The following is a 57,671-nucleotide window of genomic DNA, read 5'->3' as shown; positions in this document are numbered from 1 at the left end:
CGACATGACGTCGGGCGGCAAACGCGGACCGGTGGCCTGGCTGGGCGATCGGCTGGCGGGGTTTTACGGCGCGACGCTGAAGGCGGCACTTGCCGCGCCGCTGGTCGTCGTGCTGGTGGCGGTGCTGTTCGGGCTGACGGCGTATTTCGTCGCCGGTGGCATCCGCGCCGAACTGACCCCGCCCGAAGACCGGGCCGTGGCACTGTTGCGGGTGTCGGTGCCCACGGGGGTGTCCGTCAATTACACCAACGAGAAGATGCGCGAGATCGAGGCGATCATCGATCCGCTGCGGGACAGTGGCGAGGTCACGAATGTCTTTGCGATCAGCGGATTCAGCGGCAACGGCGGCTTCATGGTGATGAGCCTGGCCCGATGGGAGGACCGCGCGCGCAGCCAGCAGGAGATCGTCGGCGAGATCAATGCCAAGTTGCGCAACATCGTCGGCGTGCGCGCCTTTGCGATCCAGCCCAATTCGCTGGGCATCCGCGGGGCCGGTCAGGGCCTGCGGTTCGCGATCACGGGCGACAATTATGACCAGCTTGCCGAGGTGTCGGCACGGATGGTCGAACGGATGCGCGACAATCCCGACCTTGGCCAGATCGACCTGGGCTATGAGACGACGCAGCCGCAGCTTTTCATCGAAATCGACCGGACCCGCGCCGCCGACCTTGGCATCGACATCACCGGCTTGGGTCAGGCGCTGCGCGCGGTTCTCGACGGGGCGCCCGTCGGGTCGGTTTTCATCGACGACACAAGCTATGATATCGAAATGCTGTCGACCCGCGATCCGGTCAACGACCCCGGCGATCTGGAAAGTATCTTTATCCAGACCGGCGATGGCCAGATGGTGCCGATGTCCAGTTTCGTCACGCTCGAGGAACGCGCGGTGGCGCCGGAACTGACCCGCGAGGGGCAGAACCGCGCGGTCGAGATCACGGCGGGGCTGACCCCGGAACTGGCGCTGGGCGATGCCCTGGAACTTGTGCAACAGATCGGTGCCGAGGTTCTGGCGGAGCAGAACCGCATCGTGCCCCTGGCCGAAGCGGCGACGCTGGATCAGACCACGGGGGGCCTGTTCATCACGTTCGGCTTCGCGATCCTGATCGTGTTCCTCGTGCTGTCGGCACAATTCGAAAGCTTCATCTCGGCCATCGTGGTGATGTCGACGGTGCCCCTGGGCCTGGCCTGCGCGATCTTCGCGCTGATCCTGTCGGGGCAGAGCCTGAACGTCTATAGCCAGATCGGGTTGGTGATGCTGGTGGGGATCATGGCCAAGAACGGCATCCTGATCGTCGAATTCGCCAACCAGTTGCGCGACCAGGGCCGGTCGCTGCACGATTCGATCTTCGACGCCTCGACCATCCGTCTGCGCCCGGTGATGATGACGATGGTGTCGACCGTGCTGGGCGGCGTGCCGCTGATCCTGTCCGCCGGGGCGGGGGCCGAAGCGCGCGAGGCGCTGGGCTGGATCATCGTCGGGGGTCTGGGGCTGGCCACGGTTTCAACATTGTATCTGACGCCCGTGGCCTTCCTTCTGCTGGCGCGTTTCACGACCCCCAAGGCCGAGGAAGAGCGTCGCCTCGCCAAAGAAATGCGCGAGGCCGAGGCGCTGGGCACCTGACACCCCGGCAAGGCACGGCTTAGCCCGGGTGTGCGGGTGCGCCGTGGATCAGCCGATGGGTGGCGCGTGCGATGACGCGCTCTTCGTCCGTGGGCAGGACCAGCACATCCACGGCACTGGTATCGCTCGCGATCCTTGTCGCGTTGCGTGCGTTGGCGTCGGGGTTCAGCGCGACGCCCATCCACCCAAGTTGGTCACAGATCAGATCGCGGACAAGGGCGGAATTTTCACCGATGCCGGCGGTGAAGACGATGGCATCGAGGCCGCCGGTCGCGGCCGCAAGCCGGGCGATTTCGCCGGCGGCGCGATAGCAGAACAGATCGATCGCCTCGCGCGCTTCGGGTGCCGCGCTTTTCTCGAGCGTGGCCATGTCGTTGCTGATGCCCGACACCCCGAGAAGACCGGATTCGTGATAGAGAAGCTGGCTGATCCGGTCCGGCGTCATGCCTTTCTGCTCCAGCAGGTAAAGCAGGACACCGGGGTCGAGCGCGCCGCATCTCTGGCCCATCACCAGGCCGTCCAAGGCAGTGAACCCCATCGTGGTGGCCACGCTCTGGCGGGCCTTCATGGCGCACAGGCTGGCGCCGTTGCCCAGGTGCGCGACGACAACCCGCCCCTCGGCCCGCGCCCCGAGGAAGGTCGGCAGGACACCCGCGATGTAATCATAGGACAGCCCGTGAAAGCCATAGCGCACGATTCCCAGATCGCTGAGCGCGCGGGGCAGGGCGAACATTTGGGCCAGCCGGCCCTGGGTGCGATGAAAGCTGGTGTCGAAACAGACCACCTGCGCAAGGTCGGGGGCCGAGGCGGAAATGCAGCGCACCGCGGCCAGGTTGTGGGGCTGGTGAAGTGGCGCCAGCGGGATCAGCGCGTCGAGATCGCGCAGCACCGCGTCGCTGACCCGCGCGGGTCCGGTATGCGACGCGCCGCCATGGACCACGCGATGCCCCGCGGCGGTGACGGTGAAACCGGCAAGGTGGGACTCGAGCCAGTCGAGAAGCGCGGGAATGAGATCACCGTGGCTGGCCGACGGCCGGGGCGTCATGGCCGCCCGTGCCGGCACCGGATCGCCATCGGCATCGCGCGCCGTGAAGATCGCCGCAGTCCCGATGCCGCGGATCTTGCCGCGCAGCACCGGCGATTGCGGATCGGCCTCGTCGCGGTAGACGGCGAACTTGAGGCTGGAAGAGCCTGCGTTCAGGACCAGGATGGCATCGGTCATTTCATGGCCAGCGTTTTGTGATGGATGAAAAGCTGTGCCATGGCACAGGAGGCAAGCCGCGATACGCGGCTGTCCGCCCGGCTGGTCAGGATGATCGGCACCCGCGCGCCCAGCACGATGCCCGCGGCATCCGCGCCGGCCAGATAGATCAGCTGTTTGGCGATCATGTTGCCGGATTCAAGATCGGGCGCGACCAGGATGTCCGCCTGGCCCGCCACGTCCGACACGATGCCCTTGGCCGCCACGGCCACCGGCGAGATGGCGTTGTCAAAGGCCAGCGGGCCGTCGATCAGCCCGCCGGTAATCTGGCCCCGGTCGGCCATCTTGCACAGGGCCGCCGCGTCCAGCGTCGATGCGATGCGGGGGTTCACCGTCTCGACCGCCGACAGGATCGCGACCCGGGGAAGATCGATGCCCAGGGCCTGGGCAAGTTCGATCGCATTCTGGATGATGTCGCGCTTGGTCGTCAGATCGGGGTCGATGTTGATCGCGGCATCGGTGATCAGAAGCGGTTTGGGATAGGTCGGCACGTCGAGCGCATAGACATGGCTCATCCGGCGCTCGGTCCGCAGCCCGAGGGTCGAATCAATGGCCGCTTCCAGCAACTCGTCGGTGTGCAGCGATCCCTTCATCAGGGCGGCCACCTTGCCTTCGCGCACCAGTGCGACGGCGGCGGCGGCGGCGGCGTGGCTGTGGGGGGTGTCGATGATCTCGATCCCGTCCAGATTGCACCCCGCGTCTTGGGCCGCGGCGTCGATCCGTGCGCGGGGGCCGACCAGAACCGGCAGGATCATGCCCTGCTGCGCGGCCTCGATCGCACCGCCCAGCGACAGCGCATCGCAGGGATGCACCACCGCGGTGCGGACCGGGGCAAGCGCGGCGGTCGCCGCGATCAGCCGGGCATATTGCGCACCCTGTTCGTGCAGGTGGACCTCGGGCAGGACCACGCGGGGGCGGCGAACCTTGTCGCGCGGCGCGATCACCTTTGCCACGCCCTCGATCACCGTCTCGCCGTGCTGGTTGATACAGGCACACGCAAGCAACAGGCGTTCGTCGGGCTGTTTCTCGGTCACTTCCACGCGCACGGTGACGGTATCGCCGATTCCGACCGGCGCGAGGAAGGTCAGGCTCTGGTTCAGGAAAACCGTGCCCGGACCGGGAAGTTCGGTGCCCAGCACCGCCGAAATCAATGCACCACCCCACATGCCATGGGTGATGATCCCGTGGAACATGTCGGTCTTGGTGTATTGTTCATCCAGATGGGCGGGATTCACGTCGCGCGACATCACCGCGAACAGTTCGATATCCTGCGGCCTCAGCGTTCGCGTCAATTCGGCGGCGTCGCCGATGGCGATCTCGTCGAAGGTTCGGTTTTCGATATATTGCATGGTCACCGTCTGATTATCCTGTTCAGGCCCGAAGATGCAGGCCCCGTCAACACGGGCGGCAGCGCCCGGAATGCGGCGTGCCGCATTGCCGGACACCATGGCCGCCACGGCGGCATTGGTCGAGCTTTCCGGCGATGCGATCGGTGGTCGATGGCGTGCGCCGGCGTTTCGTCACCCATGTCATCGCTGCATCACGTATGTGCCCGGCGCGTCGCAGATCGCCTTGCACTTGCCCGATGCGGTGGCCATGGGCGGCGGCGCCCCCAACGTGCCCGAGCGTTCGTCAAGCCATTGGACGAAGGGAATCCACCACGATCCGTCCTGAGCATCGTGTTCGGCGCACCATCCGCAGGGGTCGCGCCAGGGGGCGTCAGCCGCCGTGTGGGCGATGCGGAAATGGCGGCCGCGATGGCCCGGTTCCGACACGATGCCCGCGTTGTGGCCGCCGCTGGTCAGCACGAAGGTCACATCGGTATCGGCGAACAGATGCAGTTTATAGACCGATTTCCACGGCGCCACGTGATCGTCTTCGGTGCCGACCGCGAAGATCGGCGCGCGGATGTCCGACACCGCGATGGCGCGGCCGTCGACGCGATAGCGCCCGTCGGCCAGGTCGTTGTTCAGATACATCTTGCGCAGGTATTGTGCATGCATCCGGGCGGGCATTCGCGTGGCATCGGCGTTCCAGGCCATCAGGTCGAAGGATTCGCCCCGCTGGCCCAGCAGGTAATCGCGGATCGCGGGCGCCCAGATCAGGTCGCGCGCCCGCAGCAGGGCAAAGGCGCCCGCCATCTGGTCGGACGACAGGTATCCCTTTTCGGCCATCATGTCCTCGATCAGGGTGACGCCGCTTTCGGTGATGAACAGGCGCAGCGGCCCGGCCTCGGTGAAATCGACCTGTGCCGCCAGCAAGGTGACGGAAGCCAGGCGTTCGTCGCCGGGGCCCATGGCGGCGGCCGCGATCGACAGAAGCGTGCCGCCGAGGCAATAGCCCACCGCGTGAAGCTTCGGCGCGCGGGTGATCGTCTGCACCGCGTCCATGGCCGCCATCACGCCAAGGCGGCGGTAATCCTCCATGTCCAGATCGCGGTCGTCGGCGTCGGGGTTCTTCCACGAGATGATGAACACCGTGTATCCCTGCGCGACCAGGAACCGGACCAGCGAGTTCTGCGCCGAAAGATCCAGGATGTAATATTTCATGATCCACGCCGGCACGATCAGGATCGGCTCGGGGCGGACCTTTTCGCAGGTCGGCGCATATTGGATCAGTTCGATCAGATCGTTGCGGAACACCACCTTGCCGGGGGTGGTGGCCAGGTTGCGACCGACCTCGAAGGGTTGCGGGCCCGGGGGCTCGGCCTCGCCCAGACGGCGGGCGATGTCTTCGGACAGGTGACGCGCGCCGCGGATCAGGTTCTGCCCCGAAGAGGCACGCGTGGCGGCGATCACCTCGGGGTTGGTCGCCGCGAAATTGGAGGGCGCGACGGTATCGACGATCATGCTGGCAACAAACGCCATCAGGTTTTCATGGGCCGGGGTCACGCCGTGCACGTCGGTCATCGCGTTCTGCCACCATTGCCAATGGCGTCGATGGGCGCGCGACCAGACGTTGAACGGGTATTTCTGCCACTCGGCCCCCTTGAACCGGCGGTCGGGTGCCGCGTCGGGGGCGTCGGCCGGCGTGTCGGCCGATGGCTCGATCCCCATGCTTTCGGCCCACAGCGCCTGGGCGTTCTGCATGGCCTGCTGTGCCAGGTCCAGCCGCTTGCCCGGAGAGGCCGCCAGATGCATCGCCCAATCCATCCACGCCATGCCAAGCACCGCCGGCGAAATCCCCGAGGTGGCCTTGGCGATGCTGGCATGGCTCATCCGGTCCAGCGTTTCAAAGGGGCGCCCGGTCGGTGCCGGGGTGGCGTCGGATGTGTCGGGGGCCGCATCCCTTGACGGGGCCGCGGCCTTGCGCGACTGCGACGTGATCAACTTGGGATATTCAGCCATGACGTGTCCTTCGATTGAAGGCGCGAAAAACGCGCGACCCTTCGTTATCCTAGACCTTCTGTGAGGGTGCGGCATTGATCTGGGTCAGTGCGCCCCGATCCGGGGGATGGGGGCCTGGCTGCGTTCCCCGGCGGCAGCACCGCCCGTCAGGGGCAGGTCGCGCGGTCGGATCTCGGGTTCGGGCGGCTAGTGGAAATCACGCGATTTCGGGATGATCCGCACGTTGCGCGGGTGGCGATTGGTGCCGTTCGGCATTTTCTTCTTCACCTCGTCGGCGCGGGCCAGGGGCGTCTGCATCACGTCATCCGACAACCGGTCGAGCGCGTCGCTGCGGTCTTTCAGGTGGTGCGCGACGATGTGGATCACGTCATCCGTGCGTTGCACCATGCCCCTTACATCAATGATCCGCGCCTGCATGATCACCTTGCGGAAGGTCTCCATCACCTTTGGCCACACGACCAGGTTGGCGACACCGATCTCATCCTCGAGCGTGATGAAGCACACGCCCTTTGCGCTGCCGGGGCGTTGGCGGATCAACACGATTCCGGCCAGCTTGACGGATCTGCCGTTGCGCATGTCTTTCAGGGATCCGGTCGTGCTGTATCCCTGTCTTGCCATGCTCTTGCGCAAGAACGACATGGGATGGGCCTTCAGGGAAAGCCGGGTCGTCTGGTAATCGACAACCACATGTTCGCAAACGGGCATTTCGGGCAGGTCAAACCGGATCTCGGGGCCTTCGTCAGAATCGTCCCGAAACAGGGGTAAATCGGGCGCATCGCGCAGCGCGCGGGCATCCCAGAGCGCCTGCCGCCTGTCCAGTTGCATGGATCGCACGGCGTCTGCCGCGGCCAATCTGCGCGTGCTGCCTGAATCGAGACGGGCGCGTTTCTTCAGATCGGCCAGGTCGGTGAACGCGTCCTGCCGCGCCTCCATGATCCGTTGCGCCATGTCCTGTCGCATGCCGTCAATCTGGCGCAACCCCAATCTGACCGCAAAGACGCCCGGTTCGACAGGTTCCAGCGTCGTGTCCCAATCACTGTAATTCACATCCACCGGACGTATGGCGACCCCGTGTTCGCGGGCATCGCGCACGATCTGCGCCGGCGCATAGAACCCCATCGGTTGCGCGTTCAGCAGGGCCGCACAGAACACATCGGGATAATGACATTTGAGCCAGCTGGAAACATAGACCAGGTGGGCGAAGCTTGCGGCATGGCTTTCGGGAAAGCCATAGTCGCCGAATCCCTTGATCTGGTTGAAGCATCGACTGGCGAAGTCCGGATCATAGCCCCGTTCGACCATCCGTCCGACCATCTTTTCCTCAAGGGCGCCGATGGTGCCGCGCGAGCGGAACGTGGCCATCGCCTTGCGCAACTGGTTGGCTTCGGTGGGGGAAAACCTGGCGGCGACCATGGCGATCCGCATCGCCTGTTCCTGGAAGATGGGAACGCCCTTGGTCCGCTTCAGGATGTTCTTCAGCTCGTCCGGATCATGGGGCGCACCGGGAGAAGGATAGCTTTCCACCTCGCGTCCGCTGCGCCGGCGCAGATAGGGGTGCACCATGTCGCCCTGGATCGGACCGGGGCGAACGATGGCGACCTGAATGACCAGATCATAGAATTCGCGCGGCTTCAGGCGCGGCAGCATGTTCATCTGGGCGCGGCTTTCGACCTGGAAGACGCCCAGACTGTCGCCTTTGCAGAGCATGTCATAGGTCGCCGGATCGTCCTGGGGAACATTCGCCAGGGTCAGTCTGCGTCCGTAGTGCGCCTCGATCATGTCGAACGCCTTGCGGATACAGGTGAGCATCCCGAGGGCCAGCACGTCGATCTTGAGGATCCGCAATTCGTTGATGTCGTCCTTGTCCCATTCGATGAAGCTGCGCTCGGGCATGGCGCCGTTGCCGATGGGAACGGTCTGGGTCAGCGGATTTTCCGTCAGGACGAAGCCGCCCACGTGCTGGCCCAGGTGGCGGGGCATTCCGATCATCTGGTCCGCGATCGTGATCATGCGCCTGATCAACGGGTCGTTCAGGTCGATGCCGGCCTCGGCCGCCTCGCGCGCACCGACCTCGCGGCCCCAGGATCCCCAGATCGTCTTGGACAAGGCCGTGGTGATGTCTTCCGAAAGCCCCATGACCTTGCCGACCTCGCGCACGGCCATGCGGGGGCGATAATGGATGACGGTGGCACACAGCGCCGCCCGATCGCGGCCATACTTGTCATAGATGTGCTGAATCACCTCCTCACGGCGTTCATGTTCGAAATCGACGTCGATGTCTGGCGGCTCCCTGCGTTCCTCGTTGATGAAACGTTCGAACAGCAGGTCGTTGATCGCGGGATCGACCGCGGTGATGCCAAGCACGTAACAGACGGCGGAATTGGCGGCCGATCCCCGCCCCTGGCACAGGATCGGCGGTTTGCAATCGTGCCTGGCGTGGTTCACGATGTTCTGGACGGTCAGGAAATACTGGGCGATGTCCAGCTTGGCGATCAGGGCCAGTTCCTTGTGCAACGTCGCCCTGACCTTGTCGGGGATGCCGTCGGGATACCGCCAGGCCGCACCTTCCCAGGTCTGCTGGTCCAGATATTCCTGGGGCGTGCATCCGCCGGGCACCGTTTCCCGCGGATATTCATACGACAGCTCGCGCAGGTCGAAATCGCAAGCATCCGCGACAACACGTGTTGCCCGGATGGCGTGGGGCCATCGCGCGAACATGGTCTTCATCTGGGCCGGCGATTTGAGGTGGCGTTCCGCGTTGGCGTCAAGCAGGAAGCCGGCCTTCTGGATCGTGGTCCTGTTCAGGATACAGGTCATCACATCCTGCAAGGGGCGGCGTTCGGGGGCGTGGTAATGCACATCGTTCGTGGCCAGAATGGACAGCCCATGGGCCTTGGCCAGACTGTCGAGCCGATTGATCCGCGCCCGATCATCGCCGCGATACAGGTAATTGGCGGCGATATAGTCCAGGCTGGGCAGCGCGCGCTTCAGACGGCGCAGGCCGGCGCTGAAATGATCCAGATCATGGCCGGGCAGAACGATCAGCTGCACATCCGCGCTGTGTCGTGCCAGATCATCCAGGGTGATGTCGCAGGTTCCCTTGATCTGCCAGGATCCATCGGTGGCCTGCATCTTGCCTTTCGACAACAACGTGCAGAGCCTGCCATAGGCGGCGCGGTTGCGGGGATAGGCCAGAAACGTCTCGCCCGTGACCAACTGAAGACGGCATCCGATCACGGGGGTGATCTGTGTCTTGTGCGCCGCCGCGTGCAGACGCACCACGCCCGCCATGGTGTTCAGGTCGGCACAGCCCAGCTTGTCATAGCCCAGCGCATGGGCCGTCACCGCCAGGTCCACGGCATCCGAAGCCCCGCGCAGGAAGGAAAAACAGGTGCTGACGCCAAGTTCGACGAAATCACCGGGCGGATTGCGCGTGAAGGCGTCATCGTCGATCTCGCGTTGCGGGTGATGGTTTTCCTTTTCGGGCATTACGCGAACATCCCGTGGACAAACCAGCGCGGCTCGCCGCCGCGTCCGTCCGCGTGCAAACCCTCGCGATACAGCCACAGGCGCCGGCCTGTCTGATCCTCGATCTTGAAATAATCGCGCAGGCGGGTGCCGGGTTTGTCCCTCCACCATTCCGGCGCGATCCGTTCGGGCCCTGCATAACGGGTGACGCGATGGGTCTGCCTGCGCCAGACAAACTGGACCGGGGGGCCTTCGGGCACGGCGTAAAGCACGCGCACCTCCTCGGGGTGATCAAGCAGGCGGATCGGACGCTCCCTGGTCATCACCGGGGCCGTCTGGGTGGGGTTGGCAAGGGCCGCGATGCGCCCTTCGGCCCGCTCGGGCACATGGCTTTCGCGCAAAACGGGGCGCGACACCGCGCGGGCGCCGAACCGTGCCGTCAGCCTGTCCACCAGCAAGGCCAGGTCCAGATCGTCGCTGGTCTTGCCGTCAAGGTGGGTTTGCAGGGCCTGCATCGGTTCGACCCGGCCGGCGGTCAGGTCGATCAGATCGAAACCGAAGCCGGGATTGATACGCTCGACCTTGTCACGAAACAGGCTGTGCATGTGGTTGGGATCGCGGGTGCTGACAGAGGTGGCAACGTCCACGCGGCTGACATCGCCGTCGGTGCGATACACCGTCAGATGCAGGCGCCGACACCCCATGCCTGCGTTCTGCAAGACCTCGCACAGGCGTTCGCACAGGTCCGGCAGATGCGGGGTCGGGTCGAAAATCGGGTCGGCAAGCCGGCTTTGCACCGAAAACCGTGGCTTTGCCTCGACGCTTGCAACGGGTTCGGCCAACTTGCCCAACGCCTGATCCAGCCGCATCAGCGGGTTGGACGACAACCCCGCCTTCACGAAACGTCGCGTCAGGGACAGGCGCGGCACATCCATGACGGCGCCGATGGTTTTCAGCCCCAACCTTTGCAAAAGCAGCAAGGTCGCATCGTCCAGCCGCAATCCGGCCACCGGCAAGGCCCGCAACCCGAGCGCCGTTTCATCCGCCGCACAGATGGTGCGTGCCGGCCCGAAGCGCGCCAGGGCCCATGCCGCCCCCCAGGTCGACGCCATGGCCAGCCGCGATGTGAGGCCAAGCAGGGACAACTGCGTCTGGATCTCGATCAGCATTGCCGCTTCGCCACCGAAAAGATGCGCCGATCCGGTCGTGTCCAGAATCAATCCGTCCTCACCGTCGCGCGTCGTCCAGGGACACCAGCGCCGTGCCCAGAGAACAAGACGATCCAGCGCGGCCCGGTCGCCCGCTTCGTCGGCGTATTCCACGTGCAGTTCGGGGCAGATCGCCTTCATGTCCACGACCCGCGATCCTTGGGTGATCCCGGTGGTGCGCGCGGTGCGGTTGGCAGCATGGACAACCGGCCCGTGCTGGCCCTCGCGGGCCAGAACCAGCAGGATGTCATCCGACGGCGCGTTGCCTTGCCGTTCCATCGTCCGTTCCCACCGCTCGATCGCGAAATGGGGTAATGTTATCGATACGATCCGTCTTCCGGTCATAGGTCATGGTCCACTGGCCCGGTTTCGACTGGCGCGACCGGAACAGGTCGAGCGACCATCGCGGGGCTCCGGGCGCCTGGGTGTCGTGAGGATTTGACGCAGACGGCGCACTGGCGATGCGCCAACGGTCGCGCGCCGCACTCAGGTTGGGGCTGGCCGCACGACGAATGAGCCAGCATGGAACGTTCGCGGCCTCGACCCGCATCATCAACCGCTTGGTCGCGGTAAAGTCGAGCGCGACAGGATCGCCCCAGATTTCGCCTATGACCGCAGCCAGCGCGCGACATCGCAAGCCATCTTCCAGCGCCCAAAGCACATCGGCGGCCCGGGACAGGTTGACCATGATGATGGGCCGATCCATCTGCAGTCCCGCCAGACAGGGGCGCCCGGTTTCGCGGTGTGACAACCGATCCTGCACCCACAGGACCGGTGCATCGTTGCGTGGCAAACGCCAGAGCAGATAACCGATGGCCGCCGCGTCCGCGGCTGTTTCGGGAAAGATCTCCGACAGAATATGACCGGTCAGAGCAGGTTTCTGCGTCTGTCCGTCCTGGTATTTCTGATGAGAAAACGACGTCATGCACGACACACCGATTCTTGCGCGTTCCTGTTTTGTTCTACAGGTGGGGCAGGATCGAGTCAAACGCGGGAAGATCGCTTCTTGAAGATCCTGCCGGCCCGCGGCACGGCGGCAGGTCTTGAAAATCGTTCTATATCAGATGGTTGATTTGCATCTTCACAGCATGCCACACAGATGGCGGCATGCCGCAACGTCGCCGTGAGCCCGTTTCATGAAAACGGGCGATCCGGCCGCGACGCACTTGGGCCTGCACGACCGGGTCCGTTGATCCGGTTCTCAGGCCGGCTCGAGCATCCGGCCCAGCGGCCGGCCGGCGAGGATGTGCATGTGGTAATGCGGCACCTCCTGAACGCCGTGTCCGCCGGCGTTGGCGATCACCCGGTATCCCGGCCCGTCTTCGGTCGGTTGCACACCCAGCATGGCGCAGATCCGTCCGGTGACACGCATGAAATCCACCACCTCGGCGTCGCTGGCGTTCAGTGCGAAATCGTCGTGGCAGACATAGGCGCCCTTGGGAATCACCAGCACATGCTCGGGTGCCTGGGGGGCGATGTCGCGAAACGCCAGCGTGTGATCCGTTTCCAGCACCGTGTCGTTGGGAATCTCGCCGCGCAGGATCTTGGCAAAGATGTTCTGGTCGTCATAGGGCGTGGCCATGAGGTGTCCTTTCACTTGGCGCTCAGTCGTCGAACAGGCCCGGATCTTCGACGATCTTGGCCGCCTTGGCCATATCGACCGTCAGGAAATCGGCCAGCGCTTCGGCATTGGCGCTCTGCGGGTCGGATTCGCGCAGGACGAAGAAATGTTCGAACCCGGCCCCGCGCAGCATGTCGCTTTCGTTGCCCAGATCGGCACGTATGGTGGGCAAAAGCACGTCGATCGTGTCCTGGGGCGTCCGTTCCCCGGCAAGGCCGACGCGGCGGGCGTGCCCCAGCAGATAGTCATCGGTGAAGGTGCATTCGATTTCCAGAACCCGCGTGATCGAGCGGTCGGTCTGAAAATCCCGCAAGAGATCCATGTTGTTGGGATCGAGGCAGATCGCCAACCGGTCCGTCTCGTAATAGTCGAACAGCATCCGCATCAGGGCACGGCGATGCCGCGTGCGTTTGGGCATCGTCGTCTGGATGCCGCCGAGATCGGGCATGGGGGCCGCTTCCTCGTCGAACAGGTATTCCAGGGTCGGCTGCCCGGTCACGTCACGGATGCGATGCAGCAGGCGCTTGGCCACATGCCATTTCTTGCACACAAGGATGAGCAGGGTCCGCTCGCGCCCCAGGGTCGATTCCGTCTCCCAGAAGCGTGGTGCGAACCGGCGCCCGACCCGCCCGCGGCCTGTCAGGAACCGGAACAGCGACGCGCCTTCGTTGCTGATGCGGAACGTCGCTGCGTCATCGGCATAAAGCGCGCCCAGCCGCGCTTTCAGCGCCGTGGCCTCGGGGCTGATCTTGCGCGCGAACAGGTAATCCTGCGACATCAGCAAATCGTAGTGATCGTTATAGAACACCACCGGCATCCCGTAGTCGGTGAACAACAGGAACGTCGGCGTGCGCGACCGGATCTCGGTTCCGGGAACGATGTGGCGCACGATGGTCTGAAAGAACGTCTCGTCCGGGATCCAGGTCGTGCGGAAGAACCGCATCACATCGGGGCGGTCGCGGCAGAAGTTCATCACCCATTCCACCGTGCGCCGCCTGAGGCACCACCATTGCGAGCCGATCATCATCTGCAGGTCCGCCGGAACCGCCCGCGTCAGACCCAGCCATTTCTGGATATTGTAGGACGTGTAAAACAGGCGTTTGTGGGTGCGTTCGTTGAACCAGTGACGATAGATCAGGCGTTCTTCGCGAAAGCCGGTCTTGATCCAGCCGGATTCGAAGTAATCGACGCTTTCGATGTAATCCACGTCCTCGGCGTCGAGGAACCGGTGCGCATAGGCGGCGGATTTGATCGCCATGCAATCGCCCGACACCATGTAGAAATGGGTGGCGCGCGGAAAGGCGTCCAGCGCCGCCTCGACCGCCAGCAGGGTGGCCTGAACCAGGCTCCAGGCGCCCCAGCCGCATTTCAGGCGGCGGCGGGCGAATGTCACGTTGGGGTCATCCTTCAGGGCATGGCGGATCTTCTCGAATGCCTCGGTTCCGGCCGCCGCGTCGAAATGGATCGAGATGCAATCGCCCACGGCGGTCAGCCCGCGCGCCTGCTGAATGATCGCATCGGGATTCTTGTGACACAGTAGGATGAAGGCGATTTTTGCCATGGCGAAAACAGTCGCACCGATACATTGTGGAATTGTAACCTCGGGATAGCCCAAGATCGCCGTGACAGAACAGGCTTGTTTTGCGAACCTTGACCAATTGCTGCCGCATTATCCTGCAAGATGCGAAGCTCAACCAGATCTCAGGAGAGTTTGTGCCATGGGTTTTCCCGGAACGTGGATGACGGAGAGCGAAAGCCTCGTCTATCGGGTGGTGCCGAAATGCGCCTGTTCGACCATCGGGCAGATCATGTTCCATTCGGACCACGGCACGTTCTTCGACGGCGACATCCACGACGCCAAGGAGGGGTTGCACAAGTGGGCGCAGGACCACAGCCAGCCGCGCATAGAAGAGGTGGTCAAGTCGCGCGCGGCCCCCACGTTCACCTGCGTGCGCAATCCATACACCCGCGTGCTGTCGTCGTTCTTTGACAAGATCTGTGGCGTCCAGAGAAACGGCAACCGCTATCGCGGCAACCTGGTGCCGGGCCTGATCCAGAAATACGGGGTCGACGTGGGCGGTGACGACGGCACGGCCGAGTTCGACCAGATCCGCAGTTTCCGCCGCTTCCTGCTGTTCGTGCGCGACACCATCCGGTTTCGCAAGCCGATGGACCCCGATATCCACTGGTCCGCCATGTCGGGTCACATATCGACCTTCATCGTCAATGGCGGGCGCTATGACCGGATCATCTGGACCGAACGTTTCAACGACGGGATGCGCGACGTTCTGGACCACGCCGACCTCAGGCATCCCATCGACCTGACCGCCATTCCGCGCTTCAACGAATCCGAAGGGCACGGGCCGAAACGGCTGCATCCGGTCGAGGATTATTTCGACGACCTTTCGATGCACCTGATGCGCGAGATATATGACAAGGACTTCCGCCTGTTCGGATACGATTTCGACGATCCGTCCAACAAGATGCCGGTGCGCGATATCGATCTGGCCGAGGTGCACGCCAAGCTGGGCGACTGACCTGCGGGGCAGGGGCGGCGCGCGTCGCCGCCCCCTTTGGCGTCAGTTGACGCGCATTGCGCGGTTGCCCTCCTGATCCACGATCGCGTTGCGCCCCTCGATCGTGAAGATCGTCACGTCCGATGACGATTCGGTCTGGCTGCCCAGCATCGGGTTGCTGAAGGTCATGGTGGATTGCGCGCTGACTTCAATGCGGTTGGCGTCCAGCCGGCGCGCCGTGAACGTGCCCGTGCCCGACAGGTCCAGCCGTTGGCTTTGTCCCTGCACGAACAGATCCAGCGTGCCGCGGAAGGTCATCTGTCCGCCAGGTGCATAGGTGATCTGCCCGTTCAGCGTGCCGACGCCGATCCCCTCGACCGGCATCGCCACGTTGGAATAGCGCCATGTGCCGGCGATGAACGATATCGCGCTTTCGGGTTCGGGTTCGGGAGTGTCGCGTCGCACGGTGCCGCCGCCGGTCGCCAGGATCTTCTGCAACTCGGGCAGCGACGAGGCCGGCGCCCACGGTCCCATGCCGGCCTGCCAGACCAGCGTATCGGGTCCCAGTTCGCCGGCCGCCACCTTTGCTTCCAGCGCTGCCCGCCCGAACGGGCCGGTCGTCTGGCCGTTCACGGCAATATAGATCGCCAGATCCGGCGGGGGTGGCGGCGGTGGCGGTGGGGGTGGAGGCGGAGGCGGCGTATCGCCTTTGTCGACGACGGGCGCATCCTTGCGGGGCGGCGGACGCGAGATGCCCGAGCCGCCACCGTTGTCGGGTGGCGGGGTCTCGGTCCTGGTGCCGGGGGCGTCGGGTTGCGAACGGGAAATCTGGGCGGTTGCCGGTCCGCTGATCGCGACCAGGCCAAGTGTCAGGACCGCCGCCCGCATGGCTGCTGAAAACGTAAAGGAAAACATGTCAGATCTCCTGCAATTTTTGCAATATGCGGGCAGCCTAGCAGGAGGATCGACCGCCGCATAAACATTTCAGATGACAAACGCCGTCGGGCGCCCGCTCAGATCAGCCCGGCGTCGGCAAAGATCGCGCGCAGATCGGCATCGGGGCGTGGCCCCACGTGGCGGATCACCTCGCTTGCCGCCGCCACGCCCATGCGCCCGCAGGTTTCAAGGTCACGGCCCGTCGCATAGCCATAGAGAAACCCGGCCGCGAACTGATCACCCGCGCCGGTTGCGTCCACCGGCACGATCTGGACCACCGGCACTTCGGCCCGCTCGGCGCCCCGGGCCAGGAGGACGGCCTGGCCCGAGCGGGTGCAGACCACCGTGTCGCAGACCTGCGCGGCCCGCTCCATCGCCGCGATCGGATCGTCGGTCTGATGGAGCGATGTCCATTCCGCGGCATTGCCGATGACGAAATCCATCTCGTTCTCGATCAGGTCGATGAAATCGGCGCGATGGCGATCGACGCAGAACGGATCGGACAGCGAGATCCCGACCCGCCCGCCCGCGTCATGCATCAGGCGCGCCGCTTCGGCGAAAGCGGTCTTGCCCGCGTCCTTGTCGAACAGATACCCTTCGAGAAACAGGATGCCGCCGCCTGCGAAGGCATCGGCCGGCACGTCGGCGCGGCCGAGATCCGCACCCGCGCCGAGGTAGGTGTTCATCGACCGCTCGCCGTCCGGCGAGACGAAGATCATCGAACGTGACGTCGGCGCCTCGCCTCCGGACACGGGCGGGTTGGGAAAGGCGGTGCCCGCGGCCTCCATCCCCTCGGCATAGAAGCGGCCGAGCGAATCGTCCTTCACCTTGCCGATGAAGGCGGTGGACAGCCCCAGCCGCCCCAGACCGGCCAGCGTGTTGGCCACCGAACCGCCGGGCGTCTGCACCCGGTCGGACATGGCATCATAGAGCGATTCGGCGCGGGTGCGTTCGACCAGCTGCATGATGCCCTTCTCGATTCCCATCCGATCCAGGAACCGGTCATCCGCATGGGCGATGACGTCCACGATGGCATTGCCGATGCCGATGACATCAAACTTCATTCGGTCTTCTCCTCATAGGCGCACAGGTCGCGGATGATGCAGTCGGGGCAGCGCGGCTTGCGCGCCACGCAGACATAGCGTCCGTGCAGGATCATCCAATGGTGTGCGTGCTGTTGAAACTCTGCCGGCACGTTGTCTTCGATGGCGCGCTCGACGATTTCCACCGTCTTGCCGGGGGCGATGCCGCTGCGGTTTCCCAGGCGGAAGATATGCGTATCCACCGCCTGCGCGGGATAACGGAACCACATGTTCAGCACCACGTTGGCGGTCTTGCGCCCGACCCCGGGCAGGGATTGCAGCGCCGCCCGCGACGACGGCACGACGCCGCCATATTCCTCGACCAGGATTCGGCTCATCCTGATGACGTTTTTGGCCTTGTTGCGATAGAGGCCGATGGTCTTGATGTGCTCGGTCACGCCCTCTTCCCCAAGGGCCAGCATCTTTTCGGGGGTGTCGGCCACCGCGAACAACCCGCGCGTCGCCCGGTTCACGCCGGCATCGGTGGCCTGCGCGCTCAGCGCGACGGCCACCACCAGGGTAAAGGCGTTCAGATGCTCCAATTCGCCTTTCGGCTCGGGCTCGGCGGCCTGAAAGCGCGAAAAGATCTGGTGCATGACCGGATAGGACAGTTGTTTTGCCATGGCTCCCTATGCCCCGCAGATGGCGACAGGACAAGCCCGGCGGCGCGAAACGGGCGCGCCGCGCGGCCGATCCCGACGCACACCCCTTCGGATCACGGGTGGTTCGGGATCACGTGCGGGCGACCCTCAGCCGGTGTTGCGGTTCTCGTGTTTGCGCAACTCGGCGTCGACAAGACCCTTGCGCAGGTCGCAATACAACGTCTGCCCGGCGCGGCAGGCCACGTTGATGCGCGAATAGACGCTGTCGTTGGCGATCTCGGCATGGCGGCGCGCCCGGTCGCAGCTTTGCAATTCGCCCTGCGCGCAGGCCGACAGCAGCCCATTGGCGCGCGGCGACAGGAAATCGATGCCGATCGCGCTGCGTGCGACCGATGAGTCGCGTCCGACCCGCATGTCGGCCAGGTAAAACGCGGCCGCGACAAGGCACAACGCCACCAAGGCGTGCGAAGAATAGTGTGAGATCGTCATGGGATCGGTCCTGTCATCTGTCGTGGTCTTGCTGCTCGGTCGGGTCGCCCGGTGTGCCGGATCTTTCCCCGTGGAATCGCCGGAGTCGTGCTCTGGTCGTGTAACCCATACCATGACGCAACGCGCGACGCATCGCCCGATGCGACACCGACACCATTTCGCGCGACACCGTTGCGTGAGCTGCCATGACAATGCCCGGGCCATGGCGCCCCACTGGCCGTGGCGGCCGCGACACCCTAGGTAGGGGGTGTATTCATATGACGGAGAACGATTCATGACCAACCCGCTCCTCACCGACTGGCAGACCCCTTTCGGCCTGCCACCCTTTGGCGAGATCGGGGATGACGCCTTTGAACCCGCGCTCGACGCGGCGCTGGGCGAGGCGCGCGAGAACATCGCCGCCATTGCCGACAACGCTGAGGCGCCGGACTTTGCCAATACGATCGAGGCGCTGGAACTGGCGGATCGCAAGCTGGGACAGGTGCTGTCGGTGTTCCATGCCCTTGCCGGAGCCGATTCGAACCCCGAGCGCGAGCGTTTGCAGCGCGCCTTTTCCCCCCGGCTGTCGGCCTATTCGTCGGAAATCGCGATGAACCAGAAGCTGTTCGCGCGGATCGACACGCTCTGGAACCGGCGTGACGATCTGAAGCTGACCGATGAACATCAGCGCGTGCTGTTCCTGACCCATCGCGGCTTTGTCCGGCAAGGCGCGCAACTGGAAGGCTATGCGCGCGATCGCCTGACCGAGGTGAAGGGCCGGCTGGCCGTGTTGGGCACCGAGTTCACGCAGAACCTTCTGGCCGATGAACGCGACTGGTTCATGGAACTGTCCGAGGACGATCTTGAGGGCCTGCCCGATTTCGTGATCGCAGGTGCGCGCGCCGCGGGCGAGGAGAAGGGCGCCAAGGGTCCGGTCATCACCCTGTCGCGGTCACTGATCGTGCCGTTCCTGCAATTTTCCCCCCGTCGCGATCTGCGCGAGATTGCCTATGAGGCATGGAGCGCGCGGGGCGCCAACGGTGGCGAGACCGACAACCGCGATATCGCCGCCGAAATCCTGGCGCTGCGCGAGGAACGCGCGATGCTTCTGGGGTATGACAGCTTTGCCGAATACAAGCTGGAAACCGAGATGGCCAGGACGCCTGACGCGGTGAAGGATCTGCTGATGCAGGTGTGGGAGCCGGCCAAGGCGGCCGCCGACGCCGACGCGACCCGCCTGACCGCGATGATGCACGGCGACGGTGTGAACGGCGATCTGGAGCCCTGGGACTGGCGCTATTACTCGGAAAAACGCCGCGCGGAAGAACACGATCTGGATGCCTCGGCGCTGAAGCCGTATTTCCAGCTCGAACGCATGATCGAAGCCGCCTTCGCCTGTGCGAATTGCCTGTTCGGGCTGGAGTTCGCGCCGCTGGACGTGCCGATGTATCACCCCGACGTTCGGGCCTGGGATGTCACGCGCAACGGCGAACACGTGGCGGTCTTCATCGGTGACTACTTCGCGCGCGGCTCGAAACGTTCGGGCGCCTGGTGTTCGGCCATGCGCAGCCAGCAGAAGCTGGCCGGCGATATCCGCCCCCATGTCGTCAACGTCTGCAACTTCGCCAAACCGCCCAAGAGCAAGCCGGCGCTGTTGTCCCATGACGATGCGCGCACGCTGTTTCACGAGTTCGGCCATGCCCTGCACCAGATGCTGTCCGATGTGACCTATGAATCGATCTCGGGCACCTCGGTTGCGCGGGATTTCGTGGAACTGCCCAGCCAGCTTTACGAACACTGGCTGGACGTGCCCGAGGTGCTGGCCGAATTCGCCACCCATGTGGACACCGGCGAACCGATGCCCAGGGACATGCTGGACCGGCTGCTGGCGGCATCGACCTATGACATGGGGTTCTCGACGGTGGAATACCTGGCCTCGGCGCTGGTCGATCTCGATTTCCATTCCGGAGAAGCGCCCGAAGATCCGATGCAGCGTCAGGACGAGGTGCTGGAAGGGCTGGAGATGCCCCACGCCATCCGGATGCGCCACGCCACGCCGCATTTCGCCCATATCTTCGCGGGCGACGGATATTCGTCGGGCTATTACAGCTATATGTGGTCCGAGGTGATGGACGCTGACGCGTTCCAGGCGTTCGAGGAAGCCGGCGGCGCCTTCGACCCCGAGATGGCGAAAAAGCTCGAGGATCACATCCTGTCAGTGGGCGGCTCGGCCGAGGCAGATGCCCTCTATACCGCGTTCCGCGGCCGCATGCCGGGGGTCGAAGCGTTGCTGAAGGGGCGTGGACTGGCCGACGCGGCCTGAACGGCCCGCCCGATCACGAATGCGCGATACGCGCCGCCACCCCGGGTCTTTCCCGGGGCGGCAGGATATGACATGCGCTGCCCGAGGTTACGGACGAGAAGGACAATTCCCATGGTCACACGACGCACATTCCTTGCCACCGCATCGGCTGCGGCGTTGGCGGCCTGCACCTCCCCCGAGGCGGTCACGCGCCGCGCCGGCGCCACCGCGCCCGTGGCGCCCGTCACGCCGATGCCCGATCATTACGGCGCGATCACGACCGAACCGTTCCCGATTCCGGCCGTGCCGGCCGGTGTGGTCGACCCGCGCCTGTGGCGCCAGCAGGTCGCGAACCCCTATCCGGGCGAGGCGCCCGGCACGCTGATCGTCGAGCCTGACAATGCGTTCCTCTATCTGGTGCAGGACGGCGGACGCGCCATGCGCTATGGCGTCGGCCTGGGGGCGGCCGGTTTTTCATGGGCGGGAACGGCGACGATGCAGTATCGCCGCAAGTGGCCGCGCTGGACGCCGCCGGATGAAATGGTCGCGCGTCGGCCCGAATTCGAACCCTATTCCATCGCCAATGGCGGGATGCCCGGTGGTCCCGACAACCCGCTTGGATCGCGCGCGCTGTATCTGTTCCAGGATGGCAAGGACACGCTGTATCGCATCCACGGCGGGTGTGAGCCGGAATACCTGGGCAAGTTCGTGTCGTCGGGCTGTGTGCGCCTGCTGGACCAGGATGCCATCGATCTGCATGACAAGGCGACCGACGGCGCAAAGGTGATCGTGCAGCCGTCCGAGAAGGCCAATACCTTCGGCGCGGTGTATTGACGCCGCCGAAACCCGGCACCACCGGACATGCTTTTGTTCGCTGAGTGCGGCCCGACGAAGCGGGCCGCATAAGCCGTCGGTCCCTGCATCTTTCCCGCCGCGCGTGCGGCGCTGCGGTTCGGGCCTGCGCAAATCGGTTTCCGGTATCCTGTCGTCGGTCAGGCGACGGCCACCCCGGGCCCGGATAGGCCCGGGGACATTGCTTTGACCCGCCTTAGCGCAAGCCGACGGTCTTGGGCGTCAGCCGTTGAAGCGGCTGACGCGTTGATGCCGCACCGACGCCTTTGCCATCCCGACCGATGCGTCTTGAGCGCGAACAGCCCCAAGATGTGCGCGGCACCGGCGGGTCGGCCCGGCTCAGGCTTCGGGTGCCTTGACCAGGATCTTGACCTGCGACTTCTCGTTGGACAGGGCGTCGAAGCCCTCGGCCACGATGTCGTCGATCTCGATCCGCTTGGTCACCAGGTTCTCGGCCTGAAAATAGCCGCGCGTCATCAGCTCCATCACCGCCGGATAGACGTTGCGATAGCCGATGGTCCCCTTGATCGTGCGTTCGCTCAGCACGACGGTGTTGGGCTGGAACGCCGCTTCGGTTTCCCAGATCGACACGACCAGCGCCTCGCCCTCGTGGCGCGTGCAATCGATGGTCTGGGCCAGAACCTGGGGCACGCCCGTCACCTCGAAGGCGACGTGAACGCCGCTGCCGGTGGCGTCGCGGATTTCGGCCACGACATCGGTATCGGTCGGATCCATCGCGCGGGTCGCGCCCAGTTCCATCGCCTTTTCGCGCCGCTCCGGGGACGGCTCGACGACATAGACCCGGGCCGCGCCCGCCGCGCGCAGCGCCTCGACCACCAAAAGCCCGATCGGCCCCGCGCCAAAGACCGCCGCCGTGTCGCCGGCCTTGATCTTGCTGACCCGGACCGCGTGGAGCGCCACGGCCGCGGGTTCGACCAGCGCCCCTTGCTCCATCGACAGGGCGTCCGGCATCTTGTGCGCCATGTGCGCCGGCACCACCGAATAGGCGGCAAAGCCGCCCGCGCCGCCCGATAGGCCGACGAACCCCAGATCCTTGCAGAGGTTGTACAGCCCCTCGCGGCAGGCATCGCATGTGCCGCAATGATAGATCGGCTCGACGGCGACGCGGTCGCCCACGGCGATATCCGTGACGTCCTCGCCGATCTCGACCACCTCGCCGCAATACTCGTGGCCCATGGTGATCGGCGCCTTGTCATGGCTCAGCGGGTGGTTTTCGCCCACGGGCACAAAGATCGGCCCGGCCAGGTATTCGTGCAGGTCGCTGCCGCAGATTCCGGTCCAGGCGACCTTGATCTTGATGTCTTTGGCGGTGACTTGCGGCTCGTCGATATCTTCGACGCGGATATCCTTGGCGGCGTGCCAGCGTGCGGCTTTCATGATCATGCTCCTGTGTTGTGCGGGCTGCATCGCCTGCAGAAGGATGCGCATCGTCGCCTGCGCCACGAATCGATCCCGGTCCGCTTCATAATATCCGACTTGTTTCATTGGATATTAACCCGGATCAACGCGCATGGGGGGCGCAGGGGCCATGGTGGGCCCCGAAACATGAACGAACGCATTCCGACACCCCCAGGCGACGCCCGGGGGTGTCGGGGCGTTCGCAAGCGCGGTCGGAGACGATGCCTCGCGCGCCAACAGGAGGTCATATCGTGGTCGGAAATGATGCCGCCGGGGCGAAGCGGACCATTTCGTGGTTCGTCCTTGGCCTGATGTCCAGCGTCACCTTTGTCGGCATCCTGTCGGAGCTGGTGCCGTCGGGCATCCTGCCGCAGATGGCCGCCGACCTCGGCATCGACGAAGGCGATGTCGGCTTCCTGGTCGGCGTCTATGCGCTGGCCTCGGCCATATTCGCGATTCCGCTGATCAGCTTGACCCTGACGATGAACCGCAAGCTGCTGTTGCTGCTTCTGCTTGCCGGCTTTGCCGTGTCGAACCTGGTCGTTGCCGTCTCGACATCCTATGAGGTCATCGTCGCCTGCCGGATCCTCGGCGGGCTGTGCGCCGGTGTGATGTGGCCGATGATCGCCGCCTATGGCACGCGGCTGGTGCCCCGGAACATGCATGGGCGGGCGATCACCGTCATCATGTCGGGCAACACCCTGGGCATCAGCATCGGGTTGCCGGTGATGACGATGATCGGCGTCACCTTCGACTGGCGCGCTGCCTTTGCGGTGCTGGGCGTCATCGTCGTGGCCATCGCGGTTCTGGCCTATCTCTATATCCCGTCGGTCAAGGGCGAACGGATGAGCAAGACCAATTCGCCCCTGGCCATCATCAGGATGCCCGCGATCCTGATCGTGCTGCTTCTGACCTTCCTGTCGGTCGTGGCCCATTACGGCATCTATACCTACATCACGCTGCTGGTGCAGATGCTGGACCTGATCGGCGGTATCGGGCTTGCCCTGCTGATCTTCGGCATCGGCTCGGTCATTTCGGTGATCCTGTCGGCGCGATACATCGATGCCTATCTGCAACCGCTGATCGTCACGGCCCTGGCCACCGGCGGCATCGCCATGGCGCTGTTCCTGGCCTTTCCGTCCAGCCTGGCCGTGTCGATCGTGGGCTTCTTTCTTTGGGGGCTGGCCTTCGGGCCGCTGGTCACGATGTATCAGACCGCCGTGAGCCGCCAGATCGACGAGGCCAAGGACGTGGCGACCTCGGTGCAGTCGAGCGTGTTCAACTTCTCGATCATGATCGCGACCTTCATCGGTGGCATGTTGCTGGAAGGCTTCCTTGGCTCGTTCGATGTCAACGGCGTCATCTATCTGTCGCTGATTTGCTTCATCCTCGCCATCGCGGTGGCGCTGATGGCGAAACAAACCCTGCGCTCGAGCTGAGTGCGCCCCTTCACCCATGAACAGGAGACTGACATGAAGAAATTCACCAATGCCCGCATCTATCGTGGCGCCGCCGAACCCAGCGAAATCCTGGTTGAAAACGGCAGGATCAAGCAGATCGGCACCGGCCTGCCCGATACGGATGAGGTGATCGACCTCAAGGGCCGGCTGGTCGTGCCGCCCTATGTCGATGCGCACCTGCATCTGGATTATGTCTTTACCGGCAGCTGCGCGGGCGCGGCCAACACCAGCGGCACGTTGTTTGAAGGCATCGCCCGCTGGCACGACGTGAAGAAATCCCAGACCAAGGAAGACGCCCGCGAACGGGCGCTGAGAGGCATCCGCGAGGAGGTGTCGAAGGGCGTTCAGTTCATCCGCACCCATGTGGACGTGACCGACCCCGAGCTGACCGGCCTCAAGGCGATGCTCGAGCTGCGCGAGGAGCTGGCAGACAACGTCACGATCCAGATCGTCGCCTTCCCGCAAGAGGGCATGTATGCCTACAAGGGCGGCGACGAAATGGTGGAAGAAGCGCTGAAGATGGGCGCCGATTGCGTCGGCTCGATCCCGCATTTCGAATGGGCGCGCGAGATCGGCGAGAAGTCCATCCACCGCACCGTCGAACTGGCCACGAAGTACGACAAGCTGATCGACGTGCATTGCGACGAAACCGACGACGTGATGAGCCGGTTTGTCGAATTGCTGAACGCGCTGGTGATGAGCGAGGGCATCGGCACCCGCACCGCCGCCAGCCACACCTGTTCCTTCGGGTCGGCCGACAATGCCTATGCCTTCCGCATGATGGGCCTGTTCGAGAAGTCGGGGATGAACTTTATCTCGCTGCCGACCGAAAACGCCTATCTTCAGGGACGGCAGGACAGCTATCCCAAGCGGCGCGGCCTGACCCGCGTGAAGGAGTTCTTCGACAGCGGCATCAACGTCTGTTTCGGGCAGGATTCGATCAACGACCCCTGGTATCCGGTGGGCAATGGCAACCTGATGAACATCCTCGACAACGGCATCCACCTGGCCCAGACCATGTCGTTCGAGGATCTTGACCGCGTGCTGGACCTGATCACCCATAACGGGGCCAAGACGCTGAACATCGAAGACCAATACGGTATCGAGGTGGGCAAACCCGCCAACTTCCTGGTGCTCGACGCCGACAGCCCGTTCGAGGCGGTGCGCAAGCGCGCCGATGTCCTCGCGTCGATCCGCAACGGCGCTTACCTGTTCAAGCGGCCGGAACCGCGCTTCGATGTCGAACTGGATCTGTTCCGCCAGACCCGGTAACGCGCGAATTGCCCGACGGCGGCGGCGGTGCCATCGCCTTCGGGTCGGCCCGCGGCACGGTCTGCGGCCCTGGCGGTTCTCAGTCGTCGGGCCGGGACGGCGCGCAGGGTTCGGGGTCGGTGCGCGGGTCAAGCGCCATGGCCTCGGGCGAGATGTCGGGCAGGGGAATGAACTTTTCCTGCTCGTCCCTGGGCAGTTGCGGCACCGCCCTGACGCTGAACAGCACGAAGATCGCATAGGCGATGGCGATCACGGATTCGAAGACGAAGAACGACGCCGGCCCATAGGCCGACATCAGCGCCGCGGCCAGAAGCGGACCGACGGTCGCGCCGATGGAATAGACCATCAGCAACCGCCCCGATGCCGCGACATAGAATGCCCGGTCCAGCCGGTCGAAGGTCTGGGCGACGCATAGCGGATAGATGCTGCTGATCGCGCCGCCGAACGCCAGGGCGATGACCATCAGCACGACCAGCGGCACCCCGTTCGAGATCGAAAGCGACAACAGCCCCCACGTCGCACCCACCGCGATCAGGATGCCGGCCATGACGACGCGCCGGTCGAACTTGTCCGCCAGCATGCCGACAGGCACCTGGAACGTCAGGCCGCCCAGCACGACGACGCTCATGAACATCGCCGCTTGCGACACGCTCATCCCGATCTGGCGGGCAAAGACCACCGCCAGCGCATAGAACGACCCGATCAGCACCCCCGCAACGGCCGCTCCCACAACGCCGACCTTCGATGCCGCATAGATCTGGCGCACGCCCAGCACGCGGACCTGGGCAAGGTCGGGCTTGCCGAGCCGCGTCATCGCCACGGGGATCAGCGACAGGCCGATCAGCGCCGACGACAGCATCAGAAGATCGCTGCCCTCGACCGGAGCCACGTTCACCAGCGTCTGACCGAGCGCCATAGCGAGATAGAAGGACAGCATGTAGAACCCCAGGACGCGCCCGCGCGTCTCGTTCGTGCTGCGCTCGTTCAGCCAGCTTTCGATCGAGGTCGTCATGCCGGCGATGCAGAAACCGTTGATCACCCGCAGGACCACCCAGGCCGCCGGGGTGAAAAAGGCGTCATAGGCCAGGCAGGTGGCGGCCGTCAGCGCGGCAAAGACCGAAAAGGCGCGGATATGGCCGATCCGCAGGATCACCAGCTTGGAGCGGAAACCGCCAAGGGCAAGCCCCAGGTAATAGGCCGCCATGACCACGCCGGTCAGCAGGACAGGATAGCCGTCGGCTTCCATCCTCAGCGGCAGAACGACTCCCAGCAGGCTGTTGCCGGCCATGAAGGCGGCCGTCCCGCCCAGCAGGGCGCGCACCGAAGCAAGGGTTTCGCGTATGTTCTGGGCCATGGTGTCGATCCCGGCTGGTCCGTCGGCCCGACAGGGCAGGTGGACGATGCGCACCGTATAGCGGGAAACGGCGCCGCGGGTAACCGGGAACGCGAAAGCCCCGGACAGGGTCCAGCCACTTGCATTTCGTGTTGCAGCCGCCGAGAAATTGGCGGCTGTTTCATTTTCTACTCGAAGAACTCGCTCAGGCGCATTTTGCCGCGGGCAAGGCCCATTTTCATTGCAGGTGTTTTCTTAGTTGTGGATGAGCCCAGCCAGTTGTGTTTGAACCTGTAAATCTCGATGATCTTCACCATCGTTTCAGGGTTGTAGAGGTAATGGCGATCCCAAGTGCGGCCGTTGCCGCTGGGGGTATGTGCGGGCCGCGCGGCGAACCGGAGGTTTGATCGCACCTTGTGGAAGTAGGCATCCACACTTCGAAGCGTGGCCAGACGCATCAACCTCGCGCGCCGGTCGGGCGCCATATCCGGGCGGTCTGTCATGATACGGATGCGGCGGTGCGGCTCGCTTTTTGTATGAAACGGCCAGGCGAAAGGCTCATCAATCAGATGTCCTTGCAAGAGCCCCTCGATGGCCGCGTCAGTGTGCCGGTCCTTTTCGTCGGCCTTTAACGTCGCCCAGTTTGCCCGAGAGATGCCCGTGGCGAGTTGTCGCGCCACGTTGCCTTCACCTACGAGCATAATCCGCTCGTCGTTGGACTTGTGCTTATTGAAATGCACGACAATCACGTCGGCGCGCTTCTGTTTTACCCACGGAGCAAAGGCCGAGATAAAGGAGAGTGCCAACCCGGAATCGGCGTCCAGCACGAAGACAAACCGCTCATCTCCCTTCCCCAGGAAATGACGCAATACGAACGCGTGCGCGAGCTGCATGATGTCCTGGCGCAGCAATGCGCCCCTATGGGGCAGTTGCAGGTCGAGATCCACATCCGGCGCTTCCAGCGGATGAATCGCAACACCTCGGGTGATCTTGTCGAGATACGCCTTGAACTCGGTTTCCGACCAGACCCTTGCTTGGCTCCGGAAGGCACGGGGCAAGGCGAAATCCCCTGCATCAGTCATTCGCGCCTCAATTTCCGGAAGATCCTCGCTTTGGTCAAGGCCCAGATGGGCGGCCATGATGTAGCCGGTGTTGGCGTGGGCCGTGCAAAGGTGTTGCACGGCGATCTGCGCCCGCGTCTTCTTGTTCGGCCAGTTGAGGTGCAGCGTCTGGGAATCTGTCGCAAAGCGCCGCCCCACCTTGTTCCAATCGACCGATGCGAAGGAGCGTTCGCGCCTGGCGTTGTGATCAACGACACGACTGTATATGAAGTCGATCTTCCGATAGACATCACGCGGACAAAGACCGGTAAAATCGCTGATCTTGGAAAGCGGAATCCCATTGGTGATCATCCATAGCACATCGCCGTTCGTGCTGCTGCGGTGCTGTTTCCGAATGCGCGACCCGACCGTAAAGGTTTTCAGGCAGGCCTTGCACATATATCGCTGTGTCCCCGTCCCGGTGCGTCCGGCTTTTCGGTATAGGCCCGTGTTCTCTCCGAGCCGCTTCTGGTGATTGTCGCAAGCTTGGTTCTGACAAAAGTCCGGCAGGGGTGGCTCGGCCTGAAAACGGCGGCGGAGGCGGCGATATTCCTCCACTACCGCACTATTGTTCTTGATGATCGATGATTGGCCGCACGCCCCGCACTTGAAGGTTTTATCGTCTCCGGAGCCGATCACCTCCCCACGCGGCTGATTTCGTTTGACTTTTGTAGACGGGCGGCCTTTTCTTATATATGGATCAGGTGGGTCCGCGAAGAGATCGCACTGCGGATTGCGGCAAAAGTTGATGTCGATCCCCAAGCTCGGGAATGGAAGCCTGCGTATCAGTGCTGGCGGAAAAATATTCGCGGGCGCAAGCATACTTCATCCCTCGGAAAAAACCACATATTGCGGCTATCGAGGGTAAGGTTGGCCAAAATCTGGCCAACCCAAGTTTTTTCTGCAACACGAAATGCAAGGGGCTGGGGACAGGGTCCGGGGCCTTGCATGTGTCATCGCCGTGTCGGAGCCGGGTCAGCCGGCCAGCGCGCGCAGCATCCACGCCGCCTTTTCGTGGAAATCGGCCCGCGTGGTGGCAAGGTCAGCCGTCACCGGATCATCGGCCGCTTCGACCGCGGCGACCAGCGCGCGCATCCGCGCGGCCAAGGTTTCATGGTCGGCCAGTAGATCCCCGATCATGTCTTTCGCGGACAGGGTCGCATCCGCGTTCCTGCCATCCGGCGCGGCCAGAAGATCGGTCGGATCGATCTGTGCCAGCTTGCCCAGGGCGCGCATCCGTTCGGCCAGCATATCGGCGGCGGCGAACATGTCGGTGTAATGGTCCTGCGTCAGGTCATGCACGGCGACGAACAGCGGACCGGTCACGTTCCAGTGGTAGATGTGCGATTTCAGGACAAGGCGATAGGTATCGGCCAGAACCCGCGCCAGCGCCTCGGTCACGGCGGCGTCGTTCGCCAAGGCCGAGGGGGCGATGCGGGGTTCGATGTTCAGTGCAGTCGTGCCGGTCATTGGACGCTCCTTTATAAATGTCTCGGGATGCTGTGGATGGCGTCGCGGCGGGCGTCAGGCGCTGAGCCGCGCCGCGGTCGGCGCCATGGCGGCCCGGCCCGGTGCGGTTTCATCCAGCGCGGCCAAGACGTGCGGGATGTCGCCGCGATAGAGACCGATATCGCGAAGCTCGCGGTCGCTCATCGCGCGCAGGGCGGCCCTTGTGCGGTTGCGCTTCAGGCGCCGCGTCGCCGAGCGGGCCAAGCCGCCCAGAACCGTGCCGACATTGCCGGTGTGGCGTCCATCGTTGGGTTGCAAAAATTCTTCACGTGCCATGTAGGCAGGCATGTCATCCTCCAGTCAGAGATTGCTGTTGTTGCCGGGACATCGGTCATCGTCCCGCGCGTGCGGAACGCCACGCCGTCTGGCGCGCCGATATCCTGTCCATGTGTTCGATGCGAAATCAGGAACCCCCGGAACGACGACAGGCCAATCGGCCTGCCCGCCCGGGGCTAGGGGCGGTTCAACAGTCTACCCGCGCCGGGCGGGAACCTTCTATGGAAGCTGAACGTCATCATGATCCAGATATGGTGATTGGACCGCGTGATTTCAAGGCGCTAGGGTGGTAGTGTTGCAATTAAGGCACACTTCACGTGGCGCGTCGCATCGGCAGCACGTGGCGCCTTCGAATCACAAGGCAATCCATCGAATACGACGACAAATTGCGCACACTCAATATGACGGCTTGCGCGCTTCCGAGCCTCCCCCCAGGCGTCGACGGGGCGACGTGAGCTTGACCTATTTTCCATGCGCGTTAGGCTTGACGTTTGAGAAGCATAGCGTTTGGGGAATGAACATGACCATGAAACGCGCCTTGATCGCCGTTGTCGGCGTCGGTTTGCTTGTGGCCCTGGTGGCCGTTGTAATTGCCTGGCAGCCTGAACTGGACAAGGTGGATGCCGGTCGCGTCACCGATGCGGATCAATCCGAGATCGCGCGCGGCTATGATCTGGCCCAACTTGGCAACTGCGAAAGCTGCCATACGGCTGCCGACGGCGAACCCTATGCCGGTGGCCGCGCCATGGCGACGCCCTTCGGCACCATCTATTCCGTCAACATCACGCCCGATAGCGAGACGGGCATCGGCACCTGGAGCCTCGAGGCTTTCGCCCGCTCCATGCGCGAAGGGGTCGACCGCGAGGGTGGTTATCTCTATCCCGCTTTCCCCTATACCCATTTCACCAAGATGAGCGATGCCGACATCGCCGCCGTCCATGCCTATCTGCGTTCGATCCCCGCGGTGCGGCACGAGGCGCCCGAGAACGACCTGCCGTTCCCGTTCAATATCCGGTTGCTGATGGCCGGCTGGAACCTGCTGTTTCTCGACGAGGGTCCGCTGGATCCCGTGGACGGTCAGGGCGAGGACTGGAACCACGGGCGGTATCTTGTCGAAAGCGTGGCCCATTGCGGCGCCTGTCACACACCGCGCAACGCCGTCGGGGCCGAACAATCGGACGCCGCCCTGGCGGGGGCCGAAATCGACGGCTGGTATGCGCCGGCGCTGGCGGGCGATGGCGCGCGGGGCTGGAGCGCGCCGCAATTGGCCACCTACCTGACCACCGGTTTCAGCCGCGCCCATGGTGCCGCCGCCGGGCCGATGGGCGAAACCGTCGGCAACCTTTCCAAGGTTCCGCCGAAAGATATCGCGGCCATCGCCACCTATGTGGCCAGCCTGACAGACGACGACGCCGGACCGATCGCGGTGGTTGACAACGGCGTGCCCGACGACCTTGCCCCGACCCACGCGCTGTGGGTGGGGGCCTGCGCCGGGTGCCACGAACCGGCAGCGGGCAGCGGGCCGGGCGATACCAACCCCTCGTACGGCATTGCGCTATCGACGGGTTATGCCGTGCACAGCCCGCGGCCGCTCAACGCGGTGCGCACGATTGTCGACGGTGTCGATCACTACCGCGACATGGGCGGACCCTACATGCCCGCGTTCGGGGGCAGCCTGACCGCGGATCAGATCGCCGACGTGACGCGCTATGTCCGCGCAAGGTTCTCGGACGCGGGGGCATGGAGCGACGTCGACGACACGGTGCAGACGGCATTGGGCCAGAAACGCGAAGGAGACGGTCAATGAGCGTCAGTATCGAAGTGAACGGAACCAAGCACGAGATCGACGGCGATCCGTCCATGCCGCTGCTTTATGCGCTGCGCGACCAGATCGGTCTGCGCGGGGCCAAGTTCGGCTGTGGTCTGGGCCAATGCGGGGCGTGTACCGTCATCGTGGACGGGCGGGCGGTCTTTTCCTGCCTGATGCCCGTCTCGGCGCTGGAGGGGCGCGCCGTCACCACCACCGAGGGGCTGCTGGAGGACGGCAAGCCCGGCAAGGTGCACCAGGCCTTCATCGACGAACAGGCGGCGCAATGCGGGTATTGCATCGCCGGCATGGTGATGCGCGCCCAGCATCTGCTGGAAAACAACTCCGACCCCAGCGATGACGAGATCCTGTCTGGCATGCAGACCAACCTGTGCCGTTGCGGCACCCATGCCGCCATCATCCGCGCCGTCAAGCGCGCCGCCCGGACATAGGAGGAGACGACCGCCATGACGTCACCGATCCGAACTCTCACGCGCCGGTCCCTGCTCAAGGGTGCCGGCGGTCTTGTCGTCGCCTTTTCGGTCAGCCGCGGCTTTGGCCCGGCCGCCGCACAGGCCGTCGGCACCCTGAAATCCGTGGCCGAAGGCGTGGTCGATTCCTATCTGTCGATCGACGCGGATGGCCTTGTCACGGTCTATAGCGGCAAGATCGACTATGGCACCGGTGTGCGCACCGGCTTTGCCCAGATGGTGGCCGAAGAGCTTTCGGTGCCGCTGGACCGGGTCAGCGTGATCGAAGGCGACACCGCCCTGACCCCGGACCAGGGCCCCACATATGGCAGCCTGTCCACCGAAGTCGGCGGCACCGCCATCCGGCAGGCCGCCGCCACCGCGCGCGAGGCGATGCTGACCACCGTGGCCGAGCGGTTCGACGTCGACAAGGCATCGCTGACCATCACCGATGGCGTGATCGGCGGCGGCGGTCAGGAAATCTCCTACGGTGAATTGTTGCAGGGCGCGCAATTCGCGCTGGATGTCGATGAGGATGCGAAGCTGAAGGATCCCGCCACCTTCACGATCGTCGGACAGCCCATCATCCGTGACGGCCTGCCGGGCAAGATCACCGGCGATTTTCACTACATGCAGGATTTCAGGCGGGACGGCATGGCGCACGCGCGGGTCGTTTATCCGCCGGCAATCAAGGCGACGCTCGACGATGTCGATGAAGCCTCGGTCGCGCATCTGCCAGACGTTCAGATCGTGCGAAAGGGCGATTTCCTGGCGGTGGTTGCCGAAGACGAATGGACCGCCGTGCGCGCCGCGCGCGAGATCAGGGCAAGCTGGACAGCAAAAGAAAGCCTGCCTGATCAGGCCGAGATCTGGGAGCATGTGCGCCAGACACCCATCGTCAAGGATGACGTCACCAGCGACATCGGCAATGTCGACAGCGCCCAGGGCGCGCGCGAACTGAAGGCGACCTATGATTTCGCGCTGCACACCCATGGCTCCATCGGGCCGTCCTGTTCGGTGGCGGATTTCAGCGATGGCAAGCTGATCAGCTGGTCGTCGTCGCAGGCGACCCACCGGCTGCGGCGTCAGTTGGCCAACATGTTCTCGATGCCAGAAGATGACATCCGCTGCATCTATATCGAGGGCGCGGGCTGTTACGGGCGCAACGGTCACGAGGATGCGGCCGCCGACGCCGCCCTGATCTCGCGCGAGATCGGGCGTCCGGTGCGGGTGCAATGGATGCGCCACGACGAACACGGCTTCGCCCCACACGGGCCGCCCACGCTGATCGACCTTGCCGCCAAGATCGACGACGCGGGCGAGGTGTCGGCATGGACGGGCGAATTCTTCATCCCGCAAGGGGCCGGCGGGCGGGTGGCGCTGTTGGGTGCGACATTCGCCGATCTGCCGACGTCGCAGGAATTGAACCCCGGCGGCATCACCAACGATTCCGCCATTCCCTATCGGTTTCCCAATATCCGAACCACCTGTCACCGGCTTGAGACGACGCCGCTGCGCCCGTCGTGGATCCGGGCGCCGGGGCGGATGCAGAACACCTTTGCCAACGAATGCTTCCTTGACGAGATCGCGGCCGAACTTGGCGTCGATCCGCTGGCCTATCGACGCGGGCTGATCGACCAGTCAGACGCCCGCGGGCTGGAGGTGCTGGACCGGCTTGCGGCCTTCTCGAAATGGGACGCGCGCCCGTCACCGCGTGAGACGCAGGGCGAAACCACCCTGACCGGCCGCGGCATGGCGTACGTGAAATACGAGTTGCGGCGCACCTATGTCGGCATGGTCGCGGAAGTGACGGTCGATGCGAATTCGGGCGCGATCCGGGTGAACCGGGTCTTTGTGACGCAGGATTGCGGCCAGATCATCAATCCGGCCGGCGTGCAGGCTCAGCTTGAGGGTTGCGTCATCCAGACCACCAGTCGGACCCTGATGGAAGACCTGACGTTCGATCGCAAGATGGTCACCAGTCTCGATTGGGCCAGCTATCCGATCATGCGGTTCAAGGACGTGCCCGAAGTGCATGTCGACCTGATCGACCGCCAGAACGATGTGCCATGGGGCGTGGGCGAACCGGCGGCGGTCGTGGTTTCGGCCGCGATCTCGAACGCCGTTTTCGACGCGGCCGGGATCAGGTTGCGCTCGGTTCCGTTCAAGCCGGCGAAGGTGCGCGCCGCGCTGGCCGAATTGCGGGGCTGATCCGCGCCTGGACGAAAAAGGTGGCGATCGTCGGTCCGAACCCGACGATCGCCACCGCGCTGTGCGGGCCGGTGTCTAGCGCAGCATGGTTCCGCCGCCGTCTGCCATCAGGGTCTGTCCGGTCATGTATTGGCTGGCGTCGCTCAGCAGGAAGGCCACCACCGGCGCGATGTCCTGATGCGGATCGCCGAACCGGCCCAGCGGCACCTTGGCCGCGACCTCGTCATATTGTTCGGGATGCGCCTTTTTCCACGTCTCGACGCCTTCGGTCAGCGCGAGGGGACAGACGATGTTGATGCGGATGCCGTCTTTGGCCCATTCGTTGGCGGCGACCCGGCTCAGCCCGCGGATCGCTTCCTTGGCGGCGGCATAGCTGGCCTGGTTCGCCTGGCCGTTCAGTGCGGCACCCGAGCCGAAATTGACGATGGCCCCCCTGGTTTTGACCAGTTCGGGGTGGGCGGCCTTCATGAAGTTCAGCGTGCCGCGAAACCCCGTGTCGAAGGACAGCGCCCAATCCTCGGCGGTGTGATCCAGCAGGGGCTTTTGCCGGGACGCATGGGCATTGTTGACCAATCCCGTGAGCTTGCCGAATTGCGAAACCGCCAGACCGACCGCGTCGCGGGCGACCTGTGGGTCGGAAACGTCGCCTTTCAGGAACGCGACCCGATCGGGGTGTGCCGCGGCGATGTCGTCGCCTGCCGCCTGGTCCAGATCGACGGCAACGACACATGCACCGCCCTGCACAAGCTGGGCGGTGATCGCGCGGCCAATCCCTGCGGCGCCGCCGGTCACGATGACAACCTGGTCTTTCATGGAATTGCTCTCCTCACTCTGTTCCTGCCGACCGGACGGACGGCGCCCAGCGGCGCGCGGTCACATCGGATAGCGCAAGATCGCCGCCAGGTCCTGTTGGCGCGGAATGTCCTGTCTGCGCACCGCCAGAACCCGCGCGCCCGTGCGCAGGGCGCGACCGGCGATCTCGTCGACGATGCCATAGCTGCCGGCGCCCCCATCGGGCAGGAAGGTGACCGCGCCCGACGTTTCGTCGATCGTGCCCGTGACCACGTTGTCGATATCGACCAACAGCGTGTCGATCCCGCCGAAGGTGCTGGCGCGGGCCGCGTCGGAAATGTCGGTGGTGGTGCGGTTGTCCCCGGCGCGGGCTTCGAACAGGTCATGAAGCGCGGCGATCTGGTCGTCGTAATGCGCGTCCAGAACGGGCCGCGCTGCCGTTGCGAGGTCGGCCGGGCTCATGTCGTCGGGGGATGCCTCGATGCCCTTGTCCAGCATTTCGACGCTGCTGACCGAACGCACCAGCGATGCCACCGGCAGGGTCGAGGCCAGGATGACCGGAAGCTCGGATCCCGCCAGAACCGGACGCAGGGCCGCGTCGATCTTGCGGATATATTGCGCCAGGCGGATCTTCTGACCTTCCTTGCCACCGATGCGACGTCCCGCGCCGCTGTCGTTGATTGTGGCCTTGCCGACGGCACTGGCGGCGTCGCGGGGCATGTCGGCCACCCGGATCTCGCGGGCGGGCAGATCACCCGACACCTCGATCAGCCGCACGTCGTTTTCCGAAACGGCCAGCACATGGGCCGTGTTCGGGAAGGTGACAGCCCGCAAAAGCGGCTTGAGGTGGAAGCGATCGGCAACCGTCACGACCTCGCTCAGCTCGTTGGGCAGACGGAAGGTCAGGATCTTGTCCGGCGTGGCGAGGATGGCCAGGCTGTGGGCCTGATCCTCCCAGAAGTCATCATCGTCCTGCACGGTTTCGAAATGGTCCTCCAGCGCGGCGATGCGGCGCTTGTCCACGTTTGCCGCCTCCAGCTGCTGCACGGCGTCCTTGACCAGCTGGGTCAGGCGTGTCCGGCTTTGGCCGATCTGCTGGGTCAGGGGGGTTGTCGCGAGATAGATCGACACACAGGCATCGGAGCGCACCAGATCGAGCGCGCCGATCTGGCGTGGGGACGGAATATCAACGTAAAGCATCGGAGTTCCTTTTCAGACAAGCCGGCGAAACGCACGGTCAGACACGGGCATTTGCCACTTGCCTGACAGTTTCACACATCCCGGTGTCCGATGCGTTGATACAGGTTAACCCCACCCGCCGCGAGGTCGGGCCGGCGCCGGCGCCCCGAAGGGCGAAACCCCGCTCAGGCGGCGTTGGGCTGGCGGCGGTCCGCTGCAGGCTCCCACGCCGTTGTCGGAGCAAGGTCGCTGCACGAGGCGCAGGTGCCGGCCTGGGCGCGATAGCCTTCGGTACGTTGCGCCGCTTCCCGAGGCGGCAGCATCTTGCCCCGGCGCCATCGCCCGTGCAGATACAGGCCCGCCCCCATCACGGCCGTCGCCACCATGCCCGCCGGAAACGACAGCCACAGCGCATCGGCCCCCAGCAACGGATAGAACCCGAACGCAAAGCCCAGGCGCACCGGATACATCGAGATCACCATCACGATCAGTGGCCCCACGACATAGCCGTTCGCGCGCATCGTCCCGAACAGCACCTGTGCCACGCCGAAGAACAGATACCCCCAGGTGGCCAGGATCTGGATCCGCGCGCCGATCGGAACCGCCGGGCTGTCGCGACCCAGGAACAGGCCAAGCACGCTCTCGTCGAAGATCGCAAGCAGCGTGATCACCGTTCCGGTCAGCGCAAGGTTGAAAACCAACCCCCACCGGGTGATCCGCGAGACGCGCTCCCATTTCCCGGCGCCGATGTTCTGCGCCGCCATCGCGCTTGCCGCAGCGCTGAGCGCCATGGCGGGCATCTGCACATAGGTCCACAACTGCTGGGTCGCGCCATAGGCCGCCGTCGTCTGCACGCCCTCGCGGTTGATCAGCGACAGCATGGTCAGCGCCGCCGACGAGATGACGATCATCTGAAGACCCATCGGCACGCCCTTGGCGATCATCGACAGCAGGATCGCGCGATCCGCGCGCAGATAGCGCAGATCGCCACCGCGCAGGGCCAGGACGGACCCCCGCAGATAGATCGTCACGATCATTCCGATCAGCGCCAGCGTGTTCGCGGTGGCCGTCGCGAAGGCCGATCCGAATATGCCCCATTGCGGAAACGGGCCCAGCCCCAGGATCAGCGTCGGCGTCAGGACCAGATCGATCGTCACCGACACGACCATGAACCACAGCGGCGTCATGGAATCGCCCGTGCCGCGCAATGCCATCATGAACAGCGTGAACGTCAGCGTGGCGGGCATCGCGATGAAGATCATGCGCAGATAGGTCAGGGCAAGGTTGGCCGCGCTTGCCGGCGTGCCCAGCAGGGCCAGAAGCGTCGGCGCGAACAGCCAGCCGCCGGCGGCGACGAGGATGCTCAGCGGTATGATGCTGCCCAAGGCGGTGCCCATGGTGCGCCGCGCCAGATCGGCGTCGCGTCCGCCCACCGCCTGACCGATCAGGATCGTCGAGGCCATGCCGAAGCCGAAGACGAAGGACACCAGCAGGAACATCAGGATGTTGCCGTTCGCGGTGGCGGCCAGCGCCTCCTCCCCCAGAACGCGGCCCACCCAGACGGCATTGATCGACCCGTTCAGCGATTGCAACGCCGACGACCCCAGCGTCGGCAGCGCGAACAGGATCATGGTCAGGGCAATCGAGCCCTGGGTCAGATCGCGGCGGTTCTTGGCGGGAATACCGGTATCGCTCACGCAGGGCCCCTTGCACTATCAATGGAACGCCCTGAAACCGCTTGCCGTTCCGTGGGTCTGCCCAGGCCGATCAATCAGCCTTTGGAACGGGCGGTTGCCCCACGTCCGGCGGGCGCATGTCGATGCGTCGCGCCCGCCGGTGTTTCGGTGCGTGGTCAGCCGCCGACGATGACCCAGGCGCCGCCGAGGGCTGTCGCCCAGCCCAGCCCCTTGATGATCTTCGATCCGCTCAGCGCACGGCCCGCCGCCAGCGCTATGACAACGCCGACACCGTGCAGGAAAGCGGTCGAGATCGCGAAACCGGCCCCGAAGGTCAGCGCCGTGGCCGCGCCCAGCTCGCCGCCGTGGGCATGGCCGTGGAACAGGGCGAATACGCCGACGATGCCCGCCGCCGCCGAAACCGGAAGACGCAGCGACAGCGCAACCGCCAGACCCAGCGCGAGGACCGACACCAGGATCATCGGCTCGACCAGCGGCAGCGCGTAACCCGACACGGCAAGGACGAACCCGGCCATCATCGCGCCGACAAAGGCGACCGGAAGCGTCCAGACGGCGCGCCCCCCCAGCACCGCGGCCCAAAGCCCGACCGCGATCATTGCCAGGATGTGGTCGAGGCCGAAGACCGGATGCGACAGGCCGGCGGCAAGGGATCCGTGCTGGCCGGGATCGAGATGGGCCAGCACCGGCGTGGCACCGAGCGACAGCATCGTGGCTGCGATAATCCGTTTCATTTCCTGTCTCCTTCACAACGCGCCATCGGACAGTTCCCGCGGGCGGATTTGTTTGCATCAGCGGATATCATTGGCCGCATCGGCGCGATCATGCAACCGCACCGACGGTGCCGGGACGGGTCAGTCGTGTGAATGTCCGTGCCCATGGCCATGACCGTGCCTGTGGTCATCGTCGTGGGCGTGATGGTGCGGCGCCATGGGGCCGGGATCCTTGGGGATGTGGCCACCGGCGGCATAGGTCCTTTGCATCTGACGCACCCAGTCGCACAGTTTCTCGACCGTCTCGGGGCGCTTGCGTGACAGCGCAAGAACGGGCCCGCCATTGCGCGCCTCCTGCGCCTCGGCGACCATCCGGTCGACATCGACGTCGACGTGTTCGCCGAGATCGATCTTGTTGATCACCAGCAGATCCGCGCCGCTGATGCCCGGCCCGCCCTTGCGCGCCACATCGCCGCCGCCGGCCACGTCCAGCACGAACAGTTGCGCATCGACCAGCGCCGGTGAAAAGGTTGCCGTCAGGTTGTCGCCACCGCTTTCCACCAGAACGATGTCGAGCGGGGCAAAGTCCCGCTCCATGTCCTCGACCGCGATCAGGTTCATGGTCACGTCGTCGCGGATCGCGGTGTGCGGACAGGATCCGGTCTCGACCGCGCGGATGCGTTCCTCGGGCAGGACGCCCGCGGATTTCAGGAACCGCGCGTCCTCGTCCGTGTAGATGTCGTTGGTGATGACGCCGAGCTGGAATTCGTCGCGCAGGTTGCGGCAGATGGCGGCAATCACCGAGCTTTTGCCGGTGCCCACGGGGCCGGCAACGCCCAACCGCAAGGATCGCGCACCGGGCTGGTTGATGGTGTCGGTCATGTCGTGATCTCCTTGATGTCAGATCGCCCAGGGCGGGCCGAGTGTGTTCAATCCCTGCGTCAGCAGGCGGCGCAAATCCAGGCTGTCCCGGGCGACCGCGCCGATCGCGACGCCCGGTCCGGCAAGGGGTGTCAGGGCGGCGTGCGTGTCATAGGGCAGGGCCGCGGGCGGCGTCTGCACCCAGTCGGGTTCGACCGCGATGATCGAGCCGACCGCGCGCCTGCCCCCCAGCACGGCCGCGCTGTTCCAGCCCGCCGCCGAGGGGCCGAAGCCGAGCTGTTGGTCGTACAACGCCGAACCCCCGCGGGTGATGCGCAGGCGGCTGGTGAAATCGCCCGGCGTCTCGCCGTGCCGGCCCAGCAGCATTTCCTCGCGCAGGACAAGACGTGCGTCGTCGGCCAGCGCGATGCGCACGTCGTGGCGGTGGTTGCAGCGATGGGCGGCGATGATCGGTTCCGCCCACCACACGAAGGTGGCGCCCGCCTCGACGGTGATGGTGATCGACATCCGCGACTGCCCGCCCCCAACACCCGGCAAAACCAGCATGGCCGACACTTCGTTCAGCACCAGGGTGCTGCCGGCGCCGACATGCACATCCAGGGCATAGCGATCGCCGCCGATCGGCCCCGCGGTGCCTGCCGCCAGTGACGCCCGCGCGATGTCGCGGCGTTTGTGGATCAGCGGTTCGGGCCCCTTCGGGTTGCACTGGCGCAGCACCAGCGGCCCGTCCGAGCGCAGGGTGCTGACGACCGATTTGCGCCCGTCGTGCGAAAGCGCGCAGGCCAGGACCGCATGGGCGAACATCGCTCCGGTGGACTTCACCGCCGTGTCAGGATGCAAAGAGCCGGACATCGGACCTCCGGTGGTGTTCGGCGGCGATATCGGACAGTGGCGCGCCGGGGGCGGGCAGGTCGGCAAGCGGGCCGTCCGCCGCCTGCGCGGCGCTGCGCGCCAAGTGGTCGAGCTGCGCGGTCATCCGCGCCAGGATGGCATGCACATCGAACGGATCGACACGCATCACCTTGGCCGCCGCCGCCGCAGCACCGGCGTTGTTCTCGTGCAGGATCGCCAGGGCCGCGCGATGCGGATCCAGGCCCAGCACGGCCGCCGCGACCCCCATGACGATCGGCTGGTGTGGCGCGGGGCCAAGTTTCGCGTAAATCCCATGGGGGTGGATCGCCTGCATCGCGCGGCGCAACTGGCGCCCCAGATCGCGCGAGACCTTGCGCAACTCGGGCGAGGGGATCCGCGCGTCCAGCTCGGTTTCGAGGGCGTCGAGGTCCGTCAGGTCACCGCGTGCCATCCGCTGACAGGCCACCGCCGCGAATGCCGCCGCGATCAGCCCGGCGGTTGCGGCGCGCCCGATCAGGAACGCCTCGAGCCCCGCCATATCCGTGACGCGCCCCGCCCGCACCGCCGGTTCCAGACCGCCGGAATGGGCATAGCCGCCCGCCGGCAGACGACCGTCCGCCAGCAGCAGAAGCGCCGCCTGTTGTCCCAACCCGATCTGCTCCATTCAGAACAGGAAGTAGCGTTGCGCCATCGGCACTTCGGTCGCAGGCTCGTGATCGGCGATCTCGCCGTCGATCTTCACCGAATAGGTGTCGGGGTCGACCTCGATCCTCGGCAGGGCGGTGTTTTCGGGCATGTCCTCCTTACCGCGGCCGCGCGTGTTCTCGATGGCGACGAACTTGCGGCGCGTGTTGATCCGGTCGGCCAGGCCGTCGTCGATGGCCGCCTGCGACACGAAGGCCAAGCTGGTCGCGCCCGACGCCGGGGAATGGACGTTGAAGCCGGTTCGCTCCATCACCGGCTGCGGTGTCGGGATCGAGGCGTTGGGATCGCCCAGCGCCGCCGTCGCCACCATGCCGCCGGTGAACACCGTGTGCGGGCGCACCCCGAACAACGCCGGTTGCCACATCACGATGTCGGCCTTCTTGCCGACTTCGATGGACCCGATCTCGCGCTCCATGCCGTGGGCCACGGCGGGGCAGATCGTGTATTTGGCCACGTAGCGGCGGGCGCGATGGTTGTCGGCGCGGTTGTCGCCGGGGACCGAGCCGCGCAGTTTCTTCATCTGGTGCGCGGTCTGCCAGGTGCGCATGACGGTTTCGCCGATCCGTCCCATGGCCTGGGCGTCCGACGACATGATCGAAATGGCCCCCATGTCCTGAAGGATATCCTCGGCGGCGATGGTGCCGGCCCGCACGCGGCTTTCGGCAAAGGCCAGGTCGTTCGGGACCTGGGGGTTCAGGTGGTGAGCGACCATCACCATGTCCAGATGTTCGGCCACGGTGTTGCGGGTGAAGGGCCGCGTCGGGTTGGTGGATGCTGGCAGCACGTTGCGTTGCCCCGCGATCGAGATGATGTCGGGCGCATGCCCGCCGCCCGCGCCTTCGGTATGGAAGGCATGGAACGTGCGGCCGTTGACAGCACGCAGCAGATCCTCGACGAACCCGGCCTCGTTCAGGGTGTCCGAATGGATCGCCACCTGCACGCCCGATTCCTCGGCCACCGACAGGCAGGCGTCGATGGCGGCGGGGGTCGCGCCCCAGTCCTCGTGCACCTTGAAGCCGCCGACGCCGCCGCGCAACTGCTCCCACATCGCTTCCTTCGACATGGTGTTGCCACGGCCCAGGAACAGCACGTTCACCGGCCAGGGATCGAACCCCTCCAGCATCCGCTCCATCCACCAGGCGCCCGGCGTGGCCAGTGTCGCCTTCAACCCTTCGGTCGGGCCGGTGCCGCCGCCGGTCACGGTGGTGACGCCCGACGCCAGCGCCACCTGCAACATCTGCGGGCCGACGAAATGCACGTGGGTGTCGATGGCGCCCGCCGTGGCGATCAACCCGTTGCCGGCCATCACCTCGGTCGAGGGGCCGATGACCAGGGCGGGGTCGATGCCGTCCATGGTGTCGGGGTTGCCGGACTTGCCGATGCCGACGATGCGCCCGTCGCGGATGCCGATGTCGGCCTTGATGATACCCCAGTGGTCTAGGATCACCGCCCCGGTGATGACCAGGTCGGGGGTTCCTTCGGCGCGGGTGTGCGACGATTGGCCCATGGATTCACGGATCGACTTGCCGCCGCCGAAGACGGATTCGTCGCCCCCGCCCGAGCGGTCCTCTTCCACCTCGATGGTCAGGCAGGTGTCGGCCAGCCGGATGCGGTCGCCCTTGGTCGGGCCATAGGAGGCCACGTATTCGCGGCGATCAACCTTTTGCATTGTCGAGCTCTCCCTTGCACAGACCGCGCAGGCCCAGAACGATGCGTTTGCCCCGGATCGGCACCAGGCCCACCTCGGCCTCGGCGCCCGGTTCAAACCGCTCGGCCCCGCCCGAAAGCACGGCCAAACGCTTGCCCCAGGCCGCATCGCGGTCGAATTCAAGCGCGGCGTTCACCTCGGCGAAATGGAAATGCGAGCCGACCTGGATCGGCCGGTCAGAGGTGTTGGCGACGCGAAGGGTCGTCACCTCGAGACCCTCGTTGATCACGACATCGCCTTCGCCGAACAGGATCTCGCCGGGCACCAGGGGATCGCGCGCTTCGTCCAGCGCCTCTTCCGACCGGCGGCGCGGCGCCTGGCGTGTGCCGCCACCGGGGCGGCGCGGCGCGCTCGGGCCGCTGACGCCCGAAGATTTGGTCTGCTCGGGCGCATCCGAACTGGTCTGGTCATAGTCCCGGCCGGGATCGTCGGACACGTGCCTGGCCTTCGCGGCATCCTTGTTGTCGGACACCAGCTGGGCAAAGGGGTTGAGCTTGAGGGTCATCGGATCGGCTCCATCACTGTGACAAGCTTGGTGCCGTCGGGAAAGGTCGCTTCGACCTGGATCTGCGCGATCATTTCCGGCACGCCTTCCATCACGTCCTCGCGGCCCAGCACGTTGCGGCCCGATTCCATCAGGTCGGTCACGGTGTTCCCGTCGCGCGCCCCTTCAAGAAGATAGGACGTCAGCAAGGCGGTCGCCTCGGGCAGGTTCAGTTTCAGGCCGCGCTCCTTGCGTTCCAGCGCAAGTTTGCCGGCCGTATAGACCATGAGCCGTTCCTGTTCGTGCATGCTGAGTAACATGGAGGTCCCCGGATCTGTTGAACAACTTCCCCGCGATGTTTGCAGATCGATGGCCGCGTGTCACCCGCCATCGGGCGCGCCCCGGTTGATTATCCGCAAAAGCGCCGCAGGGCATGGGCGAAACCGACGGGGAAAGACGGTCATGGGCGTTTTCGGGGCACGGCGCCTGCGTCAGACACCGCGCCGGCGCGCGATCCACCGGGCCGACGGATGCACCCGCGTCGCGCGACAGACCGGAACGTTTCGCGCTGCGGATCGTTTTGCCCTCTGATCGTCCGCCCGCACCGAGGCGGCGCCAAGTCATTCACGCGATACCGTTCGCACCCAGGAGGCCATTTCATGACAACGCTTTACACGATGCCCGGAACCTGTTCGCTTGCCCCCAACATTGCCGTCGCATGGATCGACGCGCCGGTCGAGGTGAAGGCGATGGCCTACGGCGATCACAAGAAAGCCGAGTATCTGGCCATCAACCCCAAGGGCAAGGTGCCCGCGCTCAGGTTCGACGACGGTGATGTCCTGACCGAGGCGTCGGCGATTCTGGCATGGCTGGGGGCGGCCCATGGCGGTGGCGGTTTTGGCCGTGACACCGCGCTGGGCCGCAAGGAGGCCGAGGCGCTGTCCTACATGACATCCGAGGTGCACGCGACCTATGGTGGCCACTTCGGGCCGCAGAATTTGGCCGAAAGCGACAGTGCGATCGAAGAGGTCAAGCGCAAGACCTATGAACAGCTCGCCAGCCATTACAAGCACCTGAACGATGTTCTGGCCGGCAATGGCGGTGAATGGTATTTGGGCAAACGGTCGTTTGCGGATACGTTCCTCTACGTGCTGTCGCGCTGGATCGAACAGACGCCGATCTCGATCGACGATTACCCCGCGCTGAAGAAGCACCGCGCCCGCATGGAGGCGGATTCGGGCGTGCAACTGGCGCTGGATCGTCAGGACATGGAGCCGATCGGATGAGCGCCGCGCGCACAGCACCCCCCTGGCCATCGCTGCCCTATCCCGATTGGGCAGAAACGTGCACCGCCCTGCATCTGTGGACGCAGATCCTGGGCAAATACCGCTTGGCGCATACGCCGTGGGTCAATCATTCGTGGCACGCCACGCTCTATGTCACGCCGCGCGGGTTGACCACCGGCCCCGTTCACGAGGCCGGCGGCTGCGTCACCGCCACGCTTGACCTTGTCGATCACCGCCTGGTGGTCGAGGCGGACGGTGGCGCGCAAGAGGCGTTCGCCCTGGAACCGATGGGCATTTCGGACTTTCACGCCCGCACCCGCAAGGCCATCGAAGGCGCGGGCGGCACGTTCGATATCCATGGCGCCCCGAACGAAGTGGTCGATCCGGTGCCCTTTGCCGAGGATACGGCGCGCCGGCCCTATGACGCCGGCGCCGTCGAACGCTTTCACGGCGCGTTGCTGCGGATCGTGCCGGTGTTCGAACGCTTTCGCACGGGGTTCATCGGTAAGGTGTCGCCGGTGCACCTGTTCTGGGGGTCGTTCGACCTGGCCGTGACGCGGTTTTCCGGGCGCACCGCACCGCTGCATCCGGCCGGTATCCCGAACCTGCCCGACGACGTCGCACAAGAGGCTTACAGTCACGAGGTATCGTCGGCCGGTTTCTGGCCCGGCGGCGTAGGCGTGGACGAGGCGATGTTCTATTCCTATGCCTATCCCGGGCCCGATGGCTTTGCCGATCAGCCGGTCGAACCGGCGGGGGCAAGGTTCGACGACACGTTGGGCGAGTTCCTGCTGCCTTACGGCGATGTCATCACCAGCGACGATCCCGCGGCCACGTTGATGTCGTTCCTTCAATCGACCTATCGGGCCGCCGCGACGACCGGCGATTGGGATCGTGCCGCGCTGGAATGCGCAGTGGGCGAACCCCGCGTTCCCCGTCCGCTTGGGCGCTAGGTTAAAGGTCGGGCGTATCCGCCAACTTCAGAGGGCGCATGTTTCCTTTACATGCGCCTCGAAGAAATCCGAAAAGGTCGCCACCCGCAACGGCAGCCGGTCATAGGGCGGATAATAGAGCGTCAGCCAGATTTCGGGAGTTTTCCAGTCTGCCAGCACCTCGACCAGGCGACCGGCCTCGAGGTCGCCGCGAACGATGAACCGGGGCACCATGGCGATGCCTTCGCCGTTCAGCGCCAGCTTTGCCAGCAAATCGCCATTGTTGACGCTGAACCTGCCCTCGACCGTGTGACTGCGGTGGGTTGCGCCCTTGGACAGCTCCCAGACCTCGTCGCGCGCATCGGTCGCGTAGCTGAGGCAGTCATGGTTGACCAGGTCGTCGGGCGTCTGCGGCATTCCCCGCGCCGCGATGTATGCGGCGGCGCCCACCAGAACCCGCGGCACCAGGCAGATCTTGCGCCAGATCGTCGACTTGTCGTCGGGTGGCCCCGACACGCGGATCGCCAGATCGAAATCATCCTCGAGGATATCGACAAAGCTGTCCGACAGGTTGACGGCGACATGGGTCTGCGGATGCAGGGTGGCGAATTGCGACAGGACGGCGGGCAGCACCTCTAGCCCCAGGGACATGGGCGCGCTGATGCGGATGCGCCCGGCGGTCATGCCCTGCGCCTCGCGCGTTTCCTCGACGGCGCGCGCCATTTCCTGCGCCAGCGGCCTGACCCGCGCGGCATAAAGCGCCCCGGCCGAGGTCAGCGACACCCGCCGCGTCGTGCGCACCAGAAGTTGCAGGCCCAACCTGTCTTCAAGCGCCGCGACCGTGCGCGTCACCGACGCCGGCGTCATGCCAAGCTGTCGGGCGGCACCGGCGAAACTTTCCAGTTTCGCCACGGCAAGAAAGACGCGAATGGATTCCAATTCTCCCATGGCGCCACTATTGCAGCAGGCGCAATAGTTATTGCAACATTATATGTGTTTTCAGACCTAAAAAATGTTTCTACGTTTCCGGTGCAGCACGGTCCGTCACCAAACCCGTTCTGCATGCTCCGATCAAGGCGCGGCCGTGCCCGCGCTGCGCGATCGCGTCACGGTCGGCCCGCCAAACCAGAGCCATCAACCCCGAGGAGATGACATGACGACACGCCGAAACTTTCTGGGAAGCGCAGCGACGGCCATCGGCACGATGCCTTTTGCCGGCGCCACCCTGGCCCAGACGTCCGCCACCGCCGAAGAAACCGCCACCGCAACACCTGCCGCGTCAAGCTATGGGGCGTCGACCGCCGACAAGGGGCTCGACGTGATCAGCCTGCCGGGCTTGAAAGAGCCGTTCGAAGCCGCCGTTCCCGAAGCGGGATACGTCTTTGTCACCGGCGCCAAGGGCGACGAATGGACCCTGCGCGAGAACCGACGCGCGATGGAGGATTTTCGCATCATCACGCACCGTCTGACCGGGGTCAGCCCCGCCGATCTTGACCTTTCGGTCGAGATCCTGGGTCAGAAGATGCCGTTTCCGTTCTTCGTGGCCCCCATGGGCGCACATCGCATGGTCCACGAGGAAGGCGAGGTTGCAACCGCGCGCGGTGCCGGATTGGCCGGGGCGCTTTACTGTTCATCGGGCGCCTCGAACCGGACGCTGGAGGAAATCGCCGCGGCCACGACCGGCCCGAAGTGGTTCCAGCTTTATTTCAACCAAGACGAAGCCGTCACCAAATCGCTGCTGCGCCGCGCGAAGAACGCCGGTTATTCCGCGATCGTGCTGACCGCCGATGCGCTTGGGCCGGGGATGCCTGACCGGTTCCGCGCCATGGGTGCCCCGTTCCGCCCCGATGCGTCCTTTGGCAACCACGATCCGGCGCGCGGCGGCACGGGCGATTTCTTTGCCCAGAAGGCCGACCTGACGCCAGCCGACATCCGGATGATCAAGAACGAAACCGGCCTGCCGGTGATCGTCAAGGGCATCCTGCGCGCCGAGGATGTGGACCCGATCATCGCGGCCGGGGCCGACGCCATCCAGGTGTCCAACCACGGCGGACGCCAGATCGACGGGGTTCCCGCCGCCATCAGCGTGCTGCCGCTGGTTGCGAAGGCCGTGAACGGCCGCGTGCCGATCATCATGGACAGCGGCATCCGTCGCGGGATCGACGTGATCCGCGCGCTTTCGATGGGTGCCACCTGCGTGGCCGTGGGCCGTCCGGTGATGTATGGATTGGGTGTCGGGGGCGCGCAGGGCGTGCAATCGGTGCTTGAGGCGCTGGCGGCCGAATTGCGCTCGGACATGTTGCTGACCGGCGCCCGCTCGGTCGCCGATCTGACGGATTCGTATATCTCGGTCACCGGTCCGAGTGCCCGGATGCAGGAGGGTTGAGGCAAGCCGCGACCGCCACGGGCCACCGCGTGCTGCGGCGGCCGCTTGGTGGGTTGTGACAAGTCCGGCCAGGTTTCTCGGCCCGCAGTGTCATCGCTGCGGGCCGATTGTCGTTCGGGTCGCGCAGGATCGACGTTGCAAATATTGCAATAGTCAATGCAACATTATCGCCGTTCCGAAGAATAATCTTGGCCCTTATGTTCGGGGTCAAGCAAGATCAGTCACAAAGGAATGCAGTATGCTTACCCAGATCAAAGGCCTGCACCATGTCACGTCGCTGGCGGCGGATGCGCAGCAGAACAGCGATTTCTTCACCAAGCTGCTCGGCATGCGGCGGGTCAAGAAGACCGTCAATTTCGACGCGCCCGACGTCTATCACCTGTATTACGGGGACGAGGCGGGCACGCCGGGATCGGTGATGACCTATTTTCCATTCCCGCACATCGTGAAGGGTCAACGGGGCACGGGCGAGGTGGCCGAGACGGCCTTTGCCGTGCCGGTGGATACGCTCGACTACTGGCGTGAACGCCTTGCCGCGGCGGCGGTCGGCGGCCTCGAGGAGGTGGAGCAGTTCGGCGAGAAGCGCTTGCGCTTCGAGGGGCCGGACGGCGACGGTTTTGCCCTGGTCGAGGTTCCGGGCGACACGCGCGCGCCTTACGCCGACGGTCCGGTGCCGGCGGATCTGGGCATTCGCGGCTTTCGCGGTGTGACCATGCGCCTGCGCGAGGCCGATGCGACGGCCCGCCTGCTGAGCTTCATGGGCTACCGCGAGATTGCGCGCGAGGGGGCGTTGATCCGCATGGCCCTGGACAACGGCAACGGTGCCGATGTCGTCGATCTCGAGGCGCTTCCCGACGTTGGGCGGGCGCGCGAAGGGGCCGGATCGGTGCACCATGTCGCTTTTGCGGTCGAAAACCGCGAGGCCCAGGCCGAAGTGCGCAAGGCGTTGATCGAAGCGGGCGCCCATGTCACGCCGGTCATCGACCGCGATTATTTCTGGGCGATCTACTTCCGCACGCCCGGCGGCATCCTGTTCGAGATCGCCACGAACGAGCCGGGCTTCGAGCGGGACGAGGATCTGGCCCACCTCGGCCGCGCGCTGAAACTGCCTGCGCAACACGCCCACCTGCGCCCGCAGCTCGAGCAGTCGTTGATGGCCCTTGCCGATTGAACCGACAATCCCCGCCCGCGGCCCATCGTGTGGGCGGGGACCATTCGGATGATGGCGAAACCGAAAGGACAATGCGATGAACACCGACCAGCTTCAGACCACCTGGGCGCCGCGCATGCTGAGCGTCTTGCGCATCGCTGCGGGATTGACCTTCCTGTGCTATGGCACCGAGAAAATTCTCGGCTTTCCTGCGGGCCGCACGCCCGAAGTGCTTTCGTTGTCGTGGAGTGCGGGCGTGATCGAGCTTGTTACCGGTGCGCTGCTGGCCCTGGGGCTGTTCACACGGCCCGCCGCCCTTGTCGCATCCGGCACCATGGCGACCGCCTATTTCGTCGCACATGCACCGCGCAGCTTCTTTCCCTCGATCAATGACGGTGCCGGGGCGATCCTGTTCTGTTTCGTGTTTTTCTACATCGTTTTCGCCGGCCCCGGACCCTGGAGCCTCGATGCGCGGCGGAACATCGCGGCAACGGGCAACGTTTGACCCCGACTGCCACCCTTGATCAAACCCATTTGAACGGAGACCGACAATGACCGTCAAGCTCGCGATCGTCTATTATTCCAGCTATGGCACCAACCACCAGATGGCCACCATCGCCGCCGATGCGGCACGGGCCGCGGGCGCCGAGGTGCGTCTGTTGAAGGCGCCCGAGACGGCGCCCGATGCCGCGGTCAACAGCCAGGACGCCTGGAAGGCCCATGCCGAAGCGACCCGTGACATTCCCGAGGCCAGCGTCGAGGACATGGAATGGGCCAATGCCTATCTGATCTCGTGCGGCACCAGGTTCGGCGTCATGGCCAGCCAGATGCGGGCGTTCATCGACACCCTCGGTGGGGTTTGGGGCAAGGGCGGCTTGGCGAACAAGCCGGTCACGGCCATGACCTCGGCCCAGAATACCCACGGCGGGCAGGAGACGACGTTGCAGTCGCTCTACACCACCGTCATGCACTGGGGCGGTATCGTCGTGGCGCCGGGTTATACTGACGAGGTGATCTTCAAGACCGGCGGCAACCCCTATGGCTATAGCCACACGCAAGGGGCCGAGTTCACCGACGATGCGAGATCGGCGATTGCCCACCAGGCGCGGCGTCTGGTCGATGTGGCCGCAAAGCTGGCCTGACGTCCCGCCGGCGCACCACGACACCCCGTGAAAGGAGACACCGACATGATGCCCCAAGATGACCGGTCCAACCCGCGCCTGCCGGTGCGGCCAGCCCGCCGTGTGCCGGCATGAGCGCCGCGATAAAGCCGCGCACGTCCGGCACCGGCCCCCACGGGGGGCAGCGGCTGATCTCGGCCGGTGCGCCGCCAGCCGGCGCGCGGCTGGCGGTGGTCATGATCCATGGCCGGGGCGGCAGCCCCGAGGACATGATCGGCCTTGCCGACCATCTGGCCCTGCCGGATCTTGCGGTGCTGGCGCCCGAGGCGGGCGGCCGGTCGTGGTGGCCGGATTCGTTCCTTGCGCCGCTTGCCGCCAACGAACCGGGACTCGGCAGCGGGCTGAGCGTCGTCGAGGCGTTGCTGGACGACCTGCAGGCCGCGGGCTTCGGTCCCGAGCGTGTCGCGCTGGTGGGTTTCAGCCAGGGCGCCTGCCTTGCCGTCGAGGCGGCGGCCCGGCTGGCCCGTCCGTTCCGCGCCATCACGGCGCTTTCGGGTGGTCTGGTCGGCACGGGCGAGACGGATGATGCGCCGCGCGACGATCTCTATGGCCGCCGCGACAAGCGTTTCGACTATGACGGCCGGCTGGACGGTGTGCCGGTCCTGCTGGGGTGTCACGAGCGTGATCCGCACATTCCCCTGGCCCGCGTCCGCAAAAGCGCCGAGGTGCTGCAAGACATGGGCGCGCGGGTGGAAACCCAGGTGATTCCCGGCGCCGGCCATGGCATCGTCGCGGACGAGGTCGCCTGGCTGCGCCGGATTCTTGGCGACAATTCATGAAGGAGCAACCGATGGACGACACGTTCGAGATCACCCGCGAAGAGGGCGAGACCAAGGGGCGCTATAGCACCGTGGTGGACGGCCACGAGGCCGAGATGACCTATTCGCGCGCCGGTGCCACGACGATCATCATCGATCACACCGGCGTGCCCGATGCCCTGCGCGGGCGCGGCGTCGGCCAGGCGCTGGTGCGCCGCGGGGTCGAGGATGCCCGCGCCGAGAAGCGCAAGATCGTGCCGCTGTGCCCCTTCGCCAAGGCGCAGATCGCACGACACCCCGAATGGCAGGACGTGTTGGGCGGCTGACGCGCGCACATCCGCCATCAATCAGAAAGGACCGAGACCATGAGCTGGAGCCCTTGCCCCGACCCCGTTCCCGGCGACCGTGCAAGCACGGACGCCATCTCGCCCTGATCGTGCCGCGCGCGGTCGATCTGGGCGAGATGGAGGTGCGCCGAGCGCTGCCGTCGAAGAAACGCCAGATGGTGGGCCCCTTCATCTTTTTCGACCAGATGGGGCCGGCGGAATTCCTGACCAATGAAGGCATCGACGTGCGGCCGCATCCGCATATCAACCTTGCCACGCTGACCTATCTGTTCGAGGGGCAGATTCACCACCGCGACAGCCTGGGCACCGATCTGGCGATCGAGCCGGGGGCGGTGAACTGGATGAAGGCGGGCAAGGGCATCGTGCATTCCGAGCGGACCGCGCCCGAACGGTTGCGGACCGGACAGCGCCTGTTCGGCATCCAGACCTGGATGGCCCTGCCGGAGGACGATGAGGAATCCGATCCGGCCTTCATGCACCACGGCAAGACTGACCTGCCCGTGGTCGAGGCCGAGGGGCTGAAGGCGCGGCTGATTGCGGGTTCGGCCTTTGGCGCGACCTCGCCGCTCAACACGGCGTCCGACACGCTCTATGGTGATGTGACGCTGGCCCCCGGGGCCCGTGCGCCGATCGCGGCCAATACCGAAGAACGCGCGATCTATACCATTCACGGACAGATCGAAGTGGCGGGCGACACGTTCAAGCCCGGCGAATTGTTGGTGTTGCGCCCCGGTGACGAGATCGTGGTCAAGGCGGTGGACGACGGCACCGGCGACCACGCGCGCTTCATGCTGTTCGGCGGCGCGCCGATGGAAGGCCCGCGGTATATCTGGTGGAACTTCGTATCCTCGCGCCGCGAGCGGATCGAGCAGGCCAAGGAGGAATGGGCCCTCGGCCGGTTTGAAACCGTGCCCGGCGACGAGGAGGAGTTCATCCCGCTGCCCGAGGACAACACCGAACCGCGCCGCGCCGAAGGCGGCGTGCATTATCCCTGACATCGCGGCGATGCGCGGGCGGGCGATCCCCGCCCGCGTCTTGAGCAGCCTGCCGGCGTCGCGGGGCTGCGGCGGGTTCAGCCGAAGGGCTTCACGGTCCGGGGTTCAGGGCACGCTGGGGCATCCATCCCGCATGAACCTTCGGCGTCGGACAAGCCATCGTGCACGCATCATACGTGGTGACAAGATATCGGGTTGAACAGGTTCCGCGCATTGCACGGAAGATAGGCATGTCGACGTTCCATTCCGCGCGGGTCGGGATGGATAAGGGGGCCGCGACCCGACGCCTGAACCGGGCGCGGTTCGCAACGCCCCTTGGCCGTGGCCGAGGGGCGCTTCCTTCAATCGGTCTGCCCGGCGGCGAACGCCACGAAACCCGCAAGAAGCGTCTGCAGGCGTTGGCGTGTGCGTTCATCCGTCATCTGACCCTGGCCGTCGAACACCTCTCCGGCCCGTCCGACCATCAGCCGCCCCGACCACCAGGGCCGGGTTCCAAGCGTCCGCAGCACCGGAAGCCAGGCGTCCTGTGCCAGTATCGTGCCGAAACTGCCCGGAGATGCGCCCAGAACCGCAACCGGCTTGCCGCCGAACACCCGCGGGATGTCACCCGCCGGGCGACTGGTCCAGTCGATCGCGTTCTTGAAGACGCCGGGGATCGAGTTGTTGTATTCCGGCGAGAACAGCAAAAGCCCGTCGGCGTCTTCGATCTGTGCCTTCAGCGTCGTGACCGCATCGGGCAGGCCGCTGGCCTGTTCTTCGTCCGCATCATAAAGCGGGATGCCCGCGATGCTGCCTTCGATCAGGGTGCTGTCCGCTGGCATGAGCCCCTGCGCCGTGCGCAGCAGCGCCGTGTTGAACGAAGCGCGCCGCAGGCTACCGGACACTCCAAGAATTCGGGTCATGTTCTCTCCACTCCAGATGTTGGGCGGCCGTCAGGCCAGGTCGTGTTTGTCGCATGTTTCGGCCGGCGGCGGGATGGGCAAACAAAGAAGAGATGCCGGGTCGCGGCATCTCTTCGTGGTCGGCTCAGGCCTTCAGCGCCTGCGGGATGTAGGCGTCGAGGACCGGCAGGCGGCGCAGGGCAAAGGCGCCACCGCCCTGAACGGCCACGGCGACGGCCAAGGCGACCAGCAGCGCGGGGAATTCCCAGCCGCCGCCTTCGGCGCTGAACAGCCAGTCATTGCCGGCATGCGCCCAGAGCGAGCCGATGAGAACCGGCAGCGACAGGATCGCGGCGAGGCGGGTGTAGAGCCCGGCGATGATCGCCACGCCGCCGACGACCTCGGCAAAGATGGTCAGGTAGGCGGCGATTGCCGGCAACCCGAGGCTGGCAAAGAATGCGACGGTGCCGGGCACCGTGAACACCAGCAGCTTGGGCAGGCCGTGCGCCAGAAGGATCGTGCCCAGCGACACCCGGGTGAGGGTTGCGCCGACGTTGGTGTTGGTTTCGAAGGTCATTGTCTGTCTCCAGGGATTGGGTCGGTTGTGTCTCTGGTGGGTATATCGAGCATTGCGATCGAATTGATAATACGGTGATATGGCACATCACTCATTCCATCAGGTTGATAGTCAATGGATCAGACCACCCGTATCGGCATCTTCGTCGAAGTGGTTCAGCAACAGAGCTTTGCCGGCGCGGCGCGGCGGCTGGGCATGACCAGTTCGGCCGTTTCCAAGCAGGTTCAGAACCTTGAACAACACCTGAGGGTCAAGTTGCTGAACCGCACCACCCGCCATGTCGCCGTCACCGAAGAGGGCGCGATCTATTTCGAACGGGCAAAGCGGGCGCTTGGCGACCTGAGGGAGGCCGAAGAGGAGATCCACGCGCTGAAGGCGCACCCCCGCGGGCCGCTGCGGGTCAGCCTGCCGCAAAGCCTGGGGGTGAAATATCTGACCGGATGCGCGGCGCGGTTCGCGCGGGCGTATCCGCATGTGGCGCTGGACGTCAGCCTGAACGACCGGTTCATCGACCCGGTGAACGATGGCTATGACGTCGTGGTGCGGATCGGATCGCTTGCCGATTCATCGCTGATGACCCGGCGGCTGGCGTCATGTCCCTTCATGCTGTGCGCCAGCGCCGGTTATATCGACCGCCACGGCCTGCCCGAAACGCCCGGCGATCTGGCCGCGCACGACGTTCTGGCCTATTCGGGCAACGGCGCCGCCCATGAATGGCGCTATCGAACGCCGGCGGGGCAGGTGGGGCGCGTGTCGCTCGGTGGATCGCTGCGGTCGGATTCGGGTGACATGTTGTGTCGCGCCGCGCTTGAAGGGATCGGCATCGCGATCCTGCCGGTGTTCTATGTCGCCGACCATCTTCAGGCGGGCCGACTGCAACACCTTCTGCCCGATCACCTGACCTGGCCGGAACGGGATATTCACGTGCTGTTCCGCCCGAACCGCTATCAGCCGGCCCGCCTGCGGCTGTTCGTCGATCATCTGGTCAAGACGGCCAGCGATTTCCCGTGGGAGCGTGGCTAGACCGCGCCGCGGGAACAAACCGCCGCCTTTTGCCGGAACCTTGGCCGGGGATGGCTGATGACGTCCTGCGGAACGGACGTTCATGGGAACAACGTTCCGGTTGCGCCGTGAAACCCGGCATAACAGACTTGGTTTGCCGGCGGTCATTGACGCCCATTTCGCCATTGTTAGATGTTCTCGCGAACCGACGGAGTTTATCATGAAGAAAACCATCGCCATCACGTCCCTCATCCTTGCAACCACCTTCGGCACGGCCCAGGCCGAGACGCTGAACGTGGGCATGTCGGGGGGATATTTCCCTTTCACCTTCGTGAAGCTGGACGAACTTCAGGGCTTCGAGGTCGATGTCATCAATGCCATCGCCGCCGAAACCGGTGACGAGGTCAATTTCGTCACGATGTCGTTTTCCGGGCTCGTCGGTGCGCTCGACTCCGGTCGGATCGACACGATCGCGAACCAGATCACCATCACGCCCGAGCGCGAGGCGAAATTCGCCTTTTCCCAGCCCTATGTCTTTGATGGTGCGCAGGTGGTGGTCAAGGCGGGCAACGAAAGCACGATCACCGGTGTCGAAGACCTGAGCGGCAAGACCGTGGCGGTGAACTTGGGATCGAACTTCGAGGAATTGCTGAACGAGCTGCCGAACGCCGGTCAGATCGACATTCGCACCTATGAAAGCAACATCGCCCAGGATACCGCGCTGGGCCGGGTCGACGCCTTCGTCATGGACCGCGTGTCGTCGGTCCAGCTGATCGCCGAAAGCCCGCTGCCCCTAGCGCTGGCGGGCAAGCCCTTCAGCGAGATCCGTAATGCGTTCCCGTTTCGCGACGACGCCGAGGGCAAGGCCCTGCGGGACCGGATCGACGCCGCCATCACGACGCTGAAGGAAAACGGCACGCTGGCGGACATCTCGGAAAAATGGTTCGGTAGCGACATCACGGTAGCCGAGTAGAGAAGATGCGGGCACTCGATCTGGAATACATGTGGAATCTGGTGCCCGTCCTTCTGGGGTATGTTCCCCTGACGTTGTTCATGGCGCTGGTCGGCATGGCCTTCGCTCTGGTGCTGGCGTCGGTCATGGCGGTCGAGCGGGTGTTCCGCGTGCCGGTGCTGGACGTTTTCGTCCGGCTGTTCATCAGCTTTTTCCGCGGCACGCCCCTGCTGGTGCAGTTGTTCCTGTTCTATTACGGCCTGCCGCAAGTGCTGTCGTTCCTGACGAACATCAACGGTGTGACCGCGACGATCATGGGGCTGACGCTTCATTTTTCGGCCTACATGGCCGAAAGCATCCGCGCCGCGATCCTCGGTGTCGACCGCAGCCAGTGGGAGGCGTCCCAGGCCGTCGGCATGACCCAGGTCCAGATGATGTCGCAGATCATCCTGCCCCAAGCGGCACGCGTCGCGGCGCCGACGCTGGTCAATTACTTCATCGACATGATCAAGGGAACGTCGCTGGCCTTCACGCTGGGCGTGACCGAGCTGATGGGCGCGACGCAGAAGGAAGCCGCCGGCAGTTTCCTGTATTTCGAGGCGTTCCTCGTCGTCGCCATGATCTACTGGATCATGGTCGAGGCGCTGGCCTTCCTGCAGCGCCGGCTGGAGATCCACCTGAACAAGGCGCACGCAAGATGACATCGCGTTCCGGCATTTCCGTCACCGGGCTGAGCAAGGCGTTCGGTGATACGACGGTCCTCGACAACATCTCGCTCGAGATCGCGCCGGGCGAACGGATCGTCGTGATCGGGCCTTCGGGCACCGGCAAGTCGACATTGCTGCGCTGCCTGAATTTTCTCGACCGCCCCGACAGGGGACTGATCCGGGTGGGCGATCTGACCGTCGACGCGACGACCGCATCGCGCGCCGAGATCCTGGCGCTGCGCAGGCGGACCGCGTTCGTTTTTCAGAACTATGCGCTTTTCGCCAACAAGACGGCACGCGAGAATATCACCCAGCCGCTTGTCACGGTGAAGGGACAGTCAAAGGCCGAGGCCAATGCCCGCGCCGAGGCGATCCTGCGCGAAACCGGCCTGACCGAGCGGGCGGATGCCTATCCCGCCGCCCTGTCGGGCGGGCAGCAGCAGCGCGTCGGGATCGGTCGCGCCATGGCGCTGGAGGCCGAGCTGATGCTGTTCGACGAACCGACCTCGGCGCTCGACCCCGAATGGGTCGGCGAGGTTCTCGACCTGATGCGGCGGGTGGCCGAGAGGCGCCAGACCATGCTGATCGTCACGCACGAAATGCAGTTCGCCCGCGAGATTGCCGACCGGATCCTGTTCATGACCGACGGACAGATCGTCGAGCAGGGACCGCCGAAACAGCTGCTGGAAAACCCGCAGGATCCACGCACCAAGGCTTTCCTGCGCCGCGTCGTCTGACAAACGCGTGGCCCGGGTATTGCCCCCGATCTTGGGGGATGCGGAAGTGGAATTTTCTCGGCAGGATGAACGACGAGATTCCGATAAAGAATACCCGATTCACATAAGCGCAGATCATGGGCTTACTGCGCCAGATGGAGGGCGCTGTTCCCGTGGCTGAGCTTTGCCGTGAGCATGGGGTGAGCAGCGTCACGCGTGCAAGTGACGGGCGAAGAAGAGTTGCGCCTACGCGGAAGAGGTTGGGCTTGTCGAAGCGCCCATCTGGGCACCTTGCAGAAACGCCCCTCTTGGTCAGACGGTCAGTGAGATTGGATCCATTTTCCGAATTAACCGATTTTCGGGTAGAAGGGTTTGGCCCCGGAGGCGAGAATTCACATTGCGCCCAATTTTCAGGGCGCTTCTAGGGTCAGGACTCATAGCGAATAGATGACAAGTGCTGCGAGAGCGATGGTCGACAGAAAGACCTTCGGACAGCGGTCGTATCGGGTTGCCACCCGTCGCCAGTCCTTCAATCATGCCGAACATGATCTCGATCCGGTTGCGGCGTTTGTACCGACGCTTGTCATATCGGACAGGCTTCTTGCGCTGTTTTCGTCCAGGGATGCAGGCACGTATGCCCTTGTTTTTCAG

The 57,671-nt window shown here is 64.8% G+C and carries 52 protein-coding genes and 1 pseudogene (1 of these 53 running past the window's edge); 22 read left to right on the top strand and 31 right to left on the bottom strand.

Features of this window, described 5'->3' with window-relative positions; translation table 11 throughout:
* Positions 1–1,621: the 3' portion of an efflux RND transporter permease subunit gene (locus CFP68_RS10735; RefSeq protein WP_099826929.1), read on the top strand. Its footprint begins 1,496 nt before the window's first position; the window shows 1,621 of its 3,117 coding nt (coding positions 1,497–3,117); its start codon lies beyond the left edge, outside the window; it ends in the stop codon at positions 1,619–1,621.
* A 19-nt stretch (positions 1,622–1,640) separates the two neighbouring features.
* On the opposite strand, the gene CFP68_RS10730 is transcribed toward CFP68_RS10735, so the two are convergent.
* The 8 genes from CFP68_RS10730 to CFP68_RS10695 form a co-directional block, all read right to left on the bottom strand.
* Positions 1,641–2,843, bottom strand: a complete 1,203-nt coding sequence (locus CFP68_RS10730; RefSeq protein WP_099826928.1) for an acetate/propionate family kinase — start codon at positions 2,841–2,843, stop codon at positions 1,641–1,643.
* On the bottom strand, positions 2,840–4,231 hold the full coding sequence (locus tag CFP68_RS10725; protein WP_099827114.1) for a bifunctional enoyl-CoA hydratase/phosphate acetyltransferase: 1,392 nt from the start codon (positions 4,229–4,231) through the stop codon (positions 2,840–2,842). The genes CFP68_RS10730 and CFP68_RS10725 overlap by 4 nt, the downstream gene beginning before the upstream one ends.
* Before the next feature lie 180 nt (positions 4,232–4,411).
* Complete coding sequence (locus CFP68_RS10720) at positions 4,412–6,229, bottom strand: PHA/PHB synthase family protein (protein WP_099826927.1); 1,818 nt, start codon at positions 6,227–6,229, stop codon at positions 4,412–4,414.
* A gap of 186 nt (positions 6,230–6,415) precedes the next feature.
* Positions 6,416–9,718, bottom strand: coding sequence for an error-prone DNA polymerase (locus CFP68_RS10715; RefSeq protein ID WP_099826926.1), 3,303 nt, complete (start codon positions 9,716–9,718; stop codon positions 6,416–6,418).
* Complete coding sequence (locus CFP68_RS10710; protein ID WP_193825223.1) at positions 9,718–11,184, bottom strand: Y-family DNA polymerase; 1,467 nt, start codon at positions 11,182–11,184, stop codon at positions 9,718–9,720. The genes CFP68_RS10715 and CFP68_RS10710 overlap by 1 nt, the downstream gene beginning before the upstream one ends.
* Complete coding sequence (locus CFP68_RS10705) at positions 11,153–11,830, bottom strand: ImuA family protein (protein WP_099826924.1); 678 nt, start codon at positions 11,828–11,830, stop codon at positions 11,153–11,155. Before CFP68_RS10705 ends, CFP68_RS10710 begins: the two co-directional genes overlap by 32 nt.
* A 276-nt stretch (positions 11,831–12,106) precedes the next feature.
* Positions 12,107–12,487, bottom strand: a complete 381-nt coding sequence (locus CFP68_RS10700; protein WP_099826923.1) for an HIT domain-containing protein — start codon at positions 12,485–12,487, stop codon at positions 12,107–12,109.
* Between the two features lie 22 nt (positions 12,488–12,509).
* Positions 12,510–14,087: a DUF5928 domain-containing protein gene (locus CFP68_RS10695; RefSeq protein WP_099826922.1), complete on the bottom strand. Its 1,578-nt coding sequence runs from the start codon at positions 14,085–14,087 to the stop codon at positions 12,510–12,512.
* Between the two features lie 157 nt (positions 14,088–14,244).
* On the opposite strand from CFP68_RS10695, the gene CFP68_RS10690 reads away from it, so the two are divergent.
* Positions 14,245–15,063: a sulfotransferase family protein gene (locus tag CFP68_RS10690; RefSeq protein WP_099826921.1), complete on the top strand. Its 819-nt coding sequence runs from the start codon at positions 14,245–14,247 to the stop codon at positions 15,061–15,063.
* Between the two features lie 42 nt (positions 15,064–15,105).
* On the opposite strand, the gene CFP68_RS10685 is transcribed toward CFP68_RS10690, so the two are convergent.
* From CFP68_RS10685 to CFP68_RS10670, 4 genes are all read right to left on the bottom strand, one after another.
* The gene (locus CFP68_RS10685; protein WP_193825222.1) at positions 15,106–15,957 is read right to left on the bottom strand and encodes a DUF4339 domain-containing protein; all 852 of its coding nucleotides are present in this window, start codon (positions 15,955–15,957) and stop codon (positions 15,106–15,108) included.
* A gap of 98 nt (positions 15,958–16,055) precedes the next feature.
* Positions 16,056–17,042: an adenosine kinase gene (locus tag CFP68_RS10680; protein WP_099826920.1), complete on the bottom strand. Its 987-nt coding sequence runs from the start codon at positions 17,040–17,042 to the stop codon at positions 16,056–16,058.
* Positions 17,039–17,683: an endonuclease III gene (gene nth / locus CFP68_RS10675; RefSeq protein ID WP_099826919.1), complete on the bottom strand. Its 645-nt coding sequence runs from the start codon at positions 17,681–17,683 to the stop codon at positions 17,039–17,041. Before nth ends, CFP68_RS10680 begins: the two co-directional genes overlap by 4 nt.
* 126 nt (positions 17,684–17,809) lie before the next feature.
* A complete protein-coding gene (locus CFP68_RS10670) occupies positions 17,810–18,151 on the bottom strand; it encodes a hypothetical protein (RefSeq protein WP_099826918.1) in 342 nt (113 codons plus the stop codon).
* Positions 18,152–18,425: 274 nt separating this feature from the next.
* Here CFP68_RS10670 and CFP68_RS10665 point away from each other — a divergent pair, with 274 nt between their 5' ends.
* Both CFP68_RS10665 and CFP68_RS10660 read left to right on the top strand, forming a co-directional pair.
* Positions 18,426–20,453, top strand: coding sequence for a M3 family metallopeptidase (locus CFP68_RS10665; protein ID WP_099826917.1), 2,028 nt, complete (start codon positions 18,426–18,428; stop codon positions 20,451–20,453).
* A 111-nt stretch (positions 20,454–20,564) separates the two neighbouring features.
* A complete protein-coding gene (locus CFP68_RS10660) occupies positions 20,565–21,266 on the top strand; it encodes a L,D-transpeptidase (protein WP_099826916.1) in 702 nt (233 codons plus the stop codon).
* Between the two features lie 357 nt (positions 21,267–21,623).
* Here the strand turns inward: CFP68_RS10660 and CFP68_RS10655 are convergent, their stop codons facing one another.
* The gene (locus CFP68_RS10655) at positions 21,624–22,682 is read right to left on the bottom strand and encodes a 2,3-butanediol dehydrogenase (protein WP_099827112.1); all 1,059 of its coding nucleotides are present in this window, start codon (positions 22,680–22,682) and stop codon (positions 21,624–21,626) included.
* A gap of 272 nt (positions 22,683–22,954) precedes the next feature.
* Between CFP68_RS10655 and CFP68_RS10650 the strand changes: the two genes are divergently transcribed.
* Together CFP68_RS10650 and codA are read left to right on the top strand one after the other, a co-directional pair.
* The gene (locus CFP68_RS10650; RefSeq protein ID WP_241524045.1) at positions 22,955–24,142 is read left to right on the top strand and encodes an MFS transporter; all 1,188 of its coding nucleotides are present in this window, start codon (positions 22,955–22,957) and stop codon (positions 24,140–24,142) included.
* 33 nt (positions 24,143–24,175) lie between these two features.
* Positions 24,176–25,435, top strand: coding sequence for a cytosine deaminase (codA, locus tag CFP68_RS10645; protein ID WP_099826915.1), 1,260 nt, complete (start codon positions 24,176–24,178; stop codon positions 25,433–25,435).
* Positions 25,436–25,514: 79 nt separating this feature from the next.
* Here the strand turns inward: codA and CFP68_RS10640 are convergent, their stop codons facing one another.
* The 4 genes from CFP68_RS10640 to CFP68_RS10625 all read right to left on the bottom strand — a co-directional run bounded on the left by CFP68_RS10640 (position 25,515) and on the right by CFP68_RS10625 (position 29,665).
* A complete protein-coding gene (locus tag CFP68_RS10640; protein WP_241524044.1) occupies positions 25,515–26,789 on the bottom strand; it encodes an MFS transporter in 1,275 nt (424 codons plus the stop codon).
* A gap of 167 nt (positions 26,790–26,956) precedes the next feature.
* Entirely contained in the window at positions 26,957–28,690 is a 1,734-nt protein-coding gene (locus tag CFP68_RS10635) for a hypothetical protein (RefSeq protein ID WP_145953431.1), read from the bottom strand.
* Between the two features lie 153 nt (positions 28,691–28,843).
* On the bottom strand, positions 28,844–29,338 hold the full coding sequence (locus tag CFP68_RS10630; RefSeq protein WP_099826913.1) for a Dps family protein: 495 nt from the start codon (positions 29,336–29,338) through the stop codon (positions 28,844–28,846).
* 54 nt (positions 29,339–29,392) lie between these two features.
* The gene (locus CFP68_RS10625) at positions 29,393–29,665 is read right to left on the bottom strand and encodes a DUF1127 domain-containing protein (protein WP_206601908.1); all 273 of its coding nucleotides are present in this window, start codon (positions 29,663–29,665) and stop codon (positions 29,393–29,395) included.
* Between the two features lie 508 nt (positions 29,666–30,173).
* Here CFP68_RS10625 and CFP68_RS10620 point away from each other — a divergent pair.
* The 3 genes from CFP68_RS10620 to CFP68_RS10610 are packed head-to-tail and all read left to right on the top strand — an operon-like array spanning position 30,174 to position 34,141.
* Positions 30,174–31,460 (top strand): c-type cytochrome, encoded by a 1,287-nt coding sequence (locus CFP68_RS10620; protein ID WP_099827108.1) that lies wholly within the window; start codon positions 30,174–30,176, stop codon positions 31,458–31,460.
* Complete coding sequence (locus tag CFP68_RS10615) at positions 31,457–31,912, top strand: (2Fe-2S)-binding protein (RefSeq protein ID WP_099826912.1); 456 nt, start codon at positions 31,457–31,459, stop codon at positions 31,910–31,912. Before CFP68_RS10620 ends, CFP68_RS10615 begins: the two co-directional genes overlap by 4 nt.
* A gap of 15 nt (positions 31,913–31,927) precedes the next feature.
* Complete coding sequence (locus CFP68_RS10610) at positions 31,928–34,141, top strand: xanthine dehydrogenase family protein molybdopterin-binding subunit (RefSeq protein ID WP_099826911.1); 2,214 nt, start codon at positions 31,928–31,930, stop codon at positions 34,139–34,141.
* A gap of 75 nt (positions 34,142–34,216) precedes the next feature.
* Here the strand turns inward: CFP68_RS10610 and CFP68_RS10605 are convergent, their stop codons facing one another.
* From CFP68_RS10605 to CFP68_RS10560, 10 genes are all read right to left on the bottom strand, one after another.
* Complete coding sequence (locus CFP68_RS10605; protein ID WP_099826910.1) at positions 34,217–34,954, bottom strand: SDR family NAD(P)-dependent oxidoreductase; 738 nt, start codon at positions 34,952–34,954, stop codon at positions 34,217–34,219.
* Between the two features lie 60 nt (positions 34,955–35,014).
* Entirely contained in the window at positions 35,015–36,133 is a 1,119-nt protein-coding gene (locus CFP68_RS10600) for a baeRF11 domain-containing protein (RefSeq protein ID WP_099826909.1), read from the bottom strand.
* 164 nt (positions 36,134–36,297) lie between these two features.
* On the bottom strand, positions 36,298–37,809 hold the full coding sequence (locus tag CFP68_RS10595; protein ID WP_206601907.1) for an MATE family efflux transporter: 1,512 nt from the start codon (positions 37,807–37,809) through the stop codon (positions 36,298–36,300).
* A gap of 155 nt (positions 37,810–37,964) precedes the next feature.
* The gene (locus CFP68_RS10590; protein ID WP_099826908.1) at positions 37,965–38,540 is read right to left on the bottom strand and encodes a HupE/UreJ family protein; all 576 of its coding nucleotides are present in this window, start codon (positions 38,538–38,540) and stop codon (positions 37,965–37,967) included.
* A 120-nt stretch (positions 38,541–38,660) separates the two neighbouring features.
* On the bottom strand, positions 38,661–39,401 hold the full coding sequence (gene ureG, locus CFP68_RS10585; protein ID WP_099826907.1) for an urease accessory protein UreG: 741 nt from the start codon (positions 39,399–39,401) through the stop codon (positions 38,661–38,663).
* A gap of 18 nt (positions 39,402–39,419) precedes the next feature.
* A complete protein-coding gene (locus CFP68_RS10580) occupies positions 39,420–40,253 on the bottom strand; it encodes an urease accessory protein UreD (protein ID WP_099826906.1) in 834 nt (277 codons plus the stop codon).
* Positions 40,231–40,902, bottom strand: coding sequence for an urease accessory protein UreF (locus tag CFP68_RS10575; protein WP_241524043.1), 672 nt, complete (start codon positions 40,900–40,902; stop codon positions 40,231–40,233). Before CFP68_RS10575 ends, CFP68_RS10580 begins: the two co-directional genes overlap by 23 nt.
* 15 nt (positions 40,903–40,917) lie before the next feature.
* Entirely contained in the window at positions 40,918–42,627 is a 1,710-nt protein-coding gene (locus CFP68_RS10570) for an urease subunit alpha (protein ID WP_099826904.1), read from the bottom strand.
* Positions 42,614–42,934, bottom strand: coding sequence for an urease subunit beta (locus CFP68_RS18320; RefSeq protein WP_099827106.1), 321 nt, complete (start codon positions 42,932–42,934; stop codon positions 42,614–42,616). Before CFP68_RS18320 ends, CFP68_RS10570 begins: the two co-directional genes overlap by 14 nt.
* A gap of 233 nt (positions 42,935–43,167) precedes the next feature.
* Positions 43,168–43,470, bottom strand: coding sequence for an urease subunit gamma (locus tag CFP68_RS10560; protein ID WP_099826903.1), 303 nt, complete (start codon positions 43,468–43,470; stop codon positions 43,168–43,170).
* 339 nt (positions 43,471–43,809) lie between these two features.
* Here CFP68_RS10560 and CFP68_RS10555 point away from each other — a divergent pair, with 339 nt between their 5' ends.
* Positions 43,810–44,436 (top strand): glutathione S-transferase family protein, encoded by a 627-nt coding sequence (locus tag CFP68_RS10555; RefSeq protein ID WP_099826902.1) that lies wholly within the window; start codon positions 43,810–43,812, stop codon positions 44,434–44,436.
* Positions 44,433–45,389 carry a DUF5996 family protein gene (locus CFP68_RS10550; protein ID WP_099826901.1) on the top strand — a complete coding sequence of 319 codons (957 nt, stop codon included), beginning with the start codon at positions 44,433–44,435 and terminating at the stop codon, positions 45,387–45,389. The genes CFP68_RS10555 and CFP68_RS10550 overlap by 4 nt, the downstream gene beginning before the upstream one ends.
* A gap of 27 nt (positions 45,390–45,416) precedes the next feature.
* Here the strand turns inward: CFP68_RS10550 and CFP68_RS10545 are convergent, their stop codons facing one another.
* Positions 45,417–46,316, bottom strand: a complete 900-nt coding sequence (locus tag CFP68_RS10545) for a LysR family transcriptional regulator (protein WP_099826900.1) — start codon at positions 46,314–46,316, stop codon at positions 45,417–45,419.
* A gap of 205 nt (positions 46,317–46,521) precedes the next feature.
* Between CFP68_RS10545 and CFP68_RS10540 the strand changes: the two genes are divergently transcribed.
* From CFP68_RS10540 to CFP68_RS10510, 7 genes are all read left to right on the top strand, one after another.
* On the top strand, positions 46,522–47,754 hold the full coding sequence (locus CFP68_RS10540; RefSeq protein WP_099826899.1) for an alpha-hydroxy-acid oxidizing protein: 1,233 nt from the start codon (positions 46,522–46,524) through the stop codon (positions 47,752–47,754).
* 238 nt (positions 47,755–47,992) lie between these two features.
* A complete protein-coding gene (locus CFP68_RS10535; protein ID WP_099826898.1) occupies positions 47,993–48,925 on the top strand; it encodes a VOC family protein in 933 nt (310 codons plus the stop codon).
* 76 nt (positions 48,926–49,001) lie between these two features.
* On the top strand, positions 49,002–49,409 hold the full coding sequence (locus CFP68_RS10530) for a DoxX family protein (protein WP_099826897.1): 408 nt from the start codon (positions 49,002–49,004) through the stop codon (positions 49,407–49,409).
* Between the two features lie 46 nt (positions 49,410–49,455).
* Positions 49,456–50,046: an NAD(P)H:quinone oxidoreductase type IV gene (gene wrbA / locus CFP68_RS10525; protein WP_099826896.1), complete on the top strand. Its 591-nt coding sequence runs from the start codon at positions 49,456–49,458 to the stop codon at positions 50,044–50,046.
* A 110-nt stretch (positions 50,047–50,156) separates the two neighbouring features.
* Complete coding sequence (locus tag CFP68_RS10520; RefSeq protein ID WP_099826895.1) at positions 50,157–50,864, top strand: alpha/beta hydrolase; 708 nt, start codon at positions 50,157–50,159, stop codon at positions 50,862–50,864.
* A gap of 11 nt (positions 50,865–50,875) precedes the next feature.
* Entirely contained in the window at positions 50,876–51,169 is a 294-nt protein-coding gene (locus CFP68_RS10515; protein WP_099827105.1) for a GNAT family N-acetyltransferase, read from the top strand.
* A 53-nt stretch (positions 51,170–51,222) separates the two neighbouring features.
* Positions 51,223–52,185 (top strand): pirin family protein, encoded by a 963-nt coding sequence (locus CFP68_RS10510; RefSeq protein WP_338152807.1) that lies wholly within the window; start codon positions 51,223–51,225, stop codon positions 52,183–52,185.
* A gap of 341 nt (positions 52,186–52,526) precedes the next feature.
* Here the strand turns inward: CFP68_RS10510 and CFP68_RS10505 are convergent, their stop codons facing one another.
* Entirely contained in the window at positions 52,527–53,087 is a 561-nt protein-coding gene (locus CFP68_RS10505; protein WP_099826894.1) for an NADPH-dependent FMN reductase, read from the bottom strand.
* A gap of 124 nt (positions 53,088–53,211) precedes the next feature.
* The gene (locus tag CFP68_RS10500; RefSeq protein ID WP_099826893.1) at positions 53,212–53,643 is read right to left on the bottom strand and encodes a DoxX family protein; all 432 of its coding nucleotides are present in this window, start codon (positions 53,641–53,643) and stop codon (positions 53,212–53,214) included.
* Between the two features lie 114 nt (positions 53,644–53,757).
* Here CFP68_RS10500 and CFP68_RS10495 point away from each other — a divergent pair, with 114 nt between their 5' ends.
* The 4 genes from CFP68_RS10495 to CFP68_RS10480 all read left to right on the top strand — a co-directional run bounded on the left by CFP68_RS10495 (position 53,758) and on the right by CFP68_RS10480 (position 57,041).
* A complete protein-coding gene (locus CFP68_RS10495; protein WP_099826892.1) occupies positions 53,758–54,666 on the top strand; it encodes a LysR family transcriptional regulator in 909 nt (302 codons plus the stop codon).
* Positions 54,667–54,865: 199 nt separating this feature from the next.
* Entirely contained in the window at positions 54,866–55,618 is a 753-nt protein-coding gene (locus CFP68_RS10490) for an amino acid ABC transporter substrate-binding protein (RefSeq protein ID WP_099826891.1), read from the top strand.
* Positions 55,619–55,623: 5 nt separating this feature from the next.
* Positions 55,624–56,298, top strand: a complete 675-nt coding sequence (locus CFP68_RS10485; RefSeq protein WP_099826890.1) for an amino acid ABC transporter permease — start codon at positions 55,624–55,626, stop codon at positions 56,296–56,298.
* Positions 56,295–57,041 (top strand): amino acid ABC transporter ATP-binding protein, encoded by a 747-nt coding sequence (locus CFP68_RS10480; protein WP_099826889.1) that lies wholly within the window; start codon positions 56,295–56,297, stop codon positions 57,039–57,041. The genes CFP68_RS10485 and CFP68_RS10480 overlap by 4 nt, the downstream gene beginning before the upstream one ends.
* A gap of 413 nt (positions 57,042–57,454) precedes the next feature.
* Here the strand turns inward: CFP68_RS10480 and CFP68_RS10470 are convergent.
* Positions 57,455–57,671 (bottom strand): annotated as a pseudogene (locus CFP68_RS10470) (transposase); the annotation flags it as partial.

The sequence above is a fragment of the Oceaniglobus indicus genome, assembly GCF_002751875.1.
In the GTDB taxonomy this organism is placed as follows: domain Bacteria; phylum Pseudomonadota; class Alphaproteobacteria; order Rhodobacterales; family Rhodobacteraceae; genus Oceaniglobus; species Oceaniglobus indicus.
Note: the sequence above shows the minus strand (reverse complement) of the source record. Positions and strands in the feature narration are given on the sequence as shown.

Bases quoted from the DNA above. Each gene is read 5' to 3' on its own strand.
- CFP68_RS10730 (WP_099826928.1), bottom strand. From the start codon at position 2,843: ATGACCGATGCCATCCTGGTCCTGAACGCAGGCTCTTCCAGCCTCAAG.
- CFP68_RS10725 (WP_099827114.1), bottom strand. From the start codon at position 4,231: ATGCAATATATCGAAAACCGAACCTTCGACGAGATCGCCATCGGCGAC.
- CFP68_RS10720 (WP_099826927.1), bottom strand. From the start codon at position 6,229: ATGGCTGAATATCCCAAGTTGATCACGTCGCAGTCGCGCAAGGCCGCG.
- CFP68_RS10715 (WP_099826926.1), bottom strand. From the start codon at position 9,718: ATGCCCGAAAAGGAAAACCATCACCCGCAACGCGAGATCGACGATGAC.
- CFP68_RS10710 (WP_193825223.1), bottom strand. From the start codon at position 11,184: ATGGAACGGCAAGGCAACGCGCCGTCGGATGACATCCTGCTGGTTCTG.
- CFP68_RS10705 (WP_099826924.1), bottom strand. From the start codon at position 11,830: ATGACGTCGTTTTCTCATCAGAAATACCAGGACGGACAGACGCAGAAA.
- CFP68_RS10700 (WP_099826923.1), bottom strand. From the start codon at position 12,487: ATGGCCACGCCCTATGACGACCAGAACATCTTTGCCAAGATCCTGCGC.
- CFP68_RS10695 (WP_099826922.1), bottom strand. From the start codon at position 14,087: ATGGCAAAAATCGCCTTCATCCTACTGTGTCACAAGAATCCCGATGCG.
- CFP68_RS10690 (WP_099826921.1), top strand. From the start codon at position 14,245: ATGGGTTTTCCCGGAACGTGGATGACGGAGAGCGAAAGCCTCGTCTAT.
- CFP68_RS10685 (WP_193825222.1), bottom strand. From the start codon at position 15,957: ATGTTTTCCTTTACGTTTTCAGCAGCCATGCGGGCGGCGGTCCTGACA.
- CFP68_RS10680 (WP_099826920.1), bottom strand. From the start codon at position 17,042: ATGAAGTTTGATGTCATCGGCATCGGCAATGCCATCGTGGACGTCATC.
- nth (WP_099826919.1), bottom strand. From the start codon at position 17,683: ATGGCAAAACAACTGTCCTATCCGGTCATGCACCAGATCTTTTCGCGC.
- CFP68_RS10670 (WP_099826918.1), bottom strand. From the start codon at position 18,151: ATGACGATCTCACACTATTCTTCGCACGCCTTGGTGGCGTTGTGCCTT.
- CFP68_RS10665 (WP_099826917.1), top strand. From the start codon at position 18,426: ATGACCAACCCGCTCCTCACCGACTGGCAGACCCCTTTCGGCCTGCCA.
- CFP68_RS10660 (WP_099826916.1), top strand. From the start codon at position 20,565: ATGGTCACACGACGCACATTCCTTGCCACCGCATCGGCTGCGGCGTTG.
- CFP68_RS10655 (WP_099827112.1), bottom strand. From the start codon at position 22,682: ATGAAAGCCGCACGCTGGCACGCCGCCAAGGATATCCGCGTCGAAGAT.
- codA (WP_099826915.1), top strand. From the start codon at position 24,176: ATGAAGAAATTCACCAATGCCCGCATCTATCGTGGCGCCGCCGAACCC.
- CFP68_RS10640 (WP_241524044.1), bottom strand. From the start codon at position 26,789: ATGGCCCAGAACATACGCGAAACCCTTGCTTCGGTGCGCGCCCTGCTG.
- CFP68_RS10635 (WP_145953431.1), bottom strand. From the start codon at position 28,690: ATGCTTGCGCCCGCGAATATTTTTCCGCCAGCACTGATACGCAGGCTT.
- CFP68_RS10630 (WP_099826913.1), bottom strand. From the start codon at position 29,338: ATGACCGGCACGACTGCACTGAACATCGAACCCCGCATCGCCCCCTCG.
- CFP68_RS10625 (WP_206601908.1), bottom strand. From the start codon at position 29,665: ATGCCTGCCTACATGGCACGTGAAGAATTTTTGCAACCCAACGATGGA.
- CFP68_RS10620 (WP_099827108.1), top strand. From the start codon at position 30,174: ATGACCATGAAACGCGCCTTGATCGCCGTTGTCGGCGTCGGTTTGCTT.
- CFP68_RS10615 (WP_099826912.1), top strand. From the start codon at position 31,457: ATGAGCGTCAGTATCGAAGTGAACGGAACCAAGCACGAGATCGACGGC.
- CFP68_RS10610 (WP_099826911.1), top strand. From the start codon at position 31,928: ATGACGTCACCGATCCGAACTCTCACGCGCCGGTCCCTGCTCAAGGGT.
- CFP68_RS10605 (WP_099826910.1), bottom strand. From the start codon at position 34,954: ATGAAAGACCAGGTTGTCATCGTGACCGGCGGCGCCGCAGGGATTGGC.
- CFP68_RS10600 (WP_099826909.1), bottom strand. From the start codon at position 36,133: ATGCTTTACGTTGATATTCCGTCCCCACGCCAGATCGGCGCGCTCGAT.
- CFP68_RS10590 (WP_099826908.1), bottom strand. From the start codon at position 38,540: ATGAAACGGATTATCGCAGCCACGATGCTGTCGCTCGGTGCCACGCCG.
- ureG (WP_099826907.1), bottom strand. From the start codon at position 39,401: ATGACCGACACCATCAACCAGCCCGGTGCGCGATCCTTGCGGTTGGGC.
- CFP68_RS10580 (WP_099826906.1), bottom strand. From the start codon at position 40,253: ATGTCCGGCTCTTTGCATCCTGACACGGCGGTGAAGTCCACCGGAGCG.
- CFP68_RS10570 (WP_099826904.1), bottom strand. From the start codon at position 42,627: ATGCAAAAGGTTGATCGCCGCGAATACGTGGCCTCCTATGGCCCGACC.
- CFP68_RS10560 (WP_099826903.1), bottom strand. From the start codon at position 43,470: ATGTTACTCAGCATGCACGAACAGGAACGGCTCATGGTCTATACGGCC.
- CFP68_RS10555 (WP_099826902.1), top strand. From the start codon at position 43,810: ATGACAACGCTTTACACGATGCCCGGAACCTGTTCGCTTGCCCCCAAC.
- CFP68_RS10550 (WP_099826901.1), top strand. From the start codon at position 44,433: ATGAGCGCCGCGCGCACAGCACCCCCCTGGCCATCGCTGCCCTATCCC.
- CFP68_RS10545 (WP_099826900.1), bottom strand. From the start codon at position 46,316: ATGGGAGAATTGGAATCCATTCGCGTCTTTCTTGCCGTGGCGAAACTG.
- CFP68_RS10540 (WP_099826899.1), top strand. From the start codon at position 46,522: ATGACGACACGCCGAAACTTTCTGGGAAGCGCAGCGACGGCCATCGGC.
- CFP68_RS10535 (WP_099826898.1), top strand. From the start codon at position 47,993: ATGCTTACCCAGATCAAAGGCCTGCACCATGTCACGTCGCTGGCGGCG.
- CFP68_RS10530 (WP_099826897.1), top strand. From the start codon at position 49,002: ATGAACACCGACCAGCTTCAGACCACCTGGGCGCCGCGCATGCTGAGC.
- wrbA (WP_099826896.1), top strand. From the start codon at position 49,456: ATGACCGTCAAGCTCGCGATCGTCTATTATTCCAGCTATGGCACCAAC.
- CFP68_RS10520 (WP_099826895.1), top strand. From the start codon at position 50,157: ATGAGCGCCGCGATAAAGCCGCGCACGTCCGGCACCGGCCCCCACGGG.
- CFP68_RS10515 (WP_099827105.1), top strand. From the start codon at position 50,876: ATGGACGACACGTTCGAGATCACCCGCGAAGAGGGCGAGACCAAGGGG.
- CFP68_RS10505 (WP_099826894.1), bottom strand. From the start codon at position 53,087: ATGACCCGAATTCTTGGAGTGTCCGGTAGCCTGCGGCGCGCTTCGTTC.
- CFP68_RS10500 (WP_099826893.1), bottom strand. From the start codon at position 53,643: ATGACCTTCGAAACCAACACCAACGTCGGCGCAACCCTCACCCGGGTG.
- CFP68_RS10495 (WP_099826892.1), top strand. From the start codon at position 53,758: ATGGATCAGACCACCCGTATCGGCATCTTCGTCGAAGTGGTTCAGCAA.
- CFP68_RS10490 (WP_099826891.1), top strand. From the start codon at position 54,866: ATGAAGAAAACCATCGCCATCACGTCCCTCATCCTTGCAACCACCTTC.
- CFP68_RS10485 (WP_099826890.1), top strand. From the start codon at position 55,624: ATGCGGGCACTCGATCTGGAATACATGTGGAATCTGGTGCCCGTCCTT.
- CFP68_RS10480 (WP_099826889.1), top strand. From the start codon at position 56,295: ATGACATCGCGTTCCGGCATTTCCGTCACCGGGCTGAGCAAGGCGTTC.